Source organism: Rhodoferax sp. OV413 (assembly GCF_900104385.1).
In the GTDB taxonomy this organism is placed as follows: Bacteria; Pseudomonadota; Gammaproteobacteria; order Burkholderiales; family Burkholderiaceae_C; genus Rhodoferax_B.
In genome coordinates, this window is record NZ_FNJA01000004.1 from 1 (window position 1) to 57,671 (window position 57,671).

The 57,671-nt window shown below is 64.5% G+C and carries 46 protein-coding genes and 1 pseudogene; 21 read left to right on the forward strand and 26 right to left on the reverse strand.

What is annotated here, in order from left to right; translation table 11 throughout:
- The 8 genes from BLT66_RS14575 to BLT66_RS14610 all read right to left on the reverse strand — a co-directional run.
- Positions 1-346: aldehyde dehydrogenase family protein (locus BLT66_RS14575; protein ID WP_143029226.1), on the reverse strand; the 346-nt coding region annotated here is incomplete at its 3' end.
- A 13-nt stretch (positions 347-359) separates the two neighbouring features.
- A complete protein-coding gene (gene kdgD / locus BLT66_RS14580; protein ID WP_092758463.1) occupies positions 360-1,271 on the reverse strand; it encodes a 5-dehydro-4-deoxyglucarate dehydratase in 912 nt (303 codons plus the stop codon).
- A gap of 40 nt (positions 1,272-1,311) precedes the next feature.
- Positions 1,312-2,286 (reverse strand): Bug family tripartite tricarboxylate transporter substrate binding protein, encoded by a 975-nt coding sequence (locus tag BLT66_RS14585; RefSeq protein WP_092758464.1) that lies wholly within the window; start codon positions 2,284-2,286, stop codon positions 1,312-1,314.
- Between the two features lie 21 nt (positions 2,287-2,307).
- Complete coding sequence (locus tag BLT66_RS14590; RefSeq protein WP_092758465.1) at positions 2,308-3,597, reverse strand: TRAP transporter large permease; 1,290 nt, start codon at positions 3,595-3,597, stop codon at positions 2,308-2,310.
- Positions 3,598-3,610: 13 nt separating this feature from the next.
- On the reverse strand, positions 3,611-4,204 hold the full coding sequence (locus BLT66_RS14595; protein ID WP_092758466.1) for a TRAP transporter small permease: 594 nt from the start codon (positions 4,202-4,204) through the stop codon (positions 3,611-3,613).
- A 70-nt stretch (positions 4,205-4,274) separates the two neighbouring features.
- A complete protein-coding gene (locus BLT66_RS14600) occupies positions 4,275-5,264 on the reverse strand; it encodes a TRAP transporter substrate-binding protein (protein WP_092758467.1) in 990 nt (329 codons plus the stop codon).
- A 35-nt stretch (positions 5,265-5,299) separates the two neighbouring features.
- Positions 5,300-6,205, reverse strand: a complete 906-nt coding sequence (locus tag BLT66_RS14605) for an SMP-30/gluconolactonase/LRE family protein (protein ID WP_092758468.1) — start codon at positions 6,203-6,205, stop codon at positions 5,300-5,302.
- Complete coding sequence (locus tag BLT66_RS14610) at positions 6,202-7,011, reverse strand: NAD-dependent epimerase/dehydratase family protein (RefSeq protein WP_092758469.1); 810 nt, start codon at positions 7,009-7,011, stop codon at positions 6,202-6,204. Before BLT66_RS14610 ends, BLT66_RS14605 begins: the two co-directional genes overlap by 4 nt.
- A gap of 171 nt (positions 7,012-7,182) precedes the next feature.
- Between BLT66_RS14610 and BLT66_RS14615 the strand changes: the two genes are divergently transcribed.
- Complete coding sequence (locus BLT66_RS14615) at positions 7,183-7,974, forward strand: FadR/GntR family transcriptional regulator (RefSeq protein WP_092758470.1); 792 nt, start codon at positions 7,183-7,185, stop codon at positions 7,972-7,974.
- Between the two features lie 379 nt (positions 7,975-8,353).
- The gene (locus BLT66_RS14620; RefSeq protein ID WP_092758471.1) at positions 8,354-9,337 is read left to right on the forward strand and encodes a Bug family tripartite tricarboxylate transporter substrate binding protein; all 984 of its coding nucleotides are present in this window, start codon (positions 8,354-8,356) and stop codon (positions 9,335-9,337) included.
- A gap of 137 nt (positions 9,338-9,474) precedes the next feature.
- Here BLT66_RS14620 and BLT66_RS14625 read toward each other — a convergent pair whose 3' ends face one another.
- The 9 genes from BLT66_RS14625 to BLT66_RS14665 form a co-directional block, all read right to left on the reverse strand.
- Positions 9,475-10,431: an alpha/beta hydrolase gene (locus BLT66_RS14625; RefSeq protein WP_092758472.1), complete on the reverse strand. Its 957-nt coding sequence runs from the start codon at positions 10,429-10,431 to the stop codon at positions 9,475-9,477.
- An 11-nt stretch (positions 10,432-10,442) separates the two neighbouring features.
- Entirely contained in the window at positions 10,443-12,101 is a 1,659-nt protein-coding gene (locus BLT66_RS14630) for a methyl-accepting chemotaxis protein (RefSeq protein WP_092758473.1), read from the reverse strand.
- Positions 12,102-12,166: 65 nt separating this feature from the next.
- Positions 12,167-13,015: an alpha/beta fold hydrolase gene (locus tag BLT66_RS14635; protein ID WP_176955060.1), complete on the reverse strand. Its 849-nt coding sequence runs from the start codon at positions 13,013-13,015 to the stop codon at positions 12,167-12,169.
- An 11-nt stretch (positions 13,016-13,026) separates the two neighbouring features.
- Entirely contained in the window at positions 13,027-15,444 is a 2,418-nt protein-coding gene (locus tag BLT66_RS14640; protein WP_092758475.1) for an efflux RND transporter permease subunit, read from the reverse strand.
- 33 nt (positions 15,445-15,477) lie between these two features.
- Complete coding sequence (locus BLT66_RS14645; RefSeq protein ID WP_092758476.1) at positions 15,478-16,542, reverse strand: WD40/YVTN/BNR-like repeat-containing protein; 1,065 nt, start codon at positions 16,540-16,542, stop codon at positions 15,478-15,480.
- Positions 16,542-17,915, reverse strand: coding sequence for a DUF1329 domain-containing protein (locus tag BLT66_RS14650; RefSeq protein WP_092758477.1), 1,374 nt, complete (start codon positions 17,913-17,915; stop codon positions 16,542-16,544). The genes BLT66_RS14645 and BLT66_RS14650 overlap by 1 nt, the downstream gene beginning before the upstream one ends.
- Positions 17,916-17,947: 32 nt before the next feature.
- Positions 17,948-19,630: a DUF1302 domain-containing protein gene (locus tag BLT66_RS14655; RefSeq protein ID WP_092758478.1), complete on the reverse strand. Its 1,683-nt coding sequence runs from the start codon at positions 19,628-19,630 to the stop codon at positions 17,948-17,950.
- Between the two features lie 92 nt (positions 19,631-19,722).
- Positions 19,723-20,490, reverse strand: a complete 768-nt coding sequence (locus tag BLT66_RS14660) for a coniferyl-alcohol dehydrogenase (protein WP_092758479.1) — start codon at positions 20,488-20,490, stop codon at positions 19,723-19,725.
- A 52-nt stretch (positions 20,491-20,542) separates the two neighbouring features.
- Entirely contained in the window at positions 20,543-21,997 is a 1,455-nt protein-coding gene (locus tag BLT66_RS14665; protein WP_092758480.1) for a benzaldehyde dehydrogenase, read from the reverse strand.
- A 255-nt stretch (positions 21,998-22,252) separates the two neighbouring features.
- On the opposite strand from BLT66_RS14665, the gene BLT66_RS14670 reads away from it, so the two are divergent.
- The gene (locus tag BLT66_RS14670; protein ID WP_092759144.1) at positions 22,253-24,067 is read left to right on the forward strand and encodes a sigma-54-dependent Fis family transcriptional regulator; all 1,815 of its coding nucleotides are present in this window, start codon (positions 22,253-22,255) and stop codon (positions 24,065-24,067) included.
- Positions 24,068-24,141: 74 nt separating this feature from the next.
- On the opposite strand, the gene BLT66_RS14675 is transcribed toward BLT66_RS14670, so the two are convergent.
- A complete protein-coding gene (locus BLT66_RS14675; RefSeq protein WP_092758481.1) occupies positions 24,142-24,456 on the reverse strand; it encodes a nucleotide pyrophosphohydrolase in 315 nt (104 codons plus the stop codon).
- Between the two features lie 61 nt (positions 24,457-24,517).
- Between BLT66_RS14675 and BLT66_RS27465 the strand changes: the two are divergent.
- Positions 24,518-25,414, forward strand: a pseudogene (locus tag BLT66_RS27465) (alpha/beta hydrolase); the annotation flags it as partial.
- Between the two features lie 525 nt (positions 25,415-25,939).
- Here BLT66_RS27465 and BLT66_RS14680 read toward each other — a convergent pair.
- The 8 genes from BLT66_RS14680 to BLT66_RS14715 form a co-directional block, all read right to left on the reverse strand.
- Positions 25,940-26,416, reverse strand: a complete 477-nt coding sequence (locus BLT66_RS14680) for a DUF2269 family protein (protein ID WP_092759146.1) — start codon at positions 26,414-26,416, stop codon at positions 25,940-25,942.
- The gene (locus BLT66_RS14685; protein WP_092758482.1) at positions 26,413-26,784 is read right to left on the reverse strand and encodes a DoxX-like family protein; all 372 of its coding nucleotides are present in this window, start codon (positions 26,782-26,784) and stop codon (positions 26,413-26,415) included. The genes BLT66_RS14680 and BLT66_RS14685 overlap by 4 nt, the downstream gene beginning before the upstream one ends.
- Positions 26,781-27,281 (reverse strand): SRPBCC family protein, encoded by a 501-nt coding sequence (locus tag BLT66_RS14690; protein WP_255406924.1) that lies wholly within the window; start codon positions 27,279-27,281, stop codon positions 26,781-26,783. Before BLT66_RS14690 ends, BLT66_RS14685 begins: the two co-directional genes overlap by 4 nt.
- Positions 27,282-27,297: 16 nt before the next feature.
- Complete coding sequence (locus tag BLT66_RS14695) at positions 27,298-28,419, reverse strand: saccharopine dehydrogenase family protein (protein WP_092758484.1); 1,122 nt, start codon at positions 28,417-28,419, stop codon at positions 27,298-27,300.
- Between the two features lie 140 nt (positions 28,420-28,559).
- Positions 28,560-28,982, reverse strand: coding sequence for a PPC domain-containing DNA-binding protein (locus BLT66_RS14700; RefSeq protein WP_092758485.1), 423 nt, complete (start codon positions 28,980-28,982; stop codon positions 28,560-28,562).
- A gap of 103 nt (positions 28,983-29,085) precedes the next feature.
- The gene (locus BLT66_RS14705) at positions 29,086-30,660 is read right to left on the reverse strand and encodes an acyl CoA:acetate/3-ketoacid CoA transferase (protein ID WP_092758486.1); all 1,575 of its coding nucleotides are present in this window, start codon (positions 30,658-30,660) and stop codon (positions 29,086-29,088) included.
- A gap of 23 nt (positions 30,661-30,683) precedes the next feature.
- Positions 30,684-31,922, reverse strand: coding sequence for a thiolase family protein (locus BLT66_RS14710; RefSeq protein ID WP_092758487.1), 1,239 nt, complete (start codon positions 31,920-31,922; stop codon positions 30,684-30,686).
- A gap of 3 nt (positions 31,923-31,925) precedes the next feature.
- Positions 31,926-33,131 (reverse strand): thiolase family protein, encoded by a 1,206-nt coding sequence (locus BLT66_RS14715; RefSeq protein WP_092758488.1) that lies wholly within the window; start codon positions 33,129-33,131, stop codon positions 31,926-31,928.
- 157 nt (positions 33,132-33,288) lie between these two features.
- Between BLT66_RS14715 and BLT66_RS14720 the strand changes: the two genes are divergently transcribed.
- From BLT66_RS14720 to dnaJ, 17 genes are all read left to right on the forward strand, one after another.
- Entirely contained in the window at positions 33,289-34,077 is a 789-nt protein-coding gene (locus BLT66_RS14720) for a crotonase/enoyl-CoA hydratase family protein (RefSeq protein WP_092758489.1), read from the forward strand.
- A gap of 13 nt (positions 34,078-34,090) precedes the next feature.
- Entirely contained in the window at positions 34,091-35,944 is a 1,854-nt protein-coding gene (locus BLT66_RS14725) for a feruloyl-CoA synthase (protein WP_092758490.1), read from the forward strand.
- A 20-nt stretch (positions 35,945-35,964) separates the two neighbouring features.
- Complete coding sequence (locus BLT66_RS14730; protein ID WP_092758491.1) at positions 35,965-36,729, forward strand: SDR family NAD(P)-dependent oxidoreductase; 765 nt, start codon at positions 35,965-35,967, stop codon at positions 36,727-36,729.
- A 157-nt stretch (positions 36,730-36,886) separates the two neighbouring features.
- Positions 36,887-38,044: a porin gene (locus BLT66_RS14735; protein WP_092759148.1), complete on the forward strand. Its 1,158-nt coding sequence runs from the start codon at positions 36,887-36,889 to the stop codon at positions 38,042-38,044.
- A 91-nt stretch (positions 38,045-38,135) separates the two neighbouring features.
- On the forward strand, positions 38,136-39,122 hold the full coding sequence (locus BLT66_RS14740) for a Bug family tripartite tricarboxylate transporter substrate binding protein (RefSeq protein ID WP_092758492.1): 987 nt from the start codon (positions 38,136-38,138) through the stop codon (positions 39,120-39,122).
- Positions 39,123-39,191: 69 nt separating this feature from the next.
- Positions 39,192-40,889 (forward strand): acyl-CoA dehydrogenase family protein, encoded by a 1,698-nt coding sequence (locus BLT66_RS14745; RefSeq protein ID WP_092758493.1) that lies wholly within the window; start codon positions 39,192-39,194, stop codon positions 40,887-40,889.
- Between the two features lie 96 nt (positions 40,890-40,985).
- On the forward strand, positions 40,986-42,674 hold the full coding sequence (locus BLT66_RS14750; RefSeq protein ID WP_092759150.1) for a tannase/feruloyl esterase family alpha/beta hydrolase: 1,689 nt from the start codon (positions 40,986-40,988) through the stop codon (positions 42,672-42,674).
- Positions 42,675-42,852: 178 nt separating this feature from the next.
- Positions 42,853-44,571, forward strand: a complete 1,719-nt coding sequence (locus BLT66_RS14755; RefSeq protein WP_092758494.1) for a tannase/feruloyl esterase family alpha/beta hydrolase — start codon at positions 42,853-42,855, stop codon at positions 44,569-44,571.
- A gap of 49 nt (positions 44,572-44,620) precedes the next feature.
- The gene (locus tag BLT66_RS14760; protein WP_092758495.1) at positions 44,621-45,079 is read left to right on the forward strand and encodes a MarR family winged helix-turn-helix transcriptional regulator; all 459 of its coding nucleotides are present in this window, start codon (positions 44,621-44,623) and stop codon (positions 45,077-45,079) included.
- Between the two features lie 145 nt (positions 45,080-45,224).
- The gene (locus BLT66_RS14765; protein WP_092758496.1) at positions 45,225-45,536 is read left to right on the forward strand and encodes a winged helix-turn-helix transcriptional regulator; all 312 of its coding nucleotides are present in this window, start codon (positions 45,225-45,227) and stop codon (positions 45,534-45,536) included.
- 80 nt (positions 45,537-45,616) lie between these two features.
- Positions 45,617-50,227: a beta strand repeat-containing protein gene (locus tag BLT66_RS14770; RefSeq protein WP_092758497.1), complete on the forward strand. Its 4,611-nt coding sequence runs from the start codon at positions 45,617-45,619 to the stop codon at positions 50,225-50,227.
- 32 nt (positions 50,228-50,259) lie between these two features.
- Positions 50,260-51,804, forward strand: coding sequence for a ShlB/FhaC/HecB family hemolysin secretion/activation protein (locus BLT66_RS14775; RefSeq protein WP_176955061.1), 1,545 nt, complete (start codon positions 50,260-50,262; stop codon positions 51,802-51,804).
- 21 nt (positions 51,805-51,825) lie between these two features.
- On the forward strand, positions 51,826-53,007 hold the full coding sequence (locus tag BLT66_RS14780; RefSeq protein WP_092758499.1) for a fumarylacetoacetate hydrolase family protein: 1,182 nt from the start codon (positions 51,826-51,828) through the stop codon (positions 53,005-53,007).
- 178 nt (positions 53,008-53,185) lie between these two features.
- On the forward strand, positions 53,186-53,545 hold the full coding sequence (locus BLT66_RS14785; RefSeq protein WP_092758500.1) for an FKBP-type peptidyl-prolyl cis-trans isomerase: 360 nt from the start codon (positions 53,186-53,188) through the stop codon (positions 53,543-53,545).
- A 134-nt stretch (positions 53,546-53,679) separates the two neighbouring features.
- The gene (gene grpE, locus BLT66_RS14790; RefSeq protein WP_255406964.1) at positions 53,680-54,186 is read left to right on the forward strand and encodes a nucleotide exchange factor GrpE; all 507 of its coding nucleotides are present in this window, start codon (positions 53,680-53,682) and stop codon (positions 54,184-54,186) included.
- 122 nt (positions 54,187-54,308) lie between these two features.
- Positions 54,309-56,261, forward strand: a complete 1,953-nt coding sequence (gene dnaK / locus BLT66_RS14795) for a molecular chaperone DnaK (RefSeq protein ID WP_092758502.1) — start codon at positions 54,309-54,311, stop codon at positions 56,259-56,261.
- Between the two features lie 130 nt (positions 56,262-56,391).
- On the forward strand, positions 56,392-57,528 hold the full coding sequence (gene dnaJ, locus BLT66_RS14800) for a molecular chaperone DnaJ (RefSeq protein WP_092758503.1): 1,137 nt from the start codon (positions 56,392-56,394) through the stop codon (positions 57,526-57,528).
- Positions 57,529-57,671: the final 143 nt, after the last annotated feature.

A 57,671-nucleotide genomic window follows, 5' to 3' on the forward strand; every position in this document is an offset into this window, starting at 1 on the left:
ATTCGCCAGCGAAGAACTTGAAGATGTTGCCGGCACGGGTGGCCTCGCCAATGCCTTCGGCCTTGGTCTTGCCTTCTTCGCGGGCCAGCAGCGTGCCCAGCTCTTCGCGGCGGGCCAGGATTTCGGTGCCGATCTTGTCCAGTGCGTCGGCGCGGGCCTGCACATTGCCGGTCGACCAGGCGGGGAAGGCGGCTTGCGCCGCCTGCACGGCTGCATCCAGCTGGGCCGCGTCGCCCTGGGTGTACTCGCCGATGACGTCGGACAGGTTCGACGGGTTGATGTTGGGGGCGTAGCTATTGCCGGCCACCCAGGCGCCGTTGATGTAGTTGTCGTGTTTTTGGGTCATGCTTGTCGGTCAATTATTGAGGGCCAAGGGACTTGATCAGCACAGCCAATTCTTCCATCTCGGCGGGCTTCAAATCGGTCAGCGGCGCCCGCACCGGGCCACCGTCATGGCCGACGATGGTAGCACCGGCTTTGATGATGCTCACGCCATAGCCTTCGACCCGGTTGCGGATGTTCAGGTAGGGCATGAAGAAGTTTTTCAGCAAACGGTGCTGGGTCGGCAGGTCGTCCGCAGCCACAGCATGGTAGAAGTCCATGGCGGTCTTGGGGATGAAGTTGAACACCGCCGACGAGTACACCGGCGTGCCGAGCGCCTTGTAGGCAGCGGCATAGACCTCGGCCGTGGGCAGGCCGCCCAGGTAGGCGAAACGGTCGCCCATCTTCATGAAGATGGAAGACATGGTTTCGATATTGCCCACGCCGTCCTTGAAGCCGATCAGGTTCGGGCAGCGGTCGGCCAGGATGGCCAGCGAGTTCGGGGTCAGCTTGGTGCGGTCGCGGTTGTAGACGATGACGCCAAACTTCACGCTATTGCAGACCTGTGCCACGTGTTCGATCAGACCTTCCTGGCCGGCTTCGGTCAAGTAGTGCGGTAACAGCAGAATGCCGTGGGCGCCCAGACGCTCGGCTTCCTGGGCATGGGCGATGGCCATGCGGGTCGGGCCGCCGGCGCCAGCAATGATGGGCACCTTGCCGCGGCAGGTGTCGACGGCGGTCTTGATGACCTGGCTGTACTCGGCGCCGACCAGCGAGAAGTATTCACCCGTGCCGCCGGCGGCGAACAGAGCGGAGGCGCCGTACGGGGCCAGCCATTCCAGGCGTTCGATGTAGGTCTTGGGACGGAAGTCGCCATTCGCATCGAAGTCGGTGATGGGGAAAGACAGCAGGCCGGAGCCCATGATGGTTTTGAGGTCTTGAGGTGTCATATGTGTGCTCTCTGGTGAAATTTAATGAATGGGCGGAAGCTCAATCCAGCTTGATCTGGGCCTGGGCCACGACCTGGGCCCAACGGCTGCGTTCGCGGTTGAAGAACTGGTCTTGCTCGGCCGATGGCATGGTCACCACTTCGGCGCCCTGCCCGGTCAGGCGCGAACGGATGTCGGCGCTGCGGATGATCTTGATGAGTTCGGCGTTCAGGCGCGCGATGATGGCCGGCGGTGTGCCATTGGCCACCAGCGTGCCCTGCCAGGTACCGGACTCGAAATCGGCAAGGCCTTGCTCGGCCAGGGTCGGCACATTGCCCACCAGCGGCATGCGGGTCTTCTTGGAAATGCCCAGCACCTTGAGCTTGCCGCTCTGCACATGCGGCAAGGTGGCCAGCATGCCGTTCATCAGCACCTGGGTTTGGCCACCGATGGTGTCGGAGATGGCCTGCACGCCGCCCTTGTAGGGCACGTAAATCCACTTGGCGCCACTGGCGCGCTCCACCGCCACACCGGCAATGTGCGGTGCACTGCCCATGGCGGTGACGGCAAAGTTCAGGTCGGTGGTCTTGGACAACGCGACCAATTCCTTCAGATTGTTGGCCGTCACCGAGGGGTGCACCACCAGCATGTGTGGCGAATAGGCCAGCATGGTCACGCCACGCAAATCCTTGCTCGGGTCAAATGCCAGCTTGGTGTAGACCGAGGGGCTAATGGCCAGCGCACCTACGTCGCACAGCAGTACCGTATGGCCGTCCGGCGCCGACTTGGCGACGAAATCGGCACCCAGGTTGCCATTGGCACCAGGCTTGTTTTCCACGATCACCGACTGCTTGAGCGCTTCGGCCAGCGGCTGGCTGATAGCGCGGGCAATGATGTCCGACGAACCGCCGGGTGGGTAAGGCACGATCAGCTTGATAGGCTTGCTGGGCCAGGCCTGGGCCTGGCTCAGGGATGGCATACCTACCGTAGCCAATGCGCCAGAGGCCAGCAATACACTTCGACGATTCAATTTCATGGTTTTCTCCTGGTCCCGGGTTTACTTGAACAGACTCGGCAGCCACAACGAGAACGCCGGTACGTACGTCACGAGCAGCAGGCATGCGGTCAGCGCGCCATAGAAGGGAAGGATGGATTTCATGACCTCCCCCACCGATATCTCCCCGATGGCGCAGCCCACGAACTGTGTGACCCCCACCGGTGGCGTATTCAGGCCCAGCGCGCAGTTGATCAGCATCACGATGCCGAACTGCACCGGGTCCATGCCGAACTGGGCCGCGATGGGCAAGAAGATGGGCGTGCAGATCAGGATGGTGGCGGCCATGTCCAGGAAGGTGCCCAACACGAACAACAGCACGTTGATCATCAAGAAGATCACCCAGGGTGTCGCCGAGAAGGATGTCATCAGCGCGCCGGTCTTCTGTGGCACTTCGTACAGCGCCATGAAGTAGCCGAAGGCCGAGGAAATACCGATCAGCAACAGCACCACGCCGGTCGTCTTGCAGGCCTTGGCGCAGGCCTTCAGGAAATGCTGCCACGACAGCGAGCGGTAGACCAGCACCGTGACCAGCAGCGCCCACAGCACAGCCGTAGCAGCCGACTCGGTAGCGGTAAAGACGCCAGACAAGATGCCTGCCAGGATGATGACCACGATCAAAAGACCGGGCAGCGAACCCAGGAAGGCTTTCAGTACTTCCTTCCAGCCGGGGAAGCTACCGCGGGTGGGATAACCGCGCTTGACAGCCACGTAATAGGCGGCAGCCAGGTTGCACAGCGTAAGGATCAGCGCGGGAATCACACCGGCCAGAATCAGGCTGAACACGCTGACGGACGCAATGCCGGTAGTAGCGAGCGCGAAGATGATTAGGTTGTGCGAGGTAGGCATCAGCGCACCGACCAGCGCCGCGTGCGTGGTCACGTTGACGGCGTAGTCGGCGTCGTAGCCTTCCTTCTTCATCAACGGAATCATCACCGAGCCCATGGCCGACACGTCGGCCAGCGGCGAGCCGGCGACGCCGCCGAACAAGGTACAGCCGATCACGTTGCTCATGCCCAGGCCACCGCGCACATGGCCGACCAGGCTGTTGGCGAAACGCACGATGCGGTCGGCAATGCCGCCGTACAGCATCAGCTCACCCGCGAACACGAAGAACGGGATGGCCAGGAAGGAGAACACCTGCATGCCGCCCACCATCTTCTGGAAAACGATGGCGATGGGCATGCCCGAATACAACACGGTGCAGACCGAGGCGAGCCCGATCGAAAAGGCCACCGGCACGCCCAGTACCAGCAGCAGCGCAAAGCTCAATGAGAGAACAGTCAGTTCCATTTTTTTCTTTCAGTCAGTACCAGGACGGAACAACTTCTTCGTTTCGGAGCAGCGCAACAATGTGCTCGATGGAGAACATCACGATCAGCACGCCGGCAATCACCAGCGACAGATAGTCGATGCCCACGGGCAGGTGCAGCATGGGGTCGAGTTCGTCCCACTTGAGGCGGGTCCAGAGCATGCCACTCTGCACCATGATTCCGCCGAACAGCGCCACCAGCATATGGATCAGGATTTCCAGCTTCAGGCGCAGGGCTTCGGGCAATAGCGAGACCAGCGACTCCAGGCCAATATGACCAGCATCGCGCACGCCCACCGCCACGCCGAGTGCGGTCACATACAACACCAGTTGCAAGGCCAGGGCTTCAGCCCAGGTTGGCGTGTCGTTGAACACATAGCGGCCGACCACCTGGATCTGCACGCTCAGAATGATGCCAATCAGGCAGAAGATCGCGAGGACCAGGCAGATTTTGCTCAGCAGTCCGCACAGGCGCGAGTAAGCGTGGCGCGCAGGCGGGCGCGCATGTTCGGCGTCAACGCCCGGGGCGACAGCGCTCACGGCCGCCGTGGTGGCCGCGGCCGCAGCCGATGTATGGGGTGCACTCATGGGATTCCTAGGTGGACGCGCGAAGCCCGGGCCGGCCACTGCCGGACCGGGCTTCAAACGGTCGCTGGCTTTACTTGTTGTCCTGAACGGCCTTCACCAGACGCTGCAGGTCAGGTGTGGTGATGAACTTGGCGTACACGGGTGCCATGGCGGCCTTGAACGAGGCTTTGTCCACGTCGGTCACGATCTGCGAGCCGGCCTTGGTCACAACGGCCAGGGCCTTGGCTTCCTGCTCGTCCCACTTCTGGCGCTGGAACGTCACCGATTCCTTGGCCGCAGCACGGAACATGGCTTGGTCGGCCGGCGTCATCTTGTCGAAGATCGCCTTGGACATCACCAGCATTTCAGGCGCCATGGAGTGTTCGGTACGCGAATACACCTTGACCGCTTCGTAGTGCTGGAAGCCTTCGTACGAAGGGATGTTGTTTTCGGCGGCATCGATCAGGCCGGTCTTCAGTGCGGTCAAAACTTCACCGGTAGGCATGGGGGTGGCATTGGCACCCATGGCGCCCACCAGGGAAACCCACAGCTCGGACTGCTGTACGCGAATTTTCAGGCCCTTGGCATCGGCGATGTTACGCACGGGCTTCTTGGCGTAGATGGAACGTGCACCGCTGTCGTAGAACGCCAGACCGACCAGACCTTGGCTTTCGCAGCCCTTCAGGATCTCCTCACCGATGGGGCCGTCCAGCGACTTGCGCATGTGGGCAATAGAGTCGAACAGGAAAGGCATGGTCGGCACCAGGCTCTTCGGGCAGATGGAGTTCAGCGAGCTGATGTTGACACGGTTCATCTCCAGCGCGCCGATCTTCACCTGGTCCAGCGTTTCTTTCTCGGAACCGAGTGCGCTCTTGTTGAACACCTTGATCGTGTACTTGCCACCGCTTTGCTTGGACAACACTTCGCTCATGTGTTTGACGGCGGCGACGGTGGGGTATTCGTCGCTGTTGTGCACGTCGGCCGAGCGGAACTCGACAGCCTGGGCAGAAAGGCACAGGCTGGCCAGCACGCTGGCGGTCAGCGCGGCAGCGCGGAAGGAAGGACGGCGGATAGATTTCATGGACTTGTCTCCTGATTAGAATTAAAAATGCTCGTTTAGAGCGACATGGGAAAACGCGAAAACACAGGTTCAGGCAAGCCGCGCACGCCAGGCTGCAAGGCAAACACCGCGCCGTTCAGGCCCGGTGCAGCGGGGTCTACGGTGCCGGGCTGGATAGAAGCCACGTACAGCACATCCAGATTGGCGCCACCAAATGCACACATCGATGGCTTGGCCACTGGCACTTCCAGCGAGGCCAGCAACTGGCCTTGCGGATCAAAACGGTGCACCAGGCCGGCGTCGTTGGCGCAGATCCAGTAGCAGCCCTCAGCATCCACCGCCGCGCCATCCGGGCGACCCGGCAGAGGCTGCATGTCGACAAACAGGCGGCGGTGTGCCAGCTCGCCACTGACGGCATCAAAATCAAAAGCCCAGATCTTTTGCACGCTGGGGTGCGAATCGGACACATAGGCGGTGGCGCCATCGGGGCTGAACGCCAGCCCGTTGGGAGTGATCAGGCCATCCAGCCGGGCCGGGCTCAAGCCGATTTCATCCAGGCAGTACAGGCAACCCAAAGGCGAGGCCAGGCCCATGTCCATCACCATGGTGCTGATCCAGAAACGGCCTTGCGCGTCGCACCTGCCGTCGTTGAAGCGCATGCCGGGTGCAGGATGGGTGACGGCCGCCAGGCAGTCCAGTTGCACGGCGGGCGCCTCGCCCAGCTGCACCACATACACGCCGGTTTCCATGGCCGCCACGATGCGGCCTACGGCCGGGGTCAGGGCAATGCAGCCCACGCGCTCGGGCAGGGTCCAGCTCTGCACCGCATCGCTTGCCGGGCTCCAGCGGCGGATCTGCTTACCTTCGATGTCCACCCAGTACAGGGCGTTTTCGGCCACCGACCACACCGGGCATTCGCCCACGCGGTCGCGGCTGCTGGCAATCGCCTTGGCGGTGCTCATTGCTCGTACGGCCCCATGCGCACAAAGGCGCCACCCTGGTGCAGGGCTGCGGGGTCGCTGAAATCGGGCGCGGGGGTGCGCGCAAAGACCGCTTCGCGGAACACGTCGGAACTGTCTTGCGGCACATAGCCAACGTGGCGGGCGCGGGAGTTGTCCCACCAGGTCACGGAGTTGTTCGACATGCCGAAAATGATGCTGAAACCCAACGCCGGCGTAGTCAGACAGGCGGTGATCAGGCGGTGCAGGTCGCCGTAGCTCAGGAAAGTGGCCAGCATACGGCGGTCCCGCGGCTCGGGGAACGAAGAACCAATGCGCACGCAAGCGGTTTCGATGCCGTAGCGGTCAAAGTAGTAGCGCGCCAGGTCTTCACCAAAAGCCTTGCTCAGGCCATAGTTGCCATCGGGCCGGGCCGGGGCGTCGGCGGTGATGGTTTCGTCCTGGCGGTAAAAACCGGTCACATGGTTGGAGCTGGCAAACACCACCCGCTTCACGCCAAACTTGCGGGCCGCTTCGTACAGGTTGTAGGTGCCCAGAATATTCGCCTGCATGATGGGCAGGAACGGGCCGTCGAGCGACTTGCCGCCCATGTGCACAATCGCGTCCACGCCCTGCACCATGGCATCTACCGCCGCGGCATCAGCCAGGTCGGCCAGCATGATTTCCTCGCCCTCGGCGGCAGCGCCGAAGTCCACCACATCGGACAGACGCAGCGTGTTGCAGTTCTGTTTGAGGCTCTCGCGCAGCACCTTACCCAGGCCCCCTGCGGCGCCGGTTAACAATATCTTTTCATGCTGCTTGATGGCCATGTTTTTTCCGATGAACCTGAAAGTTAAAGTAAGCACTGACCTAGGGGCTCTACCGCTGGACATTTCCAGAGGCTTTGCTAAAGTGGTGCCGAAGGCGCCACACATCAGTCATGTGTTGTCTGATGACTTAGATTTTGATAAAACCCACACTCCCCTGTCAAGGCTTTTTTGATGGCACCCGTACAAACCCTTAGCTCCTTGGCCCATTCTGGCGACAACTCTGCAGCTACTGCCGCCACCCGCCCCAGAAGGCCGCGCGGCCTGGTGTCGGAAATCGTCGAAGCCCTGGTGCTGAGCATCCGCCAAGGGCAGCTGCAGCCCGGCGACAAGCTGCCCACCGAGGTCGAATTCATGGCCCGGTTTGACGTCAGCCGCACCGTGGTCCGCGAAGCCATCTCCAAGCTCCAGGCATCGGGCCTGGTGGAGACGCGGCATGGCATTGGCACCTTTGTGATCGAGCCGCCCGACACCCGCAACTTCAAGATTGCCCCCGAAGACTTCGCTACCGTGGCCGATGTGATCGCCCTGCTGGAGCTGCGCATCAGCCTGGAAACCGAGGCCGCCGGTCTGGCGGCCCAACGCCGCACCCCGGCCAACCTGGTGCAGCTGGAAGCCGCGTTGCAGAACTTCAAGGACGCGATTCCCCACGAGTCAGATGGCGTGCCCGCCGACTTCCAGTTCCACATGGAGGTCGCCCGCGCCACCGGCAACCAGCACTTCGCCGATCTGATGACCTATCTGGGCACCATGATCATTCCGCGCACCCGCGTCAAAACCCTGGAAAACGTTCCCGAGGGCCGGCTCGCCTATCTGCAAAAAGTGCACGCCGAGCACGAGAGCATCTACCACGCGATCCGCGACCAGGACAGCGACTCGGCCCGCGCCGCCATGCGCACCCATTTGTCGAATAGCCGCGAGCGCCTGCGCAAAAGCCAGCCGCTGGACAGCGCACCCAGTAACTAGCGAACGCCAGGCCATCCAAGGGTTAGTCCGCGGCGCCAATGGCAACTCCAGTTGTAGGATGACTGGCTAATTTTTAGCCCTTAGAACGTGTTCAAGGTCTTTTTGGGGCCGCGTTGGGGTGCAATCGGGATGAGTTGGTTGTCGGAGACCGCAGCATGGGCTCTCTGCCCATGCAAGGGCTACGGCAGACAAATCGCCCGATTTCACCCCAACCCGAAGGGCCGGTACCTTTTCGGGCGCTCTGCGTCGTTACAAAACCAGCCAAGGCATCAGCCTTGGCTTGGGTTTTGCGCCTAGCAGCGCATCCCGAAAAGGTACCTGCGCGGCCCCAAAAAGACCTTGAACACGTTCTAAAACCTATAACACCATTGGAGACACCATGCCGCACACCCCCGTTTCTCGCCGCACCGCCGCCGGCTACCTGGCCCTGGGCGCCGGCAGCCTGCTGGCCGGGCGGGCATTTGCCCAGGCCGGCGACTACCCGAACCACCCCATCGAGCTGGTGGTGGCGTATGGCGCTGGCGGCGGCACCGATGTGCTGGCCCGGGCCTTCAGCGATGCATCGCGCAAGCACACCAGCCAGGCTATCGCCGTGACCAACAAGCCGGGTGCCAGCGGCGCCATCGGTCTGACCGATGTGCTCAACGCCAAGCCCGACGGCTACAAGATCGCCATGCTGACCGTCGAGCTGACCACCCTGCCCCACGTGGGCGTGATCAAGTTCAGTTATGAGGACTTTGCGCCCATCGCCCTGCTGAACGCCGACCCGGCGGCCATCACCGTCAAGGCCGATGCGCCCTGGAACACCATCGAGGAATTCCTGGCCGCCGCCAAGAAGGCGCCGGGCGAGTTCCGCGTCGGCAACTCGGGTGCCGGCTCGATCTGGCACCTGGCTGCCGCCGCGCTGGAGGACAAGACCGGCACCAAGTTCAACCACATCCCCTACCCCGGCGCCGGCCCGGCCATGCTGTCGCTGCTGGGCGGCCACATCGAGGCGGTGGGCGTGAGCGCGGCCGAAGTCACCGCCCATGTGGCCTCGGGCAAGCTCAAGACCTTGGCGGTGATGGCCGACAAGCGGCTCAAGGGCTTCGACAATGTGCCCACGCTGAAGGAACGCAATATCGACCTGTCGATCAGCGCCTGGCGCGGTCTGGGCGCCCCCAAGAACACCCCGCCCGAGATCCTGGCCATCCTGAAGAACATCGCCGTCAAGACCAGCGCCGAGCCTTCGTTCCGTGAAATCATGGACAAGCAGAACATGGGCTTCGCGTTTGGCGACGAGGCCGCCTTCAAGGCCGTGATGGTGCGCGACAACACCTACTTCAAGAACCTGATCGCCAAGCTGAACTTCAAGCTGGCCTAGCCCGCAGCAGCCGGCGCCGGTGCCTTGCGCCGGGCGGCATCAAATCTTGCTTGCTATGCCTTATTACTATAAAAGTAATAGCTGCTAGCGCAGGTCTTACCTGCGCTGGAAGCCTATTCGATAACGTAATTTATGCCCTAGATCTGTAAACGCAGCCACTGCGCCAAATCCACCAGCAGCTGCGTACCCACCGGCGACACCGCGCTGAAATGGATGCAGGCGTGGATGGCGCCCGGGTAATGCTGGTGGGTCACCGCCACGCCCGCCGCTTTGGCATGCAGGGCCAGCGCATGGCCTTCGTCGCGCAGCGGGTCGTGCCCCATGGTGGCGAGCCAGGTCGCGGGCAGACCTGCCAGGTCGGACTGCAGCAAGGCCATGTCGGAATGGCCGGGCGACTGCCCGCCCAGGTAGCTGGCAATAAACCAGCGCATCGCACCCATCGTGAGGAACTTGCCCTCGCCATTCTCCTGGTACGAAGGACTGGGTTCGTCCGGGTGCTGGGCCACCGGGTAGATCAATCCCAGCGCTCGCACCTCGGCGGCCTTCACCCGCCGTGCCGCCACCAGGGCCAGCTGCGCACCCGCGCTGTCGCCCACCACGGCGATGCGCTGCGGGTCGGCACCCAGGCTGTCAGCGTTGGCCAGCAGCCAGCGCAAGGTGGCTTCCACATCGTCGGGCGCAGCCGGAAACGGATGCTCGGGCGCCAGCCGGTAGTCCACCGCCACGACCAGCATCTCGGCGTGGTGGCACAGGGTGCGGCAAACGCTGTCATGGCTTTCCAGATCGCCGATCACAAAGCCGCCGCCGTGCACGTACAGCACCACCGGCAACGGCAGCTGCTGCAGTGCGCTACTGGGCGTGTAGATCCGCAAAGGCAGGTCTCCCCCTGGGCCGGCAATGGCGGTGTGAAACACCCGGCCAATCTCAGGGGGTGGCAGACCCAAGGCCCGCACCAGGTCGCGGTACATCTGCCGCGCGACGGGCGGCGGCAAGGTCTCCAGGGGCGGGTTGCCCTGCGCGGCGGCCTGGGCCAGAAATCCGGCCAGGGCCGGGTCCAGATCGGCCGTAGCCAGGGTCGGAAGGTCGTTCATCATCTGGGTTGCTCCTAGGTGGTGAGGGGGAGGTTCGGCTCCAGCCGGAAGACGCTGACCAGGCCGGTCAGACGCTCGGCCTCCTGGCTCATGGCCATGGCGGCGGCCGCGCTCTGCTCAACCAGGGCGGCGTTCTGCTGCGTCAGGCGCTCCAGCTCGTGCACCGACTGGTCGACTTCGGCAATGCCCTGGCCTTGCTCGGCCGCGGCGGAAGCGATCTCGGTGACGAAGCTGGCCAGCCCGTCCACAGCGCCAACGATGTCGGCCATGCTGCGGGCGGCGTTCTCTACATGGCGCTGCCCGCTGGCGACTTCGCCGGCCGACTGTTCGATCAGCTGGCGGATGTCCTTGGCCGCGCTGGCCACGCCCTGCGACAAGGCACGCACCTCAGACGCCACCACCGCAAAGCCACGGCCATGCGGGCCGGCACCGGCGGCTTCGATCGAGGCGTTCAGCGCCAGGATGTTGGTACGGAAGGCAAAGCTGTCGATCATGCCGACGATCTCGGCCATGCGCTGCGAGGAGCGGCTGATGTCGGTCATGCTGGACTGCGCGCGCAGCACCACCGCACCGCCGTGTTGCGCCGCCTGCGTGGCCGCGCCGGTGATCTGCTGGGCCGCCGAAGCCGACTCGGCCAGTTGCTGCACATTGCCCGCCAACTGCGTGGTGGCTTCGGCCGTGCGCCGCAAGGAAACGGCGGCGTTTTCGGTGCGCTGCGACAAGTCATCGTTGCCGGCAGCTACATCCGAGGCAGAAGCATCGATGGCCGAGGCCGACTCGCGCACCGCGCCCACCAGCGCCCGCAAGCCGTCCTGCATGGTGCCCAGGGCGGTCAGCAGGCGGCCGGTTTCATCCTGCGCCGCGGTGGACATGGGCTGCGAAAGATCACCTTGTGCCACCTGGCGCGCCAGCGCCATCGCCTGGCGCAGCGGCAGGGTCACACCACGGGCAATCCACCAGGCCGCGGCAGCCCCCAAGCACAGCGCCACAGCTGCCGCACCGGCCAGCCACAGGCGCGCACGGCGGGCCGCTGCACCGGCCTGGGCCGCAGCCTCTGCGCTGGCCTGGGCGGCCCCGTCGTTCAGCGCATCGATTGCGCGCAGCCATTGGTCGAACAAGGGTTTGACGCTGCTGACCACCAGCACCTGGATCGCCGGGTCGCGCTCATAGTCGGCCCCGGCCGACCCCGCGGCCAGCTGCAGGCGCTGCACCGCGCTGCCGAGCAGGGGCCGCAGCTCAGCTTCGGCGCTTTGCAGGGCAGCAGCGTGGGCTTGCAGCGCCGCACCCTGGGGTGTGCCGAACAATTGGCGGTAGCTGCTCTGGTAGGCACCCAGCGCTTTCTGCAGGGCGGCACTCTCGTATTGCAGGTCTTCCAGATCGTCGACCATGGTGGCCACCAGCAGGCCCAGATAGGCATCGGCCACACGGTCGTGCATGTTGCGGGCCTGGGCCGCCAGACGCTGGCCCGAGGCCATCGCGTCCTGCATACCCTGCTCCACCGCGCGCAGCTGGTAGATGGAACTTGCCGTGGTGATGGCAAATAGCAGCAGCACCACGCCAAAGGCCATGGCCAGCCGCGCCACCAGGCCCATGCGCACGGGCAGGTCGGACAGGTCCGGTATGCCGACAGCCTGGGTGTGTTGCACCATGGCGTCGAGTTGCTGGTCAAGCATAGAGGGCCTTCTTGGAGGGTGAGCGATGGACCGCGGCTAGGCGGTAAATCACGAAGTGGGTGCTCTCAGGCCTGGACGACCAGCGCCCGCAAAGCGGCGTTGAAGACGGCGGACTGTTCCAGCTGCGGTGTGTGGCCGCAGCCATCGACCAGCTGCAACCGGCTCGTGGGGGCCAGCTTGTGCGCGTGCTCCGAATGCGCGAACGGGATCACGCTGTCTTGCCGGCCATGCAACAGGAGCACAGGCACCGAGGCCGAAGCGAGTGCCGCATGCGCATCGCCCACCAGCGACGCGCGCTGCCCGCCCAGGTCCGTCATCCGCCGCAAGGTGGCGAGGAAGGCAGCTTGGGCTCCGGGTCGCATCACGTTGCGCTCAATCGTCTTGCGCAGCTCGTCGGTGACGACGAACGATGGGCCGAAGATGGCCTGGATCTGCTGCGTGATGGCCATGGGGCCGGCCCGCGACATCAGCGTGCCCAGCCCAGGCAGCGTCATCAGCCTGAAGGGCATGGGGCAGTCGCGCCCGAGGTTGGCCGCGGCAGCGAGCAGCACGGTCTGCACCCGCGCCGGCTGCAGAACCTGCATCTGCAGGCAAATGGCCCCGCCCAAGGAATTGCCGGCCAGATGCACCTTGCTCAAACCGAGCGCGTCGGCAAGCTTCCACACGAAGGCTGCAAAGGTCTTGGGCGCGAACGGCTGCCCGCCGAAGCCGGACAGACCGTGCCCCGGCAGATCCAGCGCGATCAGGCGCATAGCCCGGTTGTCACTGGCAAATTGCGCCGACCAGAGCTCCAGCGAGCCGCCGATGCCGTGCAGCAGCAGCACGGTCGGGCCGGTGCCGCCCGAATCGCGGTACCGCACCTGGACGCCATCTACCGAAATGTATGAATCGATCAAATCTCTTCCCCTTCGCATAGGCATTTGGTTCATGCTGCGACCGGGCCGGGGACGCCGGCCACCCTCTCGGCCGTGACAGGCCGCAACAGAAAGTAGCCGAGCGCGGGCAGCAGCGCCAGGGCGCCGACCATGTTCCAGACGAACATGAAGGCCAGCAGAATCCCCATATCGGCCTGGAACTTGATGGGCGAGAACGCCCAGGTCCCCACAGCCAGGGCCAGGGTGATGCCGGTCAGCATGACCACCCGGCCGGTGAACTGCAGCGCATGGTGGTAGGCGTCCGACAGGCTCGCACCTTCGCGCATGCGGGCCAGGGTAATGCTCAGCACATACAGCGCGTAGTCCACGCCTATGCCGACGCCGAGTGCGATCACCGGCAAGGTAGCGACTTTCACGCCCATGCCCAGCCAGACCATCAGCGCCTCGCACAGGATGGAGGTCAGCACCAGCGGCAGCACCGCCACCACCACCGCACGCCAGGAGCGGAAGGTGATCCAGCACAGCACGACCACCGCGGCATAGACCCACAGCAGCATCTCGTGCATGGCCTGACCGACCACGATATTGGTTGCCGCCGCAATGCCGGCGCTGCCTGCGGCGAGCTTGAACTGCACATCGTCGGTGTTGTGGGCGGCGGCAAAAGCCTCGACTTCGCGCACCACCCGCGACAGGGTTTCGGCCTTGTGGTCTTGCAGGTAGACATACAGCGCCAGGAACGAACAGTTCTGGTTGAACAGCTCGCGCGGCGCCCGGGTCTGCACGCCACCGAGCGCGCCGTCATTGGGCAGCAGCTCCAGCCATTTGAAGTTGCCCTCGTTGTAGCCCACCATGGCCAGCTTGGACAACGCGGCCATGGAGTTGGTGGACTCCACGCCCGGCAGCTGTTCCAGCCGCCAGGCCAGGCTGTCCAGTTGCGCCAAGGTGCCGTAAGTGGTGCACTGGTCAACCGGGGTGGTAACCATCACCGTCAGGATGTCAGCGCTGGCCGCGTAGTGCGAGATCTGGTAGGCGTTGTCGCGGTTGTAGCGCGAGTCGGGGCGCAGCTCGGAGGCGCCGGCATCCAGGTCACCGATCTTCAGGTTCAGGCTGACGGCATAACCGCCGGCCGCCATCAAGGCCGAGACCACGATGGCTGCCGTCGCCCAGCGCTTCTGCGTAAAGTGGTCAAGCAGCGCCCACAGCCAGGGCCGCTTGCCGCCGTCTTGCACAGCTTCTTCGCGCAGGCTGCGCGCCGCCGCCTTGGCGCCGACGCCGGTGTACGACAGCAGAATCGGCAGCAGCACCAGGTTGGTAAAAATCAGCACCGCTACGCCGATGCTGGCGATCAGCGCCAGGTCCTGGATCACCTTGATCTGGATGATGACCAGCACCGCAAAGCCCACGGCATCGCACAGCAGCGCCGTCAGCCCGGCCATGAACAGGCGGCGGAAGGTGTAGCGCGCGGCCACCACACGGTGCGTGCCGCGGCCAATGTCTTGCATGATGCCGTTCATCTTCTGCGCGCCGTGGCTCATGCCGATGGCGAACACCAGGAACGGCACCAGCACCGAATACGGGTCCAGCTCATAGCCAAACAAGGCCAGCAAGCCGAACTGCCAGACCACCGCCACCAGCGAACAGGCCACCACCAGCGCGGTGCTGCGGGCGCAGCGGGTATAGGCAAACAGCACCACGGTGGTGATGGCCAGCGCCAGCAGAAAGAACAACAGGACTTGCTGCAGGCCTTCGATCAGGTCGCCCACTACCTTGGCAAAGCCGGTGACGCGGATCTCCAGCTTGTCACTGGCGTATTTGCTGCGCAGCACTTCGATCTGGCGTGACAGATCGCCGTAGTCCAGCGCCTTGCCGGTTTCGGGGTTGCGGTCCAGCAGGGGTACGAAGACGATGCTGGACTGGAAGTCGCCGGCCACCAGCTGGCCGATCTCGCCCGAGCGCTCGACGTTGGCGCGCAGCTCGGCCAGGCTGGCGGCTGAACCGTCAAAGGTATCGGGAATCACCGGGCCGCCGTCCAGGCCTTCCTCGGTCACCGCCACCCAGCGGGTGTTGGAGGTCCACAGCGACTTCATGAACGGCCGGTCCACGCCGGGCAGCAGGAAGATTTCGTCGTTGATCTTCTGCAGCGCGTCCAGATAGCCCTTGTCGAAGATCGTGCCCTGCTTGGCCTGCACCACCAGGCGCAGCGCATTACCCTGCCCCGCCAGATCACCCTTGTGCGCGAGGTAGTTGACGATGTAGGGGTGGCTGGTGGGGATGGTCTTCTCGAAGCTGGCATTCAGCCGCAGCTGGCTGCCCAGCCAACCCAGCACCAGGGTCAGCGCCAGACAGACCAGCATGACCCAGGGCCGATGGTTGAAAAAAACCCGCTCCAGCAAGCTGCCAGAACGCGTATCGAAATCTTCGAGCCGCGCAACGACAGGCTGGTTGGGGGTGGAGGAATCGGCGTGCATAAATGTGTGTCCGCAACAGGCGGCTTCTCTTTCTCAGTTAACAGACAGGGCGGGTAATCTGCGCATGCCGCGCAGGCTGGACAGCACCAGGCTGCCGTCGGCGGCCAGGGCCACGCCCGATACCGGAACCGGCTCGCGGGTCGGCATGCGTTGCAGCACAGAAGCGTCGTCGCGCCCCAAGAGCACATCGCCGGCCTGGCCCATCAGCACAAAACCGCCGTCGGGCAAGGCCACGCCCGAGCCGACCGCCATGGGCAAACCGGTATCGAGCTTGTGCCATTTCGCGCCTGCATCGGTGGACCGGTAGGCCGAACCGCGCAGACCGTAGGCCACCCAGGCATCGCCCTTGCTGTGCAACAGGCCAAAGAAGCTGCCCTTGTAAGGCGACTCCAGCGCGCCGAAGCTGGCGCCGCCATCGGTGGAGCGCAGCAGCAAGCCCTGCTCACCCGCCAGCAGCAAGGTGTCACCGCGGGCACGCAAGCCATACAAATGCAAGGCCTTGGGGTTGGGCAACGCCACCGCTGTCCAATGCCGGCCGCCGTCCACGGTGGCCAGCATCAGGCCGTAAGCGCCCACGGCAAAGCCGCGCTGGCTGTCGATGAACTCCAGGTCGAAGAAAGGTTTGTCTGCGCCCTCTTCTACCAGGCGCTGGGCATTGGCGATGGCTTTGGTGTCGCCCGCGCTTTGCGCAGCCTGCAGCACCAGCGCTGCGGCCTGCAGGCCATCCATCTGCTTGTGCCAGCTGGCGCCGCCGTCGTCGCTGCGCAAGACCACGCCCAGATGGCCTGCGGCCCAGCCGGTTTTTTCATCCACAAAGCGCACGCAGGTCAGCGTGGCCTGCACCGGCACCGCCGCCTGCTTCCAGCTGACGCCGTGGTCGTCCGACAGCAGCACGGTGCCGCGCTCGCCCACGGCCACCAGGCGCGGGCCGGCGCGGGTCACGGCCAGCGTGGCCGCGCCCAAGGCCTTGGGCGTCTGCAAGGCCGGTTGCGACAGCACGGCCGGCAGCGTGGCCGACCAGCCCGTACCTGCCGCCAGCCCCAGCAGCCCGAGCACAGCCGTCCGCCGCGCAATGCCTGCTTGTGCGAGTCCACGCATCAGCGCGCACCTTCGCTGGACAGGGATTCGGCGCTGAAGAAATTGCGCGGAATCGGTGGCAGGATTTCGATCTGCTTGGGCATTTCGTTGGATGCCATGTTCAGGTAGTAAGAGCTGTTCTGCATGTCATAGCCGCCCCAGAACACCGAGTTGTTCACCGCAGGAATGTCGGGCGCCGTCAGCATCAAGGCATAGTTGGTGCGCCAGAGTTGGCCCTTGGCATCCCAGCCGTCGAACAGCACGGTTTGCCAACTGTCTTCGTCGATGTAGTACTTGCGCTTGGGCACCACATGGCGTTTGCCAGCGGCCAGCGTGGCCTCCACTTCCCAGACGCGGTGCAGCTCCCAACGTACATGGGCGGGGTTCAGCGTATTGGGCGTCACCAGCTCTTCGACCTTGACCGTCGCAGCGCGGTTGTTGTTGTAGGGGATGTACATCTCCTTCTTGCCCACCAGCTTCAGCTCGTGTTTGTCGATGGGGCCAAACAGGGTGAAGGCTTCGTCGAACAGGCCGATGCCGGAGGTCACCGAGTCGGGCGTGTCATAGGCCACCGAAGGCGCCTTGCGCACGCGGCGCTGGCCGACCAGGTACTGCCACAGGCCACGCGGCGCGGCGTCGGAGACACCGTCCAGCGCCAAGATGGCTTCACCGGCCTTGGAGCCAGGCGCATTGGCGACGAACTTGCCGAGCTGGTAGTAGCCGTCAAACTTTTCCAGGCTGCCGTCCTTGTCGTAAAACGACTGGCGGATGGTTTGGATGCCGCCCGAAGCCAACGCGCGCCGGCCGTCGGCTGTGACCACAAAAACCTGGGCCGGCATGGTGTAGTTGCCGCCACGCCAGGCCGTGCGCTGGTTCCAGATGGCTTCATAGCCGTCCTTGGGGATAGGGAACGGCACACCGCCGAATGCGCCTTCCATGCCGTAGCCGCCTTCTATGGTCTTGGCGCGGGTGGCGTTCTTGAACGTGTTGTCATACACCGCCTGTGGCGCTGCCGCCGTGCGGTGCGTGGGGTAGACGTCGATGCGGAAGTCGGGGTACTTCTTCATCAAGGCCTGCACGCCGTCGCTCAGCTTGTCGGCGTACTGCGCCATGTTCTTGGCGTTGATGGACAGCGTGGGCTTCTCACCGGGGAACAGGTCGGGCCGGGCATCGCCGTTCTTGTAGCCGGGCGTGGCCTTGGTCAGGCCGCCGTCCCAGGCGGGAATCGTGCCGTCCTTGTTACCGGCTTTTTCTGCGCCCACGGGGGTCAGCGTGGTCTTCAGCTTGGCGGCTTCGTCGGCGCTGACGGCGGCCTGGGCGCCCATGGCGGCGGCCAGCAAGGCAGCGGCCAGCAAGGCAGCGGCCAGCAAGGTGTTGTGTGCGAACTGGGTCATGGTGTGTCTCGAAAGTGCGTTGGAAGGACGTTTTAGAAAGTGCGGGAAATGTTCAGCGCCAGGTAGTTGCGGTCCTTCATGGTCTGGCCGTAGGACAACATGCGCGAACCGGCGGGGTCGACCACGGTGAAGGTGTTCTGGCTGCCGAAGAAAGCCGTGTAGCTCAGGCCCAGATTCCAGTCGCGGTACTTAGCCTTCACGCCCACGGTGTAGTCGCCGGCTTTGCTGGCGCCGCCGGCGTAGTTCATGATGGCCGAGGAGCGGCCGGCAAAGTTGTAGCCCAGGCCCAACGGCACCGACAGGTCCAGCCCCGGCAGCACCTGGAAGTACTGCGGCTCGAAGATCATGCGAAAAGCCGCCGCGTCGCGCGTGGTGTTCGGGTCCAGTCCGCCATTGCCGCGGGTGCTGGGGTTCTTGGTCACGCTCAGGGTGCGGTTCCAGGCCAGCTCGGAGACGATGGAGCCGCCATCCCACAGCGGACCCTTGGTCAGCACGTAGATGCCCGACAAATTGATGTGCGCGGTCTTGCCGATGGCAAAGCAGGGATTGGACGGCGAGCCACTGCAGTCGGCCGCCGGCCCACCTACGCCCAGGAACGCGGGCAGCAGCACGGCCGGGTCGCCGGCCAAAGGCGCATCGGCACGCAGCGAACCTTCCAGCGCCCAGTTCAGCGGCCCCACCGACGAAGTCACGCTGGCGCCCACGGTCTTGATGCCCTCGGCATACACCTTGTGGACGTTGCCGTTGATCAAGTCGAAGACCGGCACGGCCGGGGTTTTCTCGTTGTAGCGGGCCGCGTAGAAGCCGTATTCAAACGCGCTGCCGGCTGGCGACCAGCGCAGCTGCGCACCGAACTGGCCGCTGTTGCCCGGCGTCTGGTCCTTGCTGTTGTCGGTGTTCAGCACCGTGCCTGGCCCCAGGTAGACGCGGCCGCCGTTGATGTAGTCCTGGTTGGAGAAATAGCTGCCCACGCCGGGCAGCTTGCTGGGCCGCCATTTGAGCTGGTAGTAGCCGCCCAGGGTCACGCCATCGGTCAGCTGCAGCGTGCCGGATATCTGCTCTACCGGCAGCAGCACTTCCTTGAATTGCCAGTTGGGCACCGAGGAAATCTTGGCAATGTCCACCGGCCCTTGGGCATTGGCAATGCCGTTCTGGCCGAAGAACAGGCTCTCGCCGTACTGCAGCGCGTGCTTGCCGACGCGGATGGACGCCGGCATCTCGCCCAGGTTGCCCTTGGCAAACACAAACGCATCCAGGAACTCGTCGTTGCGGCCATGCTGGCTGCGGGTGAACGGCAGGAATTCGTTGCTGGGCTGGCTGGCAAAGTTGTTCACGCCATTGCTGCCGTCGTTGTTGCTATGGCCCAGGTATTTGGAGTCGTACCAGGCGGAATGGCTGATGCGCAGGCCGTAGTTGCCGTGGGTCACGTCGAACTCGGTCAACAGATCCATGCGGGTGGAGACGATGCCCTTTTTGCGGAAGTTGGTGTCGCCGTCGTTCTCGTTCACCACGCCGCCGTCGGTGGCTGGGGAAATCAGCCCAGGCGAGGCGTCTTTCATGCGGTAAGCGGTACTGAACTTGGGCGTGAAGTCCAGCCGGATCTTGGTGTCGGGGTTGCCACTGTCCAGCTCAAAGGCCTGGGCCGACAGCGCGCACAGCATGCCCGCTGCCAGCGCCAAGGCGCTGCGTTGGAAGGGGTTGGTTTTTTTTATCATTAAAGTCTCCTCGTTAAGTGTTTTTTCGCTAATTCAAAAAATGGTGGCCCCAGCGCCCGCTCGCCGGGGCCACCGCCCCAAACCACAAGTAATCACAGGTAAGTCGATGCCAGGCCGCCGTCGACCGGAATATTCACGCCGCTGACCCAGCGCGCAGCGTCGCTGCACAACCAGGCAATCACCGCGGCCACCTCGTCGGCAAAGGCCGGGCGCAGCATGCGGTGGGCGTCGGCCTGCACCCGCTCTTCGCCGAGCATGGACACGAAATCGCCGAGGATCGGGGTGAACACCGGACCGGGCGCCACGCAGTTCATACGCACGCCTTTGCCCAGGAACCACTCCTGCGATTGGGTGGCGTTCCAGACGATCAAGGCCTCTTTGAAATACTGGTAGCAGGTGGCCTGCGGCACGGGGTGGTCGCGCAGCCAGGCTGCGCCGGCTTCAAAGCCCTTGGCCGCCGCCAGCTGTTTGTGCAGCTCAACCCGCAGCGGCCATTCGGCGCCCAAGATGGAGGCCACGTTGACGATGCTGCTGCCACGCGGCATGCGCGGCAGCACGGCTTCGGTCAGATGGCGCAGGCCCAGGTAATTGACCCGCGCCACCAAGGCCCCATCGGCCGTGCCAGGCACACCGGCGATGTTGCAGAACGCATCGATGCGCGCAGGCAGCTCGGCCACGGCCGCGTCGATAGCGGCCACGCTGCCCAGGTCGGCTTTGACGAAACCATCCAGGGTCAGCGTCGGGTCGTTGCGGTCCATGCCGATGACATGCGCGCCCTGGAAGCGGGCGAGCCGGGCGACTTCGGCCCCGATGCCGGACGAGGTGCCGGTGATAACGACGGTTTTTCCTTGCAAGCTCATGGGTGTCTCCTGGAATAAAAATAGGACTTACGCAGTGCGCAAGTCGTGAGAATCAGAACGGGTACGTGGGGGCCTGGTCCTTCAGGGTCATCCACTGCCACTGGGTGTATTCCTCCCAGTCGGCGGGGCCGCCCACGCTGCTGCCGTTGCCGGCAATGCCGGGGCCGCCGAAGGGGTTCACGCAGTCGTCGTTCACGGTCTGGTCGTTGATGTGCACCATGCCGCACTTGAGCTGCTGGCCCACGGCCATGGCCCGGCCCAGCGACTTGGAGATCACCGCGCACGACAGGCTGCCGGTGTTGTTGTTGGCCAGCGCAATCGCTTCTTCATCGCTGCGGTAGGTCACGATATTGGCCACCGGGCCAAAGGTTTCTTCGTCGAACACCCGCATGCCGGGCTTGACGCCGGACAGCACCGTGGGCTGGTAGAACAGGCCGTCGAAGCGGCCGCCAGCTTCCAGCTTGGCGCCGGCCGCCACGCTGTCCTGCACCAGGGCGTGCACGCGGTCGCGCTGCTTGGCGTCGATCAGCGGGCCCAGGGCAACCTGGCCGGTGGCGCCGTTGCCAACGGGCAGGTGCGTGGCCTTGGCCACCAGGCGCTTGGTCAGTTCCGCGGCCATGCTGGCATGCACCAGGATGCGGTTTGCCGCCATGCAGATCTGGCCCTGGTGGAAGTACGCGCCCCAGGCGGCATTGCTGGCAGCCACGTCCAGATCGGCGTCGTCCAGAATGATCAGCGAGTTAGCGCCGCCCAGCTCCAGCGACACTTTCTTCAGATGCCGGCCGGCCAGCTCGCCGATGCGACGGCCCACGGCGGGCGAGCCGGTAAAAGCAATCATCGGCACCAGCGGGTCGGTCACCAGCGCCTCGCCGGCTTCGGCATCGCCGGGCAGGACGTGCAACAGGCCCGCAGGCAAGCCGGCTTCGGCAAACACCCGGGCGATCATCAGTCCGCCCGTCACCGGGGTACGCGAGTCGGGCTTGATGACCACCGCGTTGCCCGCCGCCAAAGCGGGAGCCACGGCGCGGATGGTCAGGATCATCGGGAAGTTGAACGGCGAGATCACGCCCACCACGCCATGCGGCACACGGCGTGCCAGGCTGGTACGCCCCACCGCGCTGGGCAGCACATGGCCTTGCGACTGCAGCGGCATGCCCGCGGCCAGGTTGCAGATCAACGCGGCTTCGCGGATCTCGTGCTGGCCCTTGGCCAGGATGCCGCCGGTCTCCCTGGCGGCAAACAAGGCCAGGGCGTCAAACTGCTGCTGGAACAAAGCTGCAGCCCGGCGGAACACCTCGGCCTTGTCGCGCGGCGGCACTGCCACCCAGCTGGCTTGCGCGGCAGCGGCAGCGGCCGTAGCCACCGCCACATCGGCCGCGTTGGCAATGCCTACCGTGCACAGCACCTGGCCGGTAGCCGGCTCGACCACGTCGCGCACGCCGCCGCCCAGCTTGGCAGGCGCCAGGCCTTCAAAATCAAACCATGCTGTCGCATCTGCTGCACCCATGGGTAACGTCCTTTCGATTGGTTGATCAGTTCGCCACTTTTGCGGTGGCACACTGATTTATTGCAATGCACGGACCAGCCGTGCCATTCGCAACCCGAAAGGCCTGCGCCAAAGGCCGTCTTCCACAGGAGAATTAGGGACATACCCTAGGCTGCTTTACCGCAGCGCAACAAAGGGAAATCCCTCGCTAGGTTTTTCACCATTTGCTTATAAATTTGAATCAAATTTACGCAATTGATGAAATTGGAAAACAGCATGGCGCGCAGCTCCACCCGCATCTCCCTGGCCGACGTCGCCCGAGCCACCGGCACGGTGATGGGCAACTTCGACAGCGCCGCCGTCGGCAAGGCCCTGGGCGGCTTTGCCAGCACCTATATCGGCGGCGACGCCCACCCCAACGTGGCCGACATCAGCGAGTGCCTGTTCTTCTCGCCCGGCGACGGCCGCATCTGGCTGCAGGACCAGCGCATGGTGTTGCTGCACACCGAGGCCCTGGGCTCGCTGCGCCGCGAGATGGTCGACAGCCTTGGAACCAAGCAGGCGCGAGGCCTGTTCACCCGTGCCGGCTACGTCAGCGGCGCGCGCGACGCCCAGCTGGTGCGCAAGCAATGGCCGGACGCCGACCCCTCGGCCGCCGCCATCGCCGGCACCCGCCTGCATGCGCTGGAGGGCGTGGTCAAGGTCGAACTGGTGCAGGTGGTCTACGACGCCAAGTCCGGCAGCTACGAGGGCGAATTCCTCTGGCACAACTCCAGCGAGGACGACGAGCACATCGCCGCCTACGGCATCGGCGGCTCACCCGCCTGCTGGATGCAGGTCGGCTATGCGACCGGCTACGTGAGCACCCTGTTCGGCCGGCTGATCGTGTTCCGCGAAACCCAGTGCCGCTCCATGGGCGACGCGCATTGCCGGGTCATCGGCAAGTCGGCCGACCAGTGGGACGACATCGAGGAAGACATGCGCTACCTGAACGCGCGCGAGTTCGTCGACACCGCCGCCTACGCACGCCCCGAGCCCGATGCGGCCGAGCTGCCGAGCGCCAGCGCCTCGGCGGGTGACGCCATGGTCGGTGCCTCGTCGGCCTTCAATGCCGCCTGCCACCAGCTGAGCCGGGTGGCGCGCACCTCGGCTACCGTGCTGTTTACCGGCGAGTCCGGCGTCGGCAAGGAAAAGTTTGCCAGCATGCTGCACAAAATCAGCCCGCGCAAAAGCCAGCCCTTCATCGCCGTTAACTGCGCAGCGATTCCCGAGACCCTGATCGAATCCGAGCTGTTTGGCGTGGAGCGCGGCGCCTACACCGGGGCCAGCGTGTCGCGGCCCGGCCGCTTCGAGCGGGCCAGCGGCGGCACCTTGTTCCTCGACGAAATCGGCACGCTGAGCTTTGTGGCCCAGGGCAAGCTGCTGCGCGCGCTGCAGGAAGGCGAGATCGAGCGCGTGGGCGGCACGCGCAGCATTCCGGTGGATGTGCGGGTGGTGGCCGCCACCAACGAAACCCTGCGCCAGGCGGTGCGCGAGGGCAAGTTCCGCGAAGACCTGTTCTTCCGGCTCAATGTGTTCCCCATCCACCTGCCGCCACTGCGCGAGCGCCGCGACGACATCCCCCTGCTGATGAACCACTTCCTGAACCACTACCGGCGCAAGCACGCCTGCAATGTCCGCGGCTACTCGCAGGCCGCCGTGCGCACCCTGCTGAACTACGACTTTCCCGGCAATATCCGCGAGCTGCAGAACCTGGTCGAGCGCGCCGTCATCATGGCCGACGTGGGTGGCCTGATCGACGTGCACCACCTGTTCACCAGCGGCGAAACCCTGAGCCCCGACGTGATGACGCTGCGTCTGCAAGAAGGCTCCGACACCTTGAACCTGGCCGCCACCACCGCCCAGGCCGCAGCCACCGTGGCGGTGCCCAGCCGCAGCAGCCCGTCGCCGCTGTCGCTGGAACAGACCGAGCAGGCCATGCTGCAGCGGGCGATTGCCGCGTCCCAAGGCAATCTGTCGGCCGCCGCCCGGCTGCTGAACACCAGCCGCGCCAAGCTGGCCTACCGGGCCAAGAAGCACAAGCTGGTCTAGACTGGTAAATTTATAAAAAAAGTGCCTCTGGCGCAGGCAGTACCAGCGCAAGCAGCTAGGCTTTCAATAGCAAATCAAGCCGCCGGATACTTCTTGGCATTCACCAGCATCTTCAGCCGCGCAGCCTCCAGCAGATCGATGCCCAGCTGGTCGCAGAGCTGCAGCAGGTACAGCAGCACGTCGGCCGCCTCGGCACCGACTTCGGCCCGCTGGTCGGCCGCCAAATTGCGGCTCTGCTCCTCGGTCAGCCACTGAAAATGCTCGAGCAGCTCGGCCGCCTCCACACTCAGGGCCGAGGCCAGGTTCTTGGGCGAATGGAAAGGAGCCCAGTTGCGCGCAGCGGCAAAATCGCGCAAGGCCTGGGTCAGGGAAGAGATATCGTTGGTCATGCAGAATTTTGGCCTGGATCGGCGGGCGCCTGCTTTGCCGACGGATAAAAGGAAATCCTTGATGTGCAGATACCCCTGGCCAGCCCTGCTCGCCACCTTCACGGCCCTGTTGCTGGCCGCCCCGCCCGCTCTGGCGCAGACGCCGTATGCCGACCGCTTCCAGCCCCACTCTGGCGCCCCGCTACACCCGTGGAAGGACGGCAACGGCAAGGACAAACCCTTCAGCCGCTACCTGCAGGACGCGCAGGACGGCATCGCCCGCTACCACTACGCCCTGCCCCCTGGCTCGCCGCTGCCCGACGAGCCCCTGGCCCGCGCCATCGGCCCGCGTGAATGGCCGCTGCAAGGCCAGAACTGCAACGCCAGCAATACCGACGGCATCCTGCTGGTCCACGGCCTCAGCGACTCGCCCTACCTGGTGCGCGACCTGGGCGATGTGCTGTCGCGCCAGCCCATTGCTGCTGGCCGCTGCGTGCTGGTGCGCAGCCTGCTGCTGCCCGGCAACGCCACCACCCCCGGCGACCTGCTGCGCGTGCGCTACGAAGACTGGGTAGAAGCTACCGGCTACGGCCTGCGCAGCTTCGCCGGTGCCGCCGCGCGGGTGCACCTGGTCGGTTATTCGACCGGCGGCGCGCTGGGCATCTACTGGGCCTACCACCAGCAGGAACTGCAGCCGAAGGTGCCGCTGGCCAGCCTGGTGCTGCTGTCGCCGGTGGTGCGGCCTACAGGCTTCATCACCCGACTCAGCACCCTGCCGGCCATCCTGGCCCGGCTGGTCGACATCACCGGCTACAAGCGCTGGCTCAGCCAGCATCTGGACCAGGACTTCGCCAAGTACGAATCCTTTCCGCTGAACGCCGGCTACCAGGTGGTGCGGCTGGACAACGCGCTGGAGACCCTGCTGGAGCAGGCGCCGATCCCGGTGCCGGTGTACATGGCCCTCAGCCGCAACGACGCCACGGTCAACGCCAAGGACAGCATCCAGGCCTTCTTGCGCAGCACCGACCCGCGCAACCGCATGCTGCTGGCCGCCCCACAGGGCAAAGCCAGCACCGACGATGCCGTCCAAGCCGCCCTGGTGGATGCCCGGGTCACGGTGGTAGACGCCGTGCTGCCCGCGCAAAGCATCATCGACATCGCCCACACCGCCACCACCATCGCCCCGGCCAACCCCCACTACGGCCCCCGCGGCGCCTACGCCCAGTGCATGCGCTACACCGTGCAGCCCCTGGATGCCAGCCCCGCCTTCTGCGCCTGCATCACCCCGCAAATGCGCGCCGCCACCTGCAGCACCCAGTCCACCGCCGCCGTGCAGTACGGCGAAGCCCTGCCCAAGAATTTCCCCGCCGACACCGCCTTGCGCCGGCTCACCTTCAACCCCTACTTTGACCGGATAGTGGGGGAGATACAGCAGTTTCTGGGCAGTGTGGGTGCGCCATATACCGGCCATCCCCTACCCGGCAAAAGACAAACCCCGGAGCTTCTAGAAAATAGCCGCCGGCTTCGCCACCATCAAGTAAAAAACACCCACCATGGCAAGGAATGCCGGGTAGCCCAAGGCCTCCCACCACCGGGTGTATCGCCAATAGAGCGCGGGCAGCACAGTCCCTTCGTCCACCGCCTGCTGTGCGAGCCGCGCCATCTGGATTTGCAGCCACACCACGGGCAGCCAGCAGACGCCGGCCAACACAAACAAGCCCAACGACCAGGCCAACCACGGCGTAGCCAGAGGCCAGCCCGCCAGATGCGCCATCAGCAAACCCGTGGCCGGCTGGATCACCACCGTGGGTGTGGTGAACCACCAGTCCGCCCGCACCACCAGCTTCACCACTTCGGCTTGCGCTGCCAGGTTGCGCGTGCGGTTGATGAAGAAGAAATAAAAGGCCGAGCCAAAGCCGGTACCTACCAGCACCACGCTGGACAGCACATGTAACCACTTCAAAGTCATGTACCAGCTCATGCACGCGCCTTTGCCAACACCCAGAGAATGACGGCTATCGGCACGTTCTTGGTCAGCGGCCCCAGGGGGTGCAGCCACAAGGACGGGTCGAGTACCGTGGCCACCAAAGTCATCCCCAGCATAAGGACCAACGCGGCCCAATAGGTAGCGCGTACGGGCTTCATAAGCATGGCCAGGGCCAGCACTACGTCGGCCCCGGCACCGCCCAGAATCAGCGCCTGCGCCAGCAACGGGTTGTGCACGCCCGCAGCCGTCAACAGGCTCAAACTTTGGCCATCCAGCTCCCACACACTGGCCAATGCCGTGGCCAACCAGACGAAGACCAGGCTATAGCGCAATGCGACGAATTCTTTCAATGAAAGCGTCATGCCACGCCTGCCCCCGCGCCATGGTTAGGGGCCACGGTATCCCGTTGCTGCCACAGCCGCACCTCTTCGGCATGCAGCTCCAGAAAGTTTTGCAAACGCGTGAAGCGCCGGCGTGTCTGCCCGGCAAATACCAGTGCGACCAGGGGGCCCAGCAGCCAGCGCAACGCGGCAGGGCCCACCTCGAATGTGTAGGTGTAGACCAGCACAGACGCCTGCGAGCCCGTGGCCCGGTGCCGCATCGAAGCGGCCCACTGCGTGAACGGAAAAGCCTGGCCCACCATTGCCGCCGCGGCCACATGCGGTCGGTCATAAGAAACAAACTGCGTGCGCATGGACAGGCTGCGCAGCATGCCCGCGCCGGCGTTCTCCGTGACCGCGCCTTTGTAGGGGCACGGCGCACCGCCCACGACGTGGGTCGCACTCACCAAAGAATCCCAGCGGGCGCGCCACTGGTGGTAGTGGAACGCGTCAAACACCACGTCCGCACTGGCGGGCATGGGAAATTCCAGCTTTTTATGCACCATGCGCAACACCCTCTTCGACTATCTCCGTCACCATGCCCCAATGCGCGAACTCGGGGGCGAACTCTTCCAGCTTCAGCAAACCCATGCAGGGCATGGCGCCTACCGGCATCGGCTCGGCACGGGCCAGTCGCCGGGCCAGCAAGATGGCGGCCATGCAGGGGATTTCGGGGCCGTGGTCGTTATCGGCTGCGATATGCCAGGCGCGGCGGGTCGATTGCCCGGCCGCATCCAGCCCCTGCACCCGCATCACCATGCCACCCAGCGCGGTACCCATGAAGTCCAACACCGTAGCGGTCCGACTCAGCAGACCCGCCAGCACGGCGGGCTGCGGGATCAGGCCCCGGCTGCGCAATGCAGCCAACACGGCAAATGCACGTTGGGCCAGGCCCACCTCCAGCGCCGCACGGAACATCACGCGCTGCGCCACGCCGTAACGCGCTGGAAATAGCTCCAGATCCGGGATGTCACACAAAGCCCCCAGGCGCGGGCGCAGGCGGGCGAACTGCACCGACGTCAGCTGGCCCCAGCCCCGCATCGAACGCCACTGCCCGCCGTTCCATACGGAAATCGGCTCGCCGCAATAGCTCAACACCCCCGCCAGCGTGGCCTTGCCCCGGGGTGCCGTTTGGGCCGGGGCGATGCAAATGTCTATCGCGTCAATACGCTGCCAGCGCTGGCACAGATGCTCTACCACCGCAGAAGACAAAGCCGGCACCGTGCTGGCCCCCGACACCGCCGTGCGCCCGGCGGCCTGAAACCGCGCCTGCAACGCCGCAGAAAAGTTACAGACAAAGCGGCGCCCATCGGCCAGGTCCAGATAATGCGCGCCCGCCTCCGCCGCGGCTTGGGCCACGGCATAGTCTTGCTGCTGAAATGGCCCGGCGGTGTGGATCAGCAACTCCACGCCAAGCTGGCGCAAGCTCTGTGCAAAATTTGCCGCTGTGTGGTCAATGGCGACACCCTGGGCACCATGGCCAAGCTCCCCAGCCAAAGCGCGGGCGCGCTGCACATCACGCCCACCCACCAGCAATTGGATGGATGCATCCCCCGCCAGGGCAAGGCAAATGCGCGCACCAAAATTGCCATAACCCCCGAGTACCAGAGTTTTCAACGCTGCAAATCCTTGTTGAGGGGTTGGGGAGATAAGCCGTCCATGTCGGCGATTATCAATGCGCCACGGCCTCCGCACTACGCGCGGTTTTTATAAGCATAAATAGTCGCTAGCGCAGATGAAATCTGCACCAGCAGCTATTATTTTTGATGGCCTGAGAGCCGCCGTACCACCAGCTCGTCATAGCCGGTCGCCGCGTCCGGCTCGCGCGCAAACTCCCACTCGGGCAGCAAGGCCAGCAACACCTCGGCCGTGGTCCGCACGATGCAGCCCGCCGCCACATGCCCGCCCAGCACCGCACCAGTGGCGGTGGACAGCGCCATGTGCAGGTGCGAACTGCTGCGCTGGCCGTCGAAGGCTATGGAGCCCGACAGGCTGAGAATTTCTGTATCGCCCACCAGACGCTGCGGCTGATCGGCACCGGCGAAGCGCAGGCCGGCGGTGGACAGGCTACCGATGCCGGAGAGCACAAAGGCGGCACGGCAATTCTGGCTGCGCACGGCGTCTTCCAGGGCTTGGCGCAGGTCTTGGCCGGGGCTCAGGCGGATAGGGAGGGTTTGCATGGTGATTTATAAAAAATAAGCCGCTGGCGCAGATACTACCTGCGCCAGCAGCTATATTTTTGATAGCCAACAGTCCTACCCGAAACCCGGGCCGCCGCAGACCTTACTTCACATGCGCCGCCTTGGCCGCCATGGCCTTAGCCAGCCCACCCCACTGCGCGCTGAACAGTCCGGCATCCATGGTCCTGACGTTCTTCATGATGGGTTTGAAGCCCATGTGGGCCAGCACGTCGCGCTCCAGGTCCACGCCGGGAGCGATTTCGGTCAGCTCCAGGCCATCGGTGGTCAGCTGGAACACGGCGCGTTCGGTGACGAACAGCACTTCCTGCTGGCGCAGCGCGGCGTCGTGGCCGTTGAAGGTGATCTGCTCGACCTTCTCGATGAACTTGCGCGACTTGCCTTCCTTGACGATGGTCAGTTGGCCGTCTGCCACTTTGACTTCCAGGCCGCCGGCGGTAAAGGTGCCGCAGAACACCAGCTTCTTGGTCGAGCGGGTGATGTTGACGAAGCCGCCGCAGCCGACCGGGCGGCCATTGAACTTGCTGACGTTCACATTGCCCCAGTTGTCGGCCTGGGCCAGGCCCAGGAAGCTGGCATCCAGGCCACCGCCGTCGTAGAAGTCGAACTGCAGCGACTGTTCGATGATGGCGTCGGCGTTGTAGGCCACGCCGAAGTCGCCCAGCTGCGCCGGGATGCCGCCGGTAATGCCGCTCTCGATGCTCAGCGTCAGCTGGTCGGCCACGCCCTCTTCGGCCGCCACCGATGGCACACCGGCAGGGATGCCGATACCGAGGTTGGTGATGGCGCCGGGGGTCAGCTCCATGGCCGTGCGGCGGGCGATGACCTTGCGCTCGTCCAGCGCCATCGGCTCCAGCGAATTGACCGGCACACGCACGTCGCCGCAAAAGGCAGGATTGAACTGGGTGGCGATGGTCTGCATGTGGTTCTCGGGCTTGCTGAGCACCACGTAGTCCACCGACACGCCGGGGATCTTCACCGCCTTGGGGTGTAGGCTGCCGGCCTTGACGATGCGCTCGACCTGCACGATGACGATGCCGCCGCAGGCCTTGGCCGCATGGGCGATGTTGATCTGCTCCAGCAGCATGCCTTCCTTGTCCAGCGTGATGTTGCCGTTCTCATCGGCCACGGTGCCGCGGATGATGGCCACGTCGATCTTGGGCGTGGGGTAGAACAGCCATTCTTCGCCGTTGAATTCAACCAGCTTCACCAGGTCTTCGGTGGACTTGCTGTTGAGCTTGCCGCCTTCGATGCGCGGGTCGACAAAGGTGCCCAGGCCGACCTTGGTCAGCAGGCCGGGGCTGCGGCTGGCGATGTGGCGGGTCAGGTGCGACAGGCTGCCCTGCGGGAAGTTGTAGGCCTCGACCTGGCCTTCGAACACCATCTTCATCATCTCGGCGCCGGTCTGGCCGAAGTGGCCGGCCACGGTGCGCTTGATCATGCCGGGGTGTGCAAAGTGCACCATGCCCGCGTCCTTGCTGTTGCCGATGGCGCCGCAGGCCCAGGTGGTGACGTTGCGCGGGTGGCCGGTATCCAGAAAGGTCTGCTCCACGCCTTTCAGCACTTCCTCGGGCAGGCTGGTGACGGCCAGGCCGCCGAGGAAGATGGTGGCGTCGTCTTGGATGAGGGCGCCGGCTTGGGCAGCGGTGATGATTTGCATGTCGGTCTTTCAGGAATTCGGGATTAAGCGTCGGGGTTTTCGATCAGCAGCGCCATGCCCTGGCCGCCACCGACGCAGGCGCTGGAGATGCCATAACGCAGGCCACGGCGGCGCAGTTCGCGCGCCAGGGTCACGGTCAGGCGCACGCCGGTTGCCGCCAGCGGGTGGCCGAGGGCGATGGCGCCGCCGTTGACGTTGAGCTTGTCGCGGTCCAGGCCGAGCTCGCGTTCCACCGCAATGGTTTGCGCGCCCTGGGCTTCGTTGATTTCAAACAGGCCAATGTCGGACAGCTGCAGGCCGCAGCGCTCCAGCAAGGCGCGGATGGCGGGTGCCGGGCCGATGCCCATCAGCTCGGGCGGCACGCCGGCAGCAGCAGCGCCGCGCAGACGGGCCAAAGGCTTCAGGCCGTTCTTGCGCACATAGGCATCGCTGGCGACCAGCGAACCGACCGCGCCATCGACCAGGGCCGAGCTATTGCCCGCGGTTTGCACGCCACCAGGGTAGACGGTGCGCAAACCGGCCAGGGCTTCGATGGGCGACGGGCGCGGATGGGTGTCGTGGTCCAGCTGGGCGACTTTGCGCGGCAGCTGGATGCCGCGGGTGGCGTAGCCGTCCAGCTCAAATTTCTCGCTGACGACGGGCACGATCTCGCCGGCGTGGAAGCCGTCGGCCTGAGCCTTCAGCGCGCGCTCGAACGACAGAGCCGCAAACGCGTCCACATCGGCACGGGTGACGCCGTATTTCTTGGCCAGGTTCTCGGCTGTCTGGATCATGGTGACCGGGCCGGCGGTGTCGTTCAGCGCTTCGACCAGGAAGTCCTTGAACTCGACCGGCGCGCCCAGCTTGAAACCGGTGCGGTGGGTGTAGGCAGCAATCGGGTTGCGCGTCATCGACTCGGCGCCGACCACCAGCGCCAGCTTGGCATAGCCGAGGGCAATCTGGTCGGCGGCCTGGCGGAACAACTCGAAGCCGGTGCCACAGATGCGTTGCACCAGGATGGCCGGCACGTCTATGGGCACGCCCGCGTACAGGCCGATGTGGCGCGGCAGCACAAAGGCGTCGAAGTCGGCCTGGGCCATGGAGCCGGTAATGACCGAGTCCACATCCGCCGCTGGCACGCCGCTGCGCTCCAGCACGGCGCGGGCCACCTTGATGCCGGTGTCGGTGGGCGATACATGGCCGAGCGGGCCGCAGTAGTCGACCAGGGGGGTGCGCACGCCGTCGACGATCCAGGCGTCCAGTTTTGCGGAAAAGTGTTTCATGGTTTAAGCCTTTGTACTGTCGGTAACTCGCAAGATGGTGGCGTAGCCGCTGTCGCCGGCTGCGCAGCCGGTGAACATGCCGACGCCGCCGCCGCGCAGTACCAGCTCTTCGATCAGCTCGATGATGGCGCGCATGCCGGTCGGGGCCTGCGGGTGGCCCCAGATGATGGAGCTGCCATAGTTGTTCATCTTCTCCCAGGCAAAGCCGGTGTCGCGCGCCAGGGCAATGTCGTTCACGGCGAAGGGGTTGTGGGTCTTGATGGCGTCTATGTCTTTGATGGTCAGGCCGGCGTTCTTCATGGCATTGAAGCTGGCGGGCGACGGCGCCATCGGCATGTAGCCGGGCTCGACGCGGGCCATGCCGAAGCCCAGGATTTCGATCTCGATATGCGGGTTGATCGACGCGGCACGGGCCAGGTCACGCGTAGTGACGATGGCGCCGGCGTTGCCGTCGGCGGGGTGCGTCTGGCCGCCAAAAGTCACCGTGCCGCCCTCCTTCACCGGCTTCAGCTTGGCCAGGCCGTCGGCGGTGGTGGGGAAGATGCCTTCGTCGGCGGCCAGCACGCCGGTCTGCTTGCGGAACTTGGAATCGGTCAGCGGCACGTCGACCATGTAGCGCTTCTGGAACGCCCGGTCGTCTGCCAGGGCCTGCTGGTACTGGGTGTAGCGGTGCAGCTTGACCTCGTGCTGCTCGCTGGTGCTGATGCCATAGCGCGCGGCCACGTTCTCGCCGGTTTGCAGCATGGGGTTCTTGGCATACGGGTCATGGCCCATGTTGTCGGGCACCCAGTGCTCGGTGATGCCGTAGCCGCCGGCGCCGCTGGGGTCGGGGTAGTAGACCACCGGGCCGTTTGACTGGCGATCGGCCATTACCAGCAGCGCGCTGGTGGCGGTACCGCAGACCACCTCTTGCGCGGCCATCTGCAGGGCCCGCACGCTGGTGGCACAGGCCTGCTGGATGGTCGGGCCGGCCACGCGGTCTATGCCCATCATGCCGGTGACCCAGGGCAGGCCGTAGAAGCTGCCCTTTTGCGGGTTGGTCAAACCCAGGATGGCCAAGTCGATCTGCGCCATGTCATAGCCGCGGGCGACCAGGGCCTGCTTGCCCAGGTTAGCCGCCAGGGGCAGTGCATTCAGGTTGGCCAGCGCGCCCTGCCACTTGGCAAATGGCGACGACCAGTAAATACCGTAAGGGATGTAGGCGTTCATGGCGGATTCCTTGCTGTGTTTTTGGCAAATTTAGTTATTTATCATAATCAAATTGAGACCCCAAATAACTAGGGAAAGCACTTAGTATTGAGTGCCTTTAAAGCCTTGTTTTAGTTATTTCACATAACCATAATTCAACCAACTAACGTACCTCAGCATGACCACACACAACCCCGACATCACCCTGGAAATCCGCGGCAACGAGCAGGAAGTCGCTGTTATCCGCCTGTCCCGCCCCGCCAAGCGCAATGCCTTGAACGACGGCCTGGTGCTGGCGCTGCGCAACCTGATGGACGGCCTGCCCTCCAGCGTGCGCGCCGCAGTGATCGACGGCGAAGGCGAGCATTTCTGCTCCGGCCTGGACCTGAGCGAACTCAAAGAACGCGACGCCGGCCAGGGCCTGCAGCATTCACGCATGTGGCATGCGGCGCTGGAACGCGTGCAGTTCGGCCCGGTGCCTGTCGTCGCTGCGCTGCACGGCGCGGTGGTCGGTGGCGGCCTGGAACTGGCCAGCGCCTGCCACATCCGCGTGGCCGATGAATCCACTTTCTACGCCCTGCCCGAAGGCTCGCGCGGCATCTTTGTCGGCGGCGGCGGCGCGGTGCGCATCCCGCGCCTGATCGGCACGGCCCGCATGACCGACATGATGATGACCGGCCGCGTCTACAACGCAGTGGACGGCGAACGGGTGGGCTTCGCCCAATACCTGGTGCCCACCGGCCAGGCCTTTACCAAAGCCTTTGAGCTGGCCGAGCGCATCGCCCAGAACGCCCCGCTGACCAACTACGCGCTGATGCACGCCCTGCCGCGCATCGCCGAGCAGCCGTCCGACCAGGGCCTGATGACCGAAGCCATGATGGCCGCCATCGCCCAAAGCGCGCCCGAAGCCAAGGCCCGTGTGCGCGCCTTCCTGGACGGCAAGGCCGCCAAGGTCCAAAAAGCGTAATCGAGACTGCCGCATGTCCGCACCCCAATACCGCCCGCTGCGCTTCGGCGTCACCCAGGTCACCACCCGTGACACGCCCGACGGCGTGCGTTATGTGCGGGCCGCGCAGGACCTGGAGCCCTACCCCACGCGCCTGACCGACCGGCTGGCCCACTGGGCACAGGCCACCCCCAACCACACCTGGATGGCCCAGCGCGTGAAGAACGCAGACGGCAGCCTGGGCGACTGGCGCCACATCAGCTACGCCGAAGCCTGGCAGTCGGCGCGCAACATCGCCCAAGCCTTGCTGGGCATGGGCCTGGGCGATGACCGTCCGATCGCCATCCTCAGCGAAAACGACCTGGACCACGCCCTGCTATCCCTCGGCGCCCTGGTGGCCGGCATTCCGCAGTGCACGATTTCCACCGCCTATTCCACGATCAGCCAGGACTACGACAAGCTGCGCCACGCGCTGGACACCCTGACCCCCGGCCTGGTGTTTGCCAGCAACGGCAGCCGCTTTGCCCGCGCCATCAATGCCACCGTAGGTGCCGATGTCAAGGTGGTGCTGGGCTCGGGCAGCATAGAAGGCCGGGCCACCATCCCCTTCAGCGAGCTGTTGAACACGCCGGCCACGCCCGCTGTGGATGCCGCCCATGCGGCCATCGGCGGCGACAGCATTGCCAAGTTCATGTTCACCTCCGGTTCGACCAAGCTGCCCAAGGCGGTGATCGTCACCCACCGCATGTGGAGCGCGAATCTGCAGCAGATGAACCAGTCCATGCCAGTGCTGGCCGAAGAAGGCCTGGTGCTGGTCGACTGGCTGCCCTGGAACCACACCTTTGGCGGCAACCACAATTTCGGCATCGTCATCTACAACGGCGGCACGCTGTACCTGGACGAAGGCAAGCCCACGCCCAAGGGCATGGCCGAGACCATCCGCAACCTGCGCGAGATCGCGCCCACGGTGTACTTCAACGTACCCACCGGCTTCGAGGTACTGGCCGAGGCCATGCAGACCGACGACCTGCTGCGCAAGAAGCTGCTGAGCCGGGTGAAGATGTTCTTCTTTGCCGCCGCCGCCTTGTCACAGCCCATCTGGGACTCGCTGTTTGCCAGCGCCGAGCGCGAGGTGGGCGAGCGCATCGTGATGAACACCGGCCTAGGCATGACAGAGGGCACGCCCTTCTGCATCGCCGTCAACAGCCCGAACGTCAAAGCCGGCTACATCGGCGTGCCCACACCAGGCCTGGAACTCAAGCTGGTGCCCACCGACGGCAAGACCGAGGTGCGCTACCGCGGCCCCAACATCACGCCTGGCTACTGGCGCAACCCCGAAGCCACCAAGGAGAGCTTTGACGAAGAAGGCTTTTACTGCTCGGGCGACGCCGTGCAGTGGATCGATGAGAACGACCTGCACCAAGGCCTGAAGTTCGACGGCCGGATTGCCGAAGACTTCAAGCTCAGCACCGGCACCTTTGTCAGCGTCGGCCCGATGCGCGCCAAGATCATTGCCGCAGGCGCGCCCTATGTGCAAGACGCGGTACTGACCGGCATCAACTGCAAGGAAGTCGGCGCGCTGATCCTGCCCACGCCCGCCTGCCGCGCGCTTAGCGGGCTGCCCGACAGCGCCAGCCTGCAAGAAGTGCTGGAAAGCGCCCCGGTGCAAGCCCACTTCCAGCAAGTCGCCAACCGGCTGGCCGCCGAATCCACCGGCAGCGCCACCCGCGTGGCCCGCATCCACCTGATGGCCGAGCCGCCCTCGCTGGACAAGGGCGAGATCACCGACAAGGGCTCGATCAACCAGCGCGCCGTGCTCAAGCACCGCGCGGACCTGGTCGCCGCCCTGCACGACGGCAGCCTGCCGTTCACCATCCAACCCCAATAGTTTTCTACCGGACCCACAACATGCAAATTCAAGGACAAGCCGCCCTCGTCACCGGAGCCGCCTCCGGCCTGGGCGAAGCCACCGCCCGCGAACTGGCCCGCTTGGGCGCCAAGGTCGCGGTGCTCGACGTCAACATGGCCCTGGCCGAGAAAGTCGCTGCAGAAATTGGTGGTGTCGCCTGCCAGTGCGACATTACCAACGCCGACAGCGTGACCGCCGCGATTGAAAAAGCCGCAGCCGCCCACGGCCCGGCCCGCATCCTGATGAACGTGGCCGGCATCGGCGGCGCCAAGCGGGTGGTGCAAAAAGACGGCAGCGCCGCCCCGCTGGACGCCTTCAGCAAGGTCATCGCCGTGAACCTGATCGGCAGCTACAACATGACCCGCTTGTTCGCCGCCGCCTGCGCCAAGCTCGACGCCCTGGAAGACGGCGCCCGCGGCGTGATCATGTTCACCGCCTCGGTGGCGGCCTTCGACGGCCAGGTCGGCCAGCAGGCCTACAGCGCGTCCAAGGGCGGCCTGGTCGGCATGACCCTGCCAATGGCGCGCGACCTGGCGCAGTACGGCATCCGCGTCTGCACCGTTGCGCCCGGCCTGTTTGCCACGCCACTGATGAAAGAGCTGCCCGAAGCCGTGCAGGCATCGCTGGCCGCCAGCATTCCGTTCCCGTCGCGCCTGGGCAAGCCGTCCGAATTCGCCGAACTGGCAGCCCACATCGTGACCAACGGCCATTTGAATGGCGAAGTGATACGCCTGGACGGCGCGCTGCGCATGGCGCCGCGTTGATGAATTTATAAGAAAAGAGCCGCCAGTGCATATACCACCTGCACCGAAAGCTATACAAATAAGAGCAGGCTCGATGTCCATCACCGAAGCCATGCCATCCCAGAACATCAAGGCCGCTGCACATCTGCAGCGGGATGTACCACCCGAAGGAGACAACATGCAAGCCCCAAAGAACCGCCACCACTCCGGCTTACGCCCCTTGACCGTCGCACTGATAGCTGCCGGCGCTTTTGCCGCCCATGCCCAGACGGCGGCACCCAGCTCCAGCGTCAACTTGTACGGGCTGATCGACGTGGGCGTGGAACACGTCAGCAAAGTCAACGGGGTGGGTGGCATCACCCGCATGCCCAGCAACACCAGCTCGCTGCCATCGCGGCTGGGCTTCCGCGGCACCGAAGACCTGGGCGACGGCCTGAAGGCCCAGTTCGTGCTGGAAATGGGCTTTGCACCCGATACCGGCGCGTCCGGCCAAGGTGGCCGCTTGTTCGGCCGCCAGGCAAACGTCGGGCTGGCCGGCTCCTGGGGTAGCGTGACTGTGGGCCGCCAGTATTCCACCCTGTTCTGGTCGATCCAAGACTCGGACGTGATCGGGCCAGCGGTGTACGCCATCGGCTCGCTCGACTCCTACATCCCCAATTCGCGGGCGGACAACTCCATCGGCTACCGCGGCACCTTCAGCGGCTTCACCGTGGGCGCTGAATACAGCCTGGGCCGCGACACCGTGAACGCCGGCCCCAGCCCGGCCGGCACCAACTGCGCAGGCGAAAGCGGCACTGACAAGCAGGCCTGCCGCCAGTGGTCGGCCACCGCCAAATACGACACCCCCAACTGGGGCGCCGTGTTGACCTATGACACCTTGAATGGCCGCACCCCCACCGGCCCCACCGACGTGGTGTTCGGCGGCCTGAACAGCAGCAGCACCAGTGACAGCCGCACGCTGGTGGCCGGCTACTTCAAGGTTGCGGGCGCCAAGATCGGCGGCGGCGTGATCCGCCGCGACAACGAAGGCAGCCTGACCCGCCCCCGCAGCAAGCTGTGGTACCTGGGCGCGTCCTACCCACTGACCCCCCAGCTGACGCTGGACGGCCAGTGGGCCAGCCTGCGCTATAGCAATGCCAACGACGTGAATTCGACCCTGCTGGCCGCGCGCCTGGTCTACAGCCTGTCCAAACGCACGGCCGTGTACGGCCAGGTGGGCCACATCAGCAACGACCGGCTGGTCAACGTGTCCGTCAGCGGTGGCGCAGCCGGCAGCAACCCGGCCCTCGGATCCTCGCAAAACGGCATCAGCTTTGGCGTTCGCCACGCGTTCTAAGCCGCCGTCCCCACCCGATAAATCGATATAGAAAGTGGCTCTAGCGCAGACAAAACCTGCGCCAGAAGCTACGAAATTAGGAGCAAACAGCATGACCCGCCGCCATTTCCTCACCACCCTGACCGGCACCGCCGCCTTGGCCGCCTGGTCGCCCCTCACGCTGCTGGCCCAGGGCCTGGAGCAAGTCAAGATTTACTACGGCTTCCCGCCCGGCAGCTCGGGCGACAGCGTGGCCCGGCGCGTAGCCGAAAAGCTGGCTGGCACCGCCTACACCAAGAACCCCGGCGTGGTCGACAACAAGCCCGGCGCTGGCGGCCGGATTGCGCTGGAAAGCCTGAAGGTCGCGCCCGCCGATGGCTCGGTGCTGGCGCTGGCGCCGGTGTCGGCCATGTCGGTGTATCCGCACATTTACAGCAAGCTCAGCTACGACCCCAAGGACTTCGCCCAGGTGTCGATCGGCGCGATCATGCACCACGGCCTGGCGGTCGGCCCGGCGGTTCCCGCCTCGGTCAAGACCTTGAAGGACTTCCTGACCTGGGCCAAGGCCAACCCGGACCAGGCCAGCTACGGCTCGCCCGGCGCCGGCTCCATGCCGCACCTGCTGGGCGCGCTGCTCGGCCTGCGCTCCAAGGTCGACCTGAAGCACGTACCCTACCGCGGCACCGTGCCCGGCATCACCGACCTGGTGGGTGGCCAGATCGCCTCCACCATGAACCCCAGCGGCGACTACCTGGCCTACGCCAAGGCCGGCAAGCTGCGCGTGCTGGCCACCTCGGGCCCACAGCGTTCGCCCTACTACCCCGACGTGCCGACCTTCGTCGAGCAAGGCTTCCCCGACCTGGTGGTGGAGGAATGGTTTGGCTTTTACGCACCGGCCAAGACCCCGGCCGCCACCCTGGCCAATGCCACGGCCGCTATCAACGCCGCGCTGAAAGACAAGGTGGTGATGGACAGCCTGGCGCTGGTCGGCCTGATCCCACACGGATCGAGTGCCGAGGAAATGGCCAAGTCGCAAAAAGCCGAGTTCGAGCGCTGGGGCCCTCTGGTCAAGCAAATCGGCTTCAGCGCAGATTCTTAAATTGATAAGAAATAGGCCACCAGCGCATATACCACCTGCGCTGGCAGCTATCTAAAACAGAGCAAACCCATGGCCGCCTTGGACGACATCACCTTCATCCTGAACGACGTGCTGCAGGCCCCGGCCCAGTGGCAAGCGCTGCCCGCGTTTGCCGACACCGATGCCGATCTGGCGCTGCAGGTGCTGGATGAAGCCAGCAAGTTCGTCACCAGCGAGATCACGCCGCTGCACCGCGTCGGTGACGAGGTGGGTTGCAGTTTCAACGCGGGCCAGGTGACGGTGCCACCCGGTTTCAAGGCCGCCTACCAGGCGTTCTGGCAAGCCGGCTGGCCCTCGCTGTCGTGCGCGGTGGAAGACGGTGGCCAGGGTTTGCCGGCGGTGCTGGAGGGCGTGCTGTACGAAATGCTCGCCGGCGCCAACCATGGCTGGACCATGGCGCCCGGCCTGCTGCACGGCGCCTATGCCTGCCTCAAGCACCACGGTAGCGATGCGCTCAAAGCCGCCTACCTGCCAAAGATCGCCAGCGGCGAATGGCTGGCCACCATGTGCCTGACCGAGGCCCACGCCGGCAGCGATCTGGGCCTGGTGCGCAGCAAAGCGCTGCCACAACCGGATGGCAGCGTGCGCGTGTCCGGCACCAAAATTTTTATCTCCGGCGGCGAGCACGACCTGACGGACAACATCGTCCATCTGGTGCTAGCCCGCCTGCCCGATGCCCCCGCCGGACCCAAGGGCTTGTCGCTGTTCCTGGTGCCCAAGGTTTTGCCCGACGGCCAGCGCAATACCGTGGTCTGCGAGCGCATCGAAGAAAAGATGGGTTTGCACGGCAGCCCCACCTGCGTGCTGCGATTTGACGAGGCCACTGGCTGGCAGGTGGGTGAGGCGAACAAGGGCTTGAACGCCATGTTCGTGATGATGAACGCCGCCCGCCTGCACGTCGGCATGCAGGGCATAGGCCTGCTGGACGCGGCCTGGCAGAAAGCCCACGCCTATGCGCAGGAGCGCCGGCAGATGCGGGCGCCGAAATCTCTAAAAGGCCCCGATCTGATCAGCGAACACCCGGCGATCCGCCGCATCCTCGACACCCAGCGCGCCTGGATCGACGGCGGCCGGGTACTCACCTACCACACGGCCCTGCAACTGGACGTAGCCGAACACCACCCCGACGCTTCCGAGCGCGCCACCGCCCAGCGCTGGTGCACGCTGGTCACCCCGGTGCTGAAGGCCGCGTTCTCCGACCAGGCTTTCAGCGGCGCCAGCGCCTGCCTGCAGGTATTCGGCGGCCACGGCTATGTGCGCGAATGGGGCATAGAACAAATCGTGCGCGACGCCCGGGTGGCGATGATTTACGAGGGCACGAACGAGATCCAGGCCATCGACTTGCTGCTGCGCAAGGTGCTGGCTGATGGCGGCGCCGGCCTGTTAAGCCTGCTGGCCGACCTGCCCGGTGACCGGCGCCGCGACGCCCTGATGGACACCACCGCCGCCCTGGTGCAAGCCGCTCAAACCGACCCCGAGCTGCCCTACTGGGTGGCCGACGACTACCTGCGCGCGCTGGCCCTGGTGCTGCTGGCCTGGGCCTGGGACCGCATCGCCGCCGCGCCAGGAGCACACACGCCGCGCTGGGCCGAGCCAGCCCTGGCCTTCCAGACCTGGGTGCTGCCCGAGTTCGACATGCGCCTGGCCATCATCCGCCAGCGCCTGCCCCCAAAAATAAGCACAAAAATAACCGCTAGCGCAGTACTTGCCTGCGACACAAGCTACTGATTTAGTAGCAAACCAACTTCCCCGTTCCCCCGCTTGCAGCGTGTTGAGGCCACGCTGTGGGCCCCCCTGCGCCTCGACCTTGGAGACAACAACACCATGATAAGAAGATTGCACCCTGGATTAATCGCGGCATCCCTGCTGCCCGCCCTGCTGATCGGCTGTGGCGATTCGGACGATGCCCTGCCGCAACTGGCGGCCGCCACACCCGGCACGCTGCAGTCCTGTACCGATCTGGCCAGCAAAATCAGCTTTCCCAACACCACGATCACTGCGGCCACCGCGATTGCGGCAGGCGCGGTGACCGCAGCGGGCGCAGCCGTTCCCGCGCATTGCCAAATCACCGGCAACATGTACCCGCGTGTCAGCCCCATCGACGGCCAGAGCTACGCCATCGGCTTTGAAATGCGTCTGCCCAATGCCTGGAACGGCCGCTTCTTCTACCAGGCCAACGGCGGCTCCGACGGCTTGATCCTGCCCGCGCTGGGCGGTGGTGGTCCGCAGCCCCAGGTGGCCCTGCAACAAGGTTTCGCGGTCATCAGCTCCGACGCGGGCCACTCGGGCCAGGGCAACCTGGCCTTCGGCCTCGATTTCCAGGCCCGCCTGGACTACGGCTACCAGGCCGTGGCCAAGCTCACGCCCATGGCCAAGTCGGTGATCGCCACCGCCTACGGAAAAGCCCCGGACCGCTCGTACATCAGCGGCTGCTCCAACGGGGGCCGCCATACCTTTGTAGCCATGACCCGCATGGCCGACCAGTACGACGGCTACCTGGCCGGCGCCCCCGGCTACCGGCTGCCACTGGCGGCGATTGCGAACCAAGAGCGCGCCAAGCACCTGGCGACGGTGGCCACCGACCCGGCCGACCTCAGCACCTCGTTCACCAGCGCTGAGCGCGCGACGCTGTCCTCCGCCGTGGTCGCCAAGTGCGATGCGCTGGATGGTGTCAGCGACGGGATGATCCAAGATGTAGAAGCCTGCCGCGCCAGCTTCGACATCCAGCGCGACGTACCGACCTGCAGCGGTGCGCGCGACGGCAGCTGCCTGAGCCCGGCCCAGAAGACGGCGTTCGCGCCCATGTTCTCCGGCGCGGTGGACGGCCAGGGCAAGAAGTTCTACGCCAGCTTCCCGTACGACAGCGGGCACAACGCGGCCGACTCTTCGTTCTGGCGCTTCTTTGTGCCGCTGAACATCGACTCCGGGGCGACGGCGCTGATCTGGGGTGCGCCACCGGCCAACCCCGCTACCTTCAATGGAGCATCCTATGCGCTGAACACCTCGGTCGATACGAAACTGGCCGCGGTCGCAGCGACCAATGCGACCTACACGGAGTCCGGCCTGTCCTTCATGCAGCCGGTGGAACCAACCCAATTGGGCAAGGTGAAAAGCCGGGGCGCCAAAGTCATGGTCTACCACGGCGTGAGCGATGCCATCTTCTCGGTCGACGACACCACGACCTGGTACGACGGCCTGCGCACGGCCAACGGGGGCGACGCCTCCAACTTCGCCCGCTTCTACCGGGTTCCCGGCATGTCCCACTGCGCGGTCGGCCCGGCAACGGACCAGTTCGACATGCTGACGCAGCTGGTCAACTGGGTGGAAAAGGGCCAGGCACCCGACAACGTGGTGGCCAACGTGCGCGGTGCTGGCAATGCTGCGGGCGTCAATCCTGACGTGCCCAGCAGCTGGTCCCCCACCCGCAGCCGCCCGCTGTGCGCCTACCCCAAGGTGGCCCGCTACAACGGCAGTGGCGACGTGGAAAGCGCGTCCAGCTTCAGCTGCAAGTAAAGGCCCAGTACCGCCAGCGCCTGTCTCAAAAATAATAAAAAAACAACTGCTAGCGCAGAACCCGCCTGCGCTAGCAGCTACTGATTCAGTAGCAAACCACTTTCCCCATTCCCCCAGCTTGCAGCGTGTTGAGGCCACGCTGCAGGCTCCCCTGCGCCTCGACCTTGGAGACAACACCATGAAAAGAAGATTGCACCCTGGATTACTCGCCCTGTCGGCCTTGCCGGCAGCCCTGCTGATGGGCTGCGGCGGATCGGACAGCGCGGTACCGCAGCTCTCGGCCGCCACCCCGGCCACGCTGCAGTCCTGCGCCACCCTGGCCAGCAGCCTGGCGCTGCCCAATACCAGCATCACCTCGGCGGTGGACGTGGCCGCCGGTGCACTGGTGGTTACCGGCGTCAGCACGCCCATCCCCGCGCACTGCCTGGTCAAGGGCAAGATGAACCAGCGAACCAGCGCGGTCGACGGCGCCAGCTACGCCATTGGCTTCGAAATCCGCATGCCGGTGGCCTGGAACGGCCGCTTCCTGTACCAGGCGAATGGCGGGCTGGACGGCAGCGTGGTCACCGCCGTCGGCGCCACCAGCGGTGCCGCGCCCGTCGCCCCCGGCCTGAGCCAGGGCTTTGCGGTGCTGAGCTCAGACGCCGGCCATGGCGCGCCCACGCCCTTCTTCGGCCTGGACCCACAGGCCCGGCTCGACTACGGCTACCAGGCCGTGGGCAGCCTCACCCCCATGGCCAAAAACCTGATCAAGAGCGCCTACGGCAAGGCGCCGGACCGCTCCTACTTTGCCGGCTGCTCGAACGGCGGCCGCCACGCGATGGTGGCCGCAGCCCGCTACGGCGACCAGTACGACGGCATCCTGGCCGGCAACCCCGGTTTCCACCTGCCCAAGGCCGCCACCACCCAGCTGTGGAAAGCCCAGCAGTACGCCACGGTGTCGACCCTGGACTCCAACAGCCAGCCGGTACTGACCAGCGCCGTCACCCCGGCCGAATTCAGCATGGTCAGCGCCAAGATCGTCGCCAAATGTGATGCCCTGGACGGCGTCACCGACGGCCAGGTGCAGGACGTAGCCGCCTGCCAGGCCGCCTTCAGCCTGCAAAACGATGTGCCCAGCTGCAGCGGCGCCCGCGACGGCACCTGCCTGACGCCGGCCCAGAAGACCGTGCTGGGCAATATCTTTGCCGGCCCGAAGAACAGCAAGGGCGAGGCCCTGTACACCGGCACCTGGTTCGACCCGGGCATTGCCGGAGCCAATTTCGCGTCCTGGCACTTCGGCTCGCCCGCTACCCGCGATGCTGGCGCCGTGGCCTTCATCTTCGCCACGCCGCCGACCACCACGGCCGCCTTCGCCGCCACCACCGGCTTGCAATACGCGCTGAACTTCAGCATGGAGACCGACTATCCGAAGATATTCGCCACCACCTCGGTGTATACCGAATCGTCCTGGGCGTTCATGACGCCGCCGAACGAGAGCCAGCTGAACACGCTGCGCAACCGCGGCGCCAAGCTGATGGTCTACCACGGCGTGGCCGACGGCGTGTTCTCGCCGGTCGACACCGCCCACTGGATGGATGCCCTGCAGGCGAATAACGGCGGCAATGCCAGCAGCTTCGCCCGGCTGTTCCTGGTACCCGGCATGAACCACTGCTCGGGCGGCCCGGCCACCGACCAGTTCGACATGCTCGCGCCCCTGGTCAACTGGGTGGAAAAAGGCCAGGCCCCCGACAGCGTGATCGCCAACGTGCGCGGCGCCGGCGCCAACGTGGTCAACGCCGAGTTGCCCGCATCCTGGTCGGCCACCCGCAGCCGCCCACTCTGCGTGTACCCCAAAGTCGCCCGCTACAACGGCAGCGGCGATGTGGAAAGCGCGGCCAGCTTCAGTTGCAAGTAGGCTGGGACCGGTAAAAAAGGGGGCTGGCCACGGCTGGCAAAATAGCACGATGACCGTAACCAGCCCCCGCAAGTCCATTACCTCCGTCGACAGCAGCGCCTTGGAGACCTTAGTGGGCTACAACGCCCGGCGGGCCTCGCTGGTGATCACCGAAGTTTTTGTCGAGCGCATGGTGGTGCACGACCTGCGCATGGTGGAGTTCTCCATCCTGTCGCTGGTCGGGCACAACCCCGGCATCACCTCGCGCCAGTTGTCCAGCGCCCTCAGCATCCTGCCGCCCAACCTGGTGAGCCTGGTCAACGGCATCGACAAGCGCGGGCTGATCGAACGCCAGCCCCACCCGGTGGACGGCCGGGCCGTCGGACTGCACCTCACCAGCGCCGGCGAAACCCTGCTGGCCGAGGCCGAACACACCGCAGCCCAGCTGGAAATCGAATCCACCGCCAGCCTGAGCGCCGCCGAGCGAAAAACGCTGATCCGGCTGCTGCAAAAAATATACCGCGCATAAATCTGCACCAGCGCATATACCCTATGCGTGCATTGCTATTAAACTAGTAGCAAAATTGATTTTTGCGGTATAGTTGCAGCGCTATCCGGGCGCAAAGCCAGCAACCGGACACCCCCAACAAACATTGCACCGAGGAGAACACCCTATGAGTTCCAAAGAAAACGTCGCCGTCCACCAACTGCTGGCTCTGCTGGAATCCCGCTACGCCATCCGCGTGCTGTGGGCCCTGAAAGACGGCCACGCCCAGACCTTCCGCCTGCTGCAAGACAGCGTCGGCGGCGTCACCCCGAACACCTTGAACACCCGTCTCAAAGAGCTGCGCGAAGCCGACCTGCTGACCCACGGCTCCGACGGCTACAGCGTCACCCCCACCGGCGCCGACCTGCTCAAACGCCTGAGCGACATCCAGGCCTTTGCCGGCAAATGGTCGGTAGCTCAGGCCAAGAAGGTCAAGTAAACCGCAAGCCACGGAGTCACCGCTAGAGTGGCAAGTGGCTTATGCGACACATCGGGGTTTCAAGCAAGGATGGAGACTCCATGCGCCATCAACCGCCCCGCCTTAGTTTTCCACTCGCACAACCAGCCTGGTCTATCCCAATCCCAGGTAAAAGCGTTCAAAAGCACGTACGGGTTCAAACGCCAGCCCAGTTAAAACGGCTCGGCAACACGCCGTACCAGGGTCGCTTCAAACTCAGCCTGGCCGCCCTGTTCACCACCCTGCTCTGCCACGACCTGAGCCGGGCCGAGCCAGTAGGCGGAAGTATTGCCACAGGCAGCGGCAGTATCAGCCAAAGCGGCCTGACCACCACCATTCTGCAAAGCAGCCAACGCCTGGCTATCGATTGGTCGCGTTTTGGCATTCGGGCCAACGAAACGGTACGGTTTGTCCAACCGAATGCCCAAGCCATCGCGCTGAACCGCGTTACCGGCCGCGAGTCTTCCAGCATTTTGGGCAGTTTGGTCGGCAATGGGAACGTGTTCATCCTGAACCCGAATGGCGTGCTGATCGGCTCTGGCGCGCAAATCAATGTCGGCGGCTTGGTCGCCAGTACGCTGGATATCAGCAATGCGGATTTCGAAGCCGGCCGATACAACCTGGCAGGCAGCAGCACGGCCAGCGTAGCGAACCAAGGCACGATCACCGTCCCCGCTGGCGGCAAGGTCGCACTGATTGCCCCCAGCGTTACCAATACCGGCCAAATCAACGCCCCCCAGGGCAGCGTGCTGCTGGCGGCCGCCAATGGCGTCAGCCTGAAACTGGCCGATGGCAGCCCCATCGGCTACACCCTTACCCAAGGCGCAGCCCAGGCCCTGGTGGACAACGGCGGCATGGTGCTAGCCGATGGCGGCAAGGTGGTATTGACGGCCAAAGGCCTGGAAGGCTTGAACAACGCCGTCATCAACCACAGCGGCATCGTCCAGGCCAGAACGGTGTCGCAACGCAACGGCAGCATCGAACTGCTGGGCGACGAAGGCACCACCACGCGCGTCAGCGGCACGCTGGATGCCAGCGGCCAGAGCCCTGGCGACAGCGGCGGCAGCGTGAAGGTGCTTGGGCAAAAAGTCGGCTTGTTTGGCAACGCGCGCATCGACGCCAGTGGCCCGGCGGGTGGCGGCACGGTGCTGGTGGGTGGCAACCGGCAAGGCCTGGGCCCCGAGCCGAATGCCGATGCTGCCTATATGGCCTCCACGGCCACCATCAACGCCAGTGCCACGCAGGCCGGCAATGGCGGCAAAGTCGTCGTTTGGGGCACCGATGTGGCCAACGTGCACGGCCGCATCCAGGCCGCTGGCGGTGCGCAAGGCGGCAACGGCGGAGCCATAGAAACCTCGGCCCACGCGCTGGATACCCAAGGTATTGAAATCGATGTGTCTGCTGCACAAGGCACAGGTGGATCGTGGCTGCTGGACCCGTACAACGTCACCATCTCCAGCGGAGCCCAGGCTGGCGGAGCCTTTACCAGCAATGTGTGGGCGCCTACGGCCTCGGGCTCGCTGGTCAACACCGGCAATATCCAGACCATTCTGAACGCCGGCGGCAGCGTAACCATCACCACTGTCGGGGCTGGAGCCCAAGAGGGCAATATCGCCATCAATGGCAGCATCCTGAAGAGTGCGGGCTCGGCCGCCACGCTGACCCTGCTTGCCGATGGCCGAATCACCAGCAATGCCACCGCCGGCATCCACCGCACCATCACGAGTACCAGCAATGCACTGAATGTCGCCATGACCGCCAACGCCACGACTACGGCCGCCGCCAACAATGGACTCAAGCTGCAATTTGTAGACATAACAGCCAATGGCGGCAACATCAGCCTGACGGCCACCGGAGCGCAGAACGGCACGGCATCGGCCCTGCAGTTTTTGAATGGCATTCTGAACACCAACGGCAGCGGGAACATCAGCATCACCGGCACCATGCCCAGCAACGGCAACTCCCAGGGCGTGGTAATGAACTCGGCGACCCTGACCACAGCCAGCGGAGCCATCACGGTACAGGGCACGAGTGGCGGCACCGGCACCATTACCGGCGTCAATGGCAACGGCGCCTCGCTCATGAGCACCAACAATACCGGCGTGAAGCTCACAGGCAGCAACACCTTGCAAAGCACCTCGGGGGGCAATATTTCGCTGACCGGCACTGCAACCGGCGCCGTCAGTACCTGGGCCGGCGGCGGTGTGGAGATTGCCACTGGCGACACAATCTCTACCACCGGCACAGTCACCATCACCGGCACCGTCTCCAACCCGGTATCCACAACCTATAGAAACCAGCTGTCCGCTGTGAATTTTGCGGGCAGCACTGGTACGGCGATCAATGTCACCGGTGGCACAGTGAATATCTCCGGTATCAACACCACCGTGGGCCAGGCCGGCACTACCAGCAATAGCAATGCCGGTTTAAAGCTGGCCGGCAAGATCAACATCACATCCACCACCGGGCCCGTCAACCTTACGGCCTCCAACACCGGCGGCGACGGCATGTGGGGTTCCGGCACGGCCAATAGCACGGTCTCCATCTCGGCACCCACGGCCAGTTCGGTAAACATCAATGCGGCTGCGTTAGATGCCGTCAACGGCTATACCGGCTTCTATGTGGGAGGCAGCGCCACCCTGGCTTTTTTGACCGCGGCGCCCGTCAACCTGGCTTCCCAAACTGCAGAAACCTCCACCCACAACTCCATCTGGAACAAGGGCTTCATCAGCACCCCCGGCAACCTGGTTATCACATCCACCAGTGGCGCCATTGCAGACGATTCGGCTGCTAGTGCGGGTGTTTTCTCCAACGTCGGAGGCACCACCAGCATCACTGCCACTGGTGGCGGCAACACCGTCAGACTGGTCCATGCCAGCAATAAATTTACAGGCGCTGTGTCGATCAACGCTGGCGCCACCAGCCTGGTCAACAGTACCGCCTTGTCGCTCGGCAGCAGCACCATCGCCGGCGCCCTCGCGCTGACCGCGCCCGGCATTACACAAACCGGCGCCGTCAACGTCAGCGGCGCAACCACACTCCACGGCGGTGGCAGCGCCATCAGTTTGACCAACGCGGGCAATGATTTCAGCACGCTATCAGCCAGCAATGCCGCAGGCGTAGCGGTCGTAGACGCGAATGCGCTGGGCGTCACTGGGATCGCTTCCACCAACACGGTACAACTGACCACCCTCACCCAGAACTTAACCACCAGCGGCAGCCTCGCGGTCAGCAATGGCGACCTGACACTGACTGCCGGCGCCAGCAGCGCGCGCGGCACCAGCACGGGTGGCGACGTAGTCAACAGCGCAACGTTGTCGGCAGACGCCGGCAAAAAAATCTATGTCTACAGCGGTTCCTTGGGCTCGACCAGCCTGGGCGGATCACTGGCCACCCAAGCCGCGGCAGGCAGCGGCAATTTCCGCTACAACAAGCAGGCGGGCGATACCCCCGGCGCAAGCACGGTAGGTAATGGCAGCACCTATGTGCTGTACCGGGAACGCCCCACGCTCACGATCACGCCCACCGATCCAAGCAAGGTCTACGACAAAAATGCCGCTACCGACCCTAGCCTGGGCTATGCCATTTCCGGCCAGGCTCACGGCGACACCGCCAGCCAAATACTGAGCGGCAGCCTGGTGCGCAGTGCCGGACAGAATGTCGGCAGCTACAGCATCAGCCAGGGAAGCTTGGCCGACCAACTGGGGTACCAGACCAGCTTCACCGCAGGACATAGCTTCGCCATCACACCCGCCACCCTGACCGTCAGCGGCACTAGCGCCGCTTCCAAGGTCTACGACGGCAACACCACAGCCGCCGTCAGTGGGGGCACGCTCAGCGGCGTGGTCGCAGGCGACTCCGTGACCTTGGGCCAGAGTGGCAGCTTTGACACCCGCGACGTGGGCACCGGCAGAACCGTTACCGCGGCCTTCAGTCTGGGCGGCAGCGGGGCCGGCAACTACGTGCTGGCCAGTTCCTCGGCCACGACGACCGCCAATATCACCCCCAAGGGCCTCACCGTCGCAGCCAACGCTGCATCCAAGGTCTACGACAACAACGCCGCCACCGACCCCAGCCTGGCCTATGCCACTACCGGACTGGTCAATGGCGACAGCCTGACAGGGACACTCAGCCGGGTCAGCGGCCAGAATGCGGGCAGCTATGCCATCGGCCAGGGCAGCCTGGCCAATGGAAACTACAGCATTGCGTTCACCGGAAATACGTTTTCCATCACGCCTGCGCCATTGACCATTTCTGCCAACAATACCAGCCGCCTGGTGGGACAAAACAACCCCGCCTTCAGTGCCACCTACAGCGGTTTCGTGGCGGGCGAGAGCGCTGGCGCTTCTGATTTAACCGGCAGCCTGGTCTTCAGTACCGGCGCTGGCAGCAACTCCATGCCTGGCAGCTACGCCGTCGTTCCCAGCGGCTTGGGCAGCAACAATTACCAGCTGCAGTACGTCGCAGGAGCATTGCGGGTGCTTCCGGCCAGCATGGCGGCCGTGACACTGGGGTCTGCTGGCCTGGAGCTTGGCTATGCCGCAGCGCTGTCCGACTTGCCCCGCATGCAGGCGGGCAGCGCGCTGCCCATGCAACAGCCCCCTACCCTCCAGAAAAACTGCGGAGGGAGTCTGGCCTCAGCCGGCCCGACCGACGCATGCCGGGCCAAATGAAGGCAGTACGAGCACACACACTTGCAGCAGTTTTGTGGGGCTTGTTAGCACCGGCGCTGGCACAGACGCCCCTGGACCAGGTGGACACCCGCGCATCGCTCATGCCCCCCAGCCTGGAGAAAAAAATCCCCGTCCGGCAGATCCACGTAACAGGTGCCACGCTGTTCCCCGCTGCCACACTGGAGGCGCTGGTCAGCCCGCTGAATGGCAGCGAACACACCCTCACCGAACTCAATCGCGCCGTAGAACGCATCAATGCGTTCTACGGCGCGAATGGCTGGACTCTCGCACGGGCCTACCTGCCACCCCAGGCCATACAAAATGGCGAGCTTGAAGTACGCGTTGCAGAAGGCGCGTTGTCCGAAATTCGCATCGACAACCAGAGCCGGCTGCGTACCGATGTGCTGGAAGCCCGGCTGGCCCACATCCAGCGCAACGCGCCCATCAACATGTACCAGCTCGACCGGGCCGTGCTCCTGCTCTCCGACCTGCCGGGCATCGAGTCCCAGGCCGAGTTGGCGCCAGGATCGGCCACGGGACTCACCGAACTACACCTCAACGCGCAGAATTCCCCGCTGCTGACGGGCCGCCTGGAGAGCGACAACCACGGCTCCCAATACCTGGGCCGCGTGCGCTACGGTGGCAAGTTCGCGCTGAACAATCCCTTCGGCTACGGCGAACAATTCGGCCTGCATTTGCTGAGCAGCCAATCAGCCCTCTTTTTCGGCCATCTCTCGGCACAGATGCCCCTGGGTATTGACGGTTTGACACTGGGCGCCAGCATCATCCGCACCCAATACCGATTGGGCTCCGACTTTGCCCAGCTGGATGCCACGGGTAGCGTCAAAGCCGCGACGGTCCGCGCCAGCTATGCCTTGGTACGCAGCCCTGAGCTCAATCTGGTGGGGCAGATCAGTGCCGAAAGCCGTGCCTTGCAAGACAAGGTCAATGCGACCCAAACCACCATCGACAAGCACGCGCAGCATTGGAGCCTGGACCTCACGCTCAGCCAACTCGATCGTCTGGACGGCAGCAATCTGCTGGCCCTGCAACTGGGCACCGGAAACCTCCGCCTCGACAGCGATGTTTCGCGGGCCATTGACGCAGCCAGCGCCCAGACCGCCGGACGGTACAGCACCCTGGGCCTGGAACTGCAACGCACCCAACGCTTAACCCCTCAATGGGAAGCGTACCTCCGCCTACACGGGCAACTGGCATCCCAGAATCTGGACTCCTACGACAAGCTGGCCATCGGCGGCCCTGGCGGCGTACGCGCCTACCCATCCGGCGAAGCCACGGGCGACCAGGGCTGGCTGTCGCAGGTGGAACTGCGCTACGCGATCACACCCATGTTCATACCCAGCGTGTTTTGGGATACTGGAAGCGTGCGTATCAGCAAAAGCCCCTTCCTGTCCGGTGCCAACCACCGCCGACTAGAAGGCGCAGGGCTCGGTTTGCGCGGCAGTTACAAGGCAGTGGACTGGCAAGCCTGGCTGGCCTGGCCGCGCACAGGTCCGGCCCAGTCCGAACACGACAAATCCCCTCGCGCCTGGATTCAAGGCCGCTGGGCTTTCTAACCAACTTTTCTCAGGATTTCCATGCAGCAGCACTTGACCCTCGCCTCCGTACTCCCCGCCGACCACAGCCAGGCGCTGCTGGTCGGCCGCATCTGGATAGAAGGCACGGGCCCGGTGCTGGTGCGGGTGCAGGCCGACGGCATTTACAGCCTGGAACACCTGGCCGCCACCGTCAGCCAGCTGCTGGAGCTGCCCGATGTGGCCGCCCGGGTGCGTGCCCAGCCTGGCCCACGGCTGGCCGATACCGCCGCCGTACTGGCCAATTCGGCCTACGGCGCACGCGACCCGGCCCTGCCCTGGCTGCTGGCGCCCTGCGATCTGCAGGCGCTGAAGGCGGCGGGCGTGACCTTTGTGGCCAGCATGCTGGAGCGGGTGATCGAGGAACAGGCCCGCGGCGACGCCAGCAAGGCACTGGCCGTACGCCAAGCGGTGGTGGCGGTGATTGGCGACAACCTGGGCAGCGTTCAGCCCGGCTCGCCGGCCGCCGCCCAGCTCAAAGAGGTGCTGCTGGCCCAGGGCATGTGGTCGCAGTACCTGGAGGTCGGTATCGGGCCGGACGCCGAAATCTTCACCAAATCGCAGGTGCTGAGCGCCGTCGGCGTCGGCGCCGAGGTCGGTATCCACCCGGGCAGCGCCTGGAACAACCCCGAACCCGAAGTCGTGCTGGCCGTCAACAGCCGCGGTGAAACGGTGGGTGCGGCGCTGGGCAACGACGTGAACCTGCGCGACTTTGAGGGGCGTAGCGCGCTGTTGCTGGGCAAGGCCAAGGACAACAACGCGTCCTGCGCGATCGGCCCGTTCATCCGCCTGTTCGATGCGGATTTCGGCATCAACGAGGTGCGCCGCTGCGATCTGGCGATGCAGGTGGCCGGCGAAAGCGATGGCTTTGTGATGCAAGGCGCCAGCAGCCTCAGCAAGATCAGCCGCGACCCATTGGACCTGGTGGCCCAGGCGATTGGCCCTAACCACCAATATCCCGACGGCCTGATGCTGTTCCTGGGCACCATGTTCGCCCCCACGCAAGACCGGCACGGCCCGGGCCAAGGCTTCACCCATGTGGTGGGCGATATGGTGACAGTGGCCACGGCCCAGCTGGGGCAGCTGGTCAACCGGGTCAATACCTGCGACCAGGTGGCCCCCTGGACCTACGGCATCAGCGCGCTGCTGCACGACCTGGCGCGGCGCAATCGCGCATCAGCCTGAATACCCCTGCGGGCTGCTGGCATAATTCGGGGTCTTTTAGGGCTGCTGCGCACGTCTACTGTGCGACAGCAGCTATTACTTCCATAGCAAACAAGCTACGCGGCGCCAGAGTGGCGGGCCACAGGCCTGCCGCCCAGGCGCTGCGTGGGCATGACAGCAACACTTTCAAGGATTTCACATGGCATTCACCACCACCGCCTCCGGCCTGCAGTTTGAAGACACCATCCAGGGCTCGGGCGACGTCGCCACCAAGGGCAAGAGCGTGACCGTGCACTACACCGGCTGGCTGTACAACGACGGCGTGCAAGGCGCCAAGTTCGACTCCAGCAAGGACCGCAAGGACCCGTTCGTGTTCTCCCTGGGTGCCGGCATGGTCATCAAGGGCTGGGACGAAGGCGTGGCCGGCATGCAGATCGGTGGCGCCCGCACCCTGATCATCCCCGCGGCCCTGGGCTATGGCGCCCGCGGCGCCGGTGGCGTAATCCCACCGAACGCCACGCTGAAGTTCGACGTTGAATTGCTGGCCATCAAGGGCTAAATTCCGGTTTTTTTGGGAGGCCAAGCCCTTGCAAAGAGCGGCTTAGCCCCCAGTCTGTGTGGCTGGTTTATTCCATTTCTTTACCAAGCATGTCTGATATCAATCCCAATCCCGACCACAACCCGCTGGACAGCATGGCCCCCACCGACGAGCAGCCCGCTGCCAGCGATGCGGAAGCCCTGGCCCAAGCCCAGGCCGAGTTGGCTGCGTTGAAAGCCAAAAGTGCCGATCTGGCCGACCAGTTCCTGCGCGCCAAGGCCGATGCCGAAAACGCCCGCCGCCGCGCCGAGGAAGACATCGCCAAGGCCCGTAAGTTCAGCCTGGAAAGCTTTGCCGAAAGCCTGCTGCCCGTGGCCGACAGCCTGGAAGCCGGCCTGGCGATCAAGGATGGCACGCCCGCCCAGATCCGCGAAGGCGCCGAAGCCACCCTGCGCCAGCTGAAAAGCGCGCTGGAACGCAACAAGGTGATCGAAATCGCGCCCCCCGCCGGCACCAAGTTCGACCCGCACCAGCACCAGGCCATCAGCGTGGTACCGGCCGAACAAGAAGCCAATACCGTGGTCAGCGTGCTGCAAAAAGGCTATTTGATCGCCGACCGCGTGCTGCGCCCGGCTTTGGTTACCGTTACTGCACCTAAATAAACAAAAAGCGGTAACCCCACTCTTGAAGTGGCGAAAGTTATCCACACGTTAGCTACACAAGGGTTTTTGCAGCACGAACTGGCAAAAACCCGCTCCACTCACATAAATCGAAGGAAGCAATCATGGGAAGAATCATTGGTATTGACTTGGGCACCACCAACAGCTGCGTCTCCATCATGGAAGGCAATGTGCCCCGCGTCATTGAAAACTCCGAAGGCGCGCGCACCACACCGTCCATCGTGGCTTACCAGGAAGACGGCGAAGTGCTGGTTGGCGCGTCCGCCAAGCGCCAGGCTGTGACCAACCCGAAGAACACGCTGTACGCCGTCAAGCGTTTGATCGGCCGCAAGTTCTCGGAAAAAGAAGTCCAAAAAGACATCGATCTGATGCCTTACAAGATCGTGGCAGCCGACAACGGCGACGCCTGGGTCGAAGTGCGCGGCACCAAGATGTCGGCACAGCAGGTCAGCGCCGACATTCTGCGCAAGATGAAGAAGACCGCTGAAGACTACCTGGGCGAGCCGGTCACCGAAGCTGTGATCACCGTGCCTGCGTACTTCAACGACGCACAGCGCCAGGCCACCAAGGACGCTGGCCGCATTGCCGGCCTGGAAGTCAAGCGCATCATCAACGAACCTACCGCTGCAGCCCTGGCCTTCGGCCTGGACAAGCAAGAAAAGGGCGACCGCAAGATCGCCGTGTATGACTTGGGCGGCGGTACCTTCGACATCTCCATCATCGAAATCGCCGATGTCGATGGCGAAAAGCAATTCGAAGTGCTGTCCACCAACGGCGACACCTTCCTGGGCGGCGAAGATTTCGACCAGCGCATCATCGACTTCATCATCACCGAGTTCAAGAAAGAATCCGGCGTTGACCTGTCCAAAGACGTTCTGGCCCTGCAGCGCCTGAAGGAAGCCGCTGAAAAGGCCAAGATCGAACTGTCGAACGGCGCTGCCACCGACATCAACCTGCCCTACGTGACCGCCGACGCTTCCGGCCCAAAGCATCTGAACATCAAGCTCAGCCGCGCCAAGCTCGAAGCCCTGGTGGAAGAGCTGATCGAACGCACCATTGCCCCTTGCCGCCTGGCGATCAAGGACGCTGGCGTGTCGGTGTCCGACATCCATGACGTGATCTTGGTTGGCGGTATGACCCGCATGCCCAAGGTGCAGGACAAGGTCAAGGAATTCTTCGGCCGCGAACCCCGCAAGGACGTGAACCCTGACGAAGCCGTGGCCGTGGGCGCTGCGATCCAAGGTCAAGTGTTGTCGGGCGACCGCAAGGACGTGCTGCTGCTGGACGTGACGCCTCTCTCCCTGGGTATCGAAACCCTGGGCGGCGTGATGACCAAGATGATCAACAAGAACACGACCATCCCGACCAAGTTTGCACAAACCTTCTCCACCGCCGACGACAACCAGCCGGCCGTGACCATCAAGGTGTTCCAGGGCGAACGCGAGATCGCCAATGTGAACAAGCTGCTGGGTGAGTTCAACCTCGAAGGCATCCCACCCGCAGCCCGTGGCACGCCGCAGATCGAAGTGTCGTTCGACATCGACGCCAACGGCATCCTGCACGTCGGCGCCAAGGACAAGGGCACGGGCAAGGAAAACAAGGTCACCATCAAGGCCAACTCCGGCCTGTCGGAAGCCGAAATCCAGCAAATGGTGAAAGACGCCGAGCTGAACGCCGCCGACGACAAGAAGAAGCTGGAACTGGTGCAAGCCCGTAACCAGGGCGAAGCCAGCGTGCACAGCGTGAAGAAGAGCCTGACCGAATACGGCGACAAGATCGAAGCGTCCGAAAAAGACAGCATCGAAGCCGCTATCAAGTCGCTGGAAGAAGCGCTGAAGGGTGACGACAAGGCCGCGATCGACGAAAAGAACACCGCCTTGATGACCGTCAGCCAGAAGCTGGGCGAAAAAATGTACGCCGACATGCAAGCCAAGCAAGCTGCTGAAGAAGCCTCTGCCGGCGCAGCCGCCGGTGGTGCTGAAGCCGCTGCCGAAGCCAAGCCCGCTGCCGACGACAACGTCGTCGACGCGGAAGTGAAAGAGGTCAAGAAGGGTTAATCCCGCGGAGTTCACTCCACTGGACCCGCGCCGCGTTCGAATGCCCCTCACCGGGTTTCGACGCGGCTTTTTGCGTACTGGCGCTGATGTGGCTCATCCCGGATCGCTGTATTGAGAAAGTAATTGCAGAATGAGCAAAAAAGACTACTACGAAACCCTGGGCGTTCCCAAGAACGCTTCCGACGAAGAAATCAAGAAGGCCTATCGCAAGCTGGCGATGAAGCACCACCCCGACCGCAACCAGGGTGATGCAGGCGCTGTCGCGGAAGAGAAGTTCAAGGAAGCCAAAGAGGCTTACGAGATGCTGAGCGACGCGCAGAAACGCGCGGCCTACGACCAGCACGGCTTTGCCGGCGTCGACCCGAACATGCGTGGCGGCCCGGGCGCAGAAGGCTTTGGCGGCTTTGCCGAAGCCTTTGGCGATATTTTTGGCGACATGTTCGGCCAGAGCCGGGGCGGTGGCCGCGGCGGCCGCCAGGTGTTCCGCGGCAGCGACCTGAGCTACGCCATGGAAATCACCCTGGAAGAAGCTGCCCGCGGCAAGGAAGCGCAGATCCGCATCCCCACCTGGGAAGCCTGCGACACCTGCCATGGCAGCGGCGCCAAGCCTGGCACCCAGGCCAAGACCTGCGGCACCTGCGCAGGCCAGGGCACGGTGCAGATGCGCCAGGGTTTCTTCAGCGTGCAGCAAACCTGCCCCACCTGCCGCGGCACCGGCAAGGTGATCCCCGAGCCCTGCACGGTCTGCAGCGGCCAGGGCAAGCTGAAGAAGCAAAAGACGCTGGAAGTGAAGATCCCCGCCGGCATCGATGACGGCATGCGCATCCGCAGCGTCGGCAATGGCGAGCCGGGCTCGAACGGCGGCCCCTCGGGCGACCTGTATATCGAGATCCGCACCAAGAAGCACGACATCTTTGAGCGCGACGGCGGCGACCTGCATTGCTCGGTACCGGTGAGCTTCATCACCGCGGCCCTGGGTGGCGAGATCGAAGTGCCAACGCTGGCCGGCAAGGCCGCCATCGACATCCCCGAAGGCACGCAAGCCGGCAAGCAGTTCCGCCTGCGCGGCAAGGGCATCAAGGGCGTGCGCGACAGCTCGCCCGGCGACCTGTACTGCCACATCACGGTGGAAACGCCGGTCAAGCTCACCGAGCACCAGCGCAAGCTGCTGCGCGAGCTGGAAGAGTCGTTCAAGAAGGGCGGCGGCAAGCATTCGCCCTCCGGCGACAGCTGGACCGACAAGCTGAAGAAGTTCTTCAACGCATAGCACTTTGAACACCCCCAGGCTTGCCCACTGCGTGTGGCAGCGCCAACCCCCTTGCAGGGGGCAATGCCAGTGGCCCGGCAAAGCCGGTTCCACGGCATTCCTGGAACTGTCAGCTCGCACCTTCTGCACTCCTAGCCCCCGGC

What these genes read in the sequence shown, in the direction of transcription:
- BLT66_RS14780 (WP_092758499.1), top strand. Translation starts at nt 51,826, where the DNA reads ATGCAGCAGCACTTGACCCTCGCCTCCGTACTCCCCGCCGACCACAGC.
- BLT66_RS14785 (WP_092758500.1), top strand. Translation starts at nt 53,186, where the DNA reads ATGGCATTCACCACCACCGCCTCCGGCCTGCAGTTTGAAGACACCATC.
- BLT66_RS14765 (WP_092758496.1), top strand. Translation starts at nt 45,225, where the DNA reads ATGAGTTCCAAAGAAAACGTCGCCGTCCACCAACTGCTGGCTCTGCTG.
- BLT66_RS14640 (WP_092758475.1), bottom strand. Translation starts at nt 15,444, where the DNA reads ATGCACGCCGATTCCTCCACCCCCAACCAGCCTGTCGTTGCGCGGCTC.
- BLT66_RS14615 (WP_092758470.1), top strand. Translation starts at nt 7,183, where the DNA reads ATGGCACCCGTACAAACCCTTAGCTCCTTGGCCCATTCTGGCGACAAC.
- BLT66_RS14665 (WP_092758480.1), bottom strand. Translation starts at nt 21,997, where the DNA reads ATGGGTGCAGCAGATGCGACAGCATGGTTTGATTTTGAAGGCCTGGCG.
- BLT66_RS14685 (WP_092758482.1), bottom strand. Translation starts at nt 26,784, where the DNA reads ATGACGCTTTCATTGAAAGAATTCGTCGCATTGCGCTATAGCCTGGTC.
- BLT66_RS14675 (WP_092758481.1), bottom strand. Translation starts at nt 24,456, where the DNA reads ATGACCAACGATATCTCTTCCCTGACCCAGGCCTTGCGCGATTTTGCC.
- BLT66_RS14705 (WP_092758486.1), bottom strand. Translation starts at nt 30,660, where the DNA reads ATGCAAATCATCACCGCTGCCCAAGCCGGCGCCCTCATCCAAGACGAC.
- kdgD (WP_092758463.1), bottom strand. Translation starts at nt 1,271, where the DNA reads ATGACACCTCAAGACCTCAAAACCATCATGGGCTCCGGCCTGCTGTCT.
- BLT66_RS14735 (WP_092759148.1), top strand. Translation starts at nt 36,887, where the DNA reads ATGCAAGCCCCAAAGAACCGCCACCACTCCGGCTTACGCCCCTTGACC.
- BLT66_RS14655 (WP_092758478.1), bottom strand. Translation starts at nt 19,630, where the DNA reads ATGATAAAAAAAACCAACCCCTTCCAACGCAGCGCCTTGGCGCTGGCA.
- BLT66_RS14635 (WP_176955060.1), bottom strand. Translation starts at nt 13,015, where the DNA reads ATGCGAAGGGGAAGAGATTTGATCGATTCATACATTTCGGTAGATGGC.
- BLT66_RS14585 (WP_092758464.1), bottom strand. Translation starts at nt 2,286, where the DNA reads ATGAAATTGAATCGTCGAAGTGTATTGCTGGCCTCTGGCGCATTGGCT.
- BLT66_RS14745 (WP_092758493.1), top strand. Translation starts at nt 39,192, where the DNA reads ATGGCCGCCTTGGACGACATCACCTTCATCCTGAACGACGTGCTGCAG.
- BLT66_RS14620 (WP_092758471.1), top strand. Translation starts at nt 8,354, where the DNA reads ATGCCGCACACCCCCGTTTCTCGCCGCACCGCCGCCGGCTACCTGGCC.
- BLT66_RS14610 (WP_092758469.1), bottom strand. Translation starts at nt 7,011, where the DNA reads ATGGCCATCAAGCAGCATGAAAAGATATTGTTAACCGGCGCCGCAGGG.
- BLT66_RS14690 (WP_255406924.1), bottom strand. Translation starts at nt 27,281, where the DNA reads ATGCCCGCCAGTGCGGACGTGGTGTTTGACGCGTTCCACTACCACCAG.
- BLT66_RS14750 (WP_092759150.1), top strand. Translation starts at nt 40,986, where the DNA reads ATGATAAGAAGATTGCACCCTGGATTAATCGCGGCATCCCTGCTGCCC.
- BLT66_RS14760 (WP_092758495.1), top strand. Translation starts at nt 44,621, where the DNA reads ATGACCGTAACCAGCCCCCGCAAGTCCATTACCTCCGTCGACAGCAGC.
- BLT66_RS14770 (WP_092758497.1), top strand. Translation starts at nt 45,617, where the DNA reads ATGCGCCATCAACCGCCCCGCCTTAGTTTTCCACTCGCACAACCAGCC.
- BLT66_RS14660 (WP_092758479.1), bottom strand. Translation starts at nt 20,490, where the DNA reads ATGAGCTTGCAAGGAAAAACCGTCGTTATCACCGGCACCTCGTCCGGC.
- BLT66_RS14645 (WP_092758476.1), bottom strand. Translation starts at nt 16,542, where the DNA reads ATGCGTGGACTCGCACAAGCAGGCATTGCGCGGCGGACGGCTGTGCTC.
- BLT66_RS14725 (WP_092758490.1), top strand. Translation starts at nt 34,091, where the DNA reads ATGTCCGCACCCCAATACCGCCCGCTGCGCTTCGGCGTCACCCAGGTC.
- BLT66_RS14650 (WP_092758477.1), bottom strand. Translation starts at nt 17,915, where the DNA reads ATGACCCAGTTCGCACACAACACCTTGCTGGCCGCTGCCTTGCTGGCC.
- BLT66_RS14755 (WP_092758494.1), top strand. Translation starts at nt 42,853, where the DNA reads ATGAAAAGAAGATTGCACCCTGGATTACTCGCCCTGTCGGCCTTGCCG.
- BLT66_RS14710 (WP_092758487.1), bottom strand. Translation starts at nt 31,922, where the DNA reads ATGAAACACTTTTCCGCAAAACTGGACGCCTGGATCGTCGACGGCGTG.
- BLT66_RS14595 (WP_092758466.1), bottom strand. Translation starts at nt 4,204, where the DNA reads ATGAGTGCACCCCATACATCGGCTGCGGCCGCGGCCACCACGGCGGCC.
- BLT66_RS14600 (WP_092758467.1), bottom strand. Translation starts at nt 5,264, where the DNA reads ATGAAATCTATCCGCCGTCCTTCCTTCCGCGCTGCCGCGCTGACCGCC.
- dnaK (WP_092758502.1), top strand. Translation starts at nt 54,309, where the DNA reads ATGGGAAGAATCATTGGTATTGACTTGGGCACCACCAACAGCTGCGTC.
- dnaJ (WP_092758503.1), top strand. Translation starts at nt 56,392, where the DNA reads ATGAGCAAAAAAGACTACTACGAAACCCTGGGCGTTCCCAAGAACGCT.
- BLT66_RS14605 (WP_092758468.1), bottom strand. Translation starts at nt 6,205, where the DNA reads ATGAGCACCGCCAAGGCGATTGCCAGCAGCCGCGACCGCGTGGGCGAA.
- BLT66_RS14715 (WP_092758488.1), bottom strand. Translation starts at nt 33,131, where the DNA reads ATGAACGCCTACATCCCTTACGGTATTTACTGGTCGTCGCCATTTGCC.
- BLT66_RS14630 (WP_092758473.1), bottom strand. Translation starts at nt 12,101, where the DNA reads ATGCTTGACCAGCAACTCGACGCCATGGTGCAACACACCCAGGCTGTC.
- grpE (WP_255406964.1), top strand. Translation starts at nt 53,680, where the DNA reads ATGGCCCCCACCGACGAGCAGCCCGCTGCCAGCGATGCGGAAGCCCTG.
- BLT66_RS14730 (WP_092758491.1), top strand. Translation starts at nt 35,965, where the DNA reads ATGCAAATTCAAGGACAAGCCGCCCTCGTCACCGGAGCCGCCTCCGGC.
- BLT66_RS14625 (WP_092758472.1), bottom strand. Translation starts at nt 10,431, where the DNA reads ATGATGAACGACCTTCCGACCCTGGCTACGGCCGATCTGGACCCGGCC.
- BLT66_RS14740 (WP_092758492.1), top strand. Translation starts at nt 38,136, where the DNA reads ATGACCCGCCGCCATTTCCTCACCACCCTGACCGGCACCGCCGCCTTG.
- BLT66_RS14590 (WP_092758465.1), bottom strand. Translation starts at nt 3,597, where the DNA reads ATGGAACTGACTGTTCTCTCATTGAGCTTTGCGCTGCTGCTGGTACTG.
- BLT66_RS14720 (WP_092758489.1), top strand. Translation starts at nt 33,289, where the DNA reads ATGACCACACACAACCCCGACATCACCCTGGAAATCCGCGGCAACGAG.
- BLT66_RS14670 (WP_092759144.1), top strand. Translation starts at nt 22,253, where the DNA reads ATGGCGCGCAGCTCCACCCGCATCTCCCTGGCCGACGTCGCCCGAGCC.
- BLT66_RS14700 (WP_092758485.1), bottom strand. Translation starts at nt 28,982, where the DNA reads ATGCAAACCCTCCCTATCCGCCTGAGCCCCGGCCAAGACCTGCGCCAA.
- BLT66_RS14680 (WP_092759146.1), bottom strand. Translation starts at nt 26,416, where the DNA reads ATGAGCTGGTACATGACTTTGAAGTGGTTACATGTGCTGTCCAGCGTG.